The following is a 50,648-nucleotide window of genomic DNA, read 5'->3' as shown; positions in this document are numbered from 1 at the left end:
GGATAGCATTCCATCTGTCCCATACTGAATTATACTGTCTTAAGCATAATAATGCTGTCGGCTTCAACCCCGGGGTCAAGCCCCGGGGCAGTCGCCTCGGCCGCCTGTACAAAAGTAGTTTGTACCCCCCGAGCGGGGTGGAGGGTATGATTGAGAGATTCCCTCCGGTGAATAAATGTCAGACAGCAATACAGCGACGGTCGACAGCGCTTCACAAACTGAATGTACAGCTCCACAAAGTACTGCGACTCCAACACAGCCAATGACGTCGTCAACTCGGTGTGAACAAGTTCTCGAGTTTACTGACCACGCAGGAACCCGCCATCGAGTGCGGTTCATTCCACAGTCGAATGACCACTGGCAGCGTGTCGAAGAGACCTGGAATGGCCAGACGTGGGTCCATGTGAGTCAAGAAACCGTCAGCGACCTCAACCAGTGGATGCGACCCGTTCAAACGCCGAGGTAGTTCGGGCGTTGTAAGCCTTCTACAACAGTATCTGCGCTCTGTAATTAATCAACGCTCGCGTTGAAGTGATGGTGTGAACCTGTGCTGAGAACCGGCCCCAACGGGGCTCACTCAATCTGAAAGCCGCCTTCCTCCTCAGCGGCGCGCACGAGGTCGCCGATACTATCGCTCGCCGTGAGCCCCTGGTTTGCGGCGAACCGCTTGATCACCACCGGCGGCAGGTTGACTGTCGTCTCGGAGGCCGCGAGCAGCAACCCGATCGCCTCCGGGGTCGGCGAGTTCGGCCCCGCATTGGAGGCGAACCACGAGATCAACGTGTCGAACGTCGCCGTCACGTCGTTCGACACGGTCCGCTGGCGGGTGGTGTCGCCGTTTGCGTGCAGCGTCGCGTCGATACCGTAGTCGAAGCCGTCGTCGTCGAAGGAGGTCGCCAGCCACCGGCTCACCGCCTGCCGGTCGACCGCGTCCGCGCCGGACGGTGCCTGCTGCTCGCCCGGACTTGACCCGGCACGTTCCCGCCTGCCGGGCCGCCCCCGTTTGCTGGCACGGTCCTGTCCGCTCGCCTGTCGCTGGCCGCGGTCCTCGGCGCCGCGACCGGCGGCGCTCGCCCGCGGGTCGTCGCCGGCGGGGCGGCGGTCATCCGGACTCGCGGGCTCCGCGGCCGTGAACTCGCCCGAGTCGGCAGGAGGAGCCGCGTCGTCCGGCGGCGGCCGGCGGTCGTCCTGCGAGCGCCCGACGTTGGGGCGGCCGTTCGTCCCGACGACGTACCGGCCCTCCTCGATTTCAACGACGTTCTCGTCATCGGTGAAGTCGAGTTCCTCGGGGTCGGCGGGCGGCGCGTCCGGGTCGGCCGCGGGCGCGTCGTGGTCACTCATGAGTTGTGGTAGCGCGCGCCGTAAAATAGGTGTTGCGGGCGGATCGGTTCCGCCAAAGCGGTTAGCAGGTGATTCGAGAGTCGTTAGAGCCGGACAGCTTCACCGTTCTTGTTGAAGAGGTCAGGTGCACGGAGTTCAACGCTCGTCGTCGCGCCGGAGGGCGAGACGATATCGAGCGTGGCGGAGTCGCTCTCACCGAACGCCTCGTTATTGTCCGTGTCTTCTAATGCACCAGCGTCGGGGTTGATGAGGATGGTGAAATCTCTTTCTTCGTTGAGCACCGCCGAAGTTCGGAAGTTACCGTCCGAACCGATGGCGAACTCGTTCGGACCGAGAGTACCGACTCTGTCGGTGAAGATTTTTGTCGCCTCAGCCGCACTATTTTGGATGATTTGTGCGGGGTTAGTGTCATCAACCGTCTCCGTAGTACTACCAACGGTGTCACCGTTGCTGTCAGTCAGAGTGACTGTGAGTGTGTCGTCCGCAGAGAAGCTGCCGGGAGTGGAAGCGTCTTGGGTATCAATGCTAGTATTACCACTAGCATCACCACCACTGCTAGCATCAACAGCATTGATGTCCACCGAACCACCGCTGAAGTCGGCTTCCGTTACCGTTGTCGTTGAGTCAACACCATCACCATTGTCGTCTGCATCGTATTCAATCAGCAGCTCTTGGCTAGAATCCGAATCAGTCATCGATTCGATATTTGTGTAGGTGAGACTCACAGTGGCGGTAGAACCGGGCGAAACATCGCCTACCTCAAGCTGAACCGGATCAACCGTTTGAGTAGCCTTTTCGTTGAGAACGCTGCTGCCACCGTTAGTGTCTTTAAGATCGACAGAAACAGTGTCACCTTGGCTGAGTGACGCAGAGAGTTCATTATCGACACTGCTATCGCCGTTGAAGATAATCGTTTGTCCGTCAAAGTTCGAGCCTGTTATTTCCGTCGTTTCACCACCACCATACTCGACGACTAGTTTCTGGCCGGAGTCATCCGCGTCGAATGCGTCGATGTTATCGTAGTTCACCGTCACGTCGACACTACTTTGTCCGGCATCAAGCTGCGGCACAGAGACCTGGGTCAACGGACCGGACGCAGAGCTCGTGAACACGAGGTTCGATTGTCCACCAGGGCCGACCGCTTGGATGGTTGTTTCTGTCAGGTCAATTTGATCAGCGCCGGGAGCGCCCGAAACGCCCAGCCGGACTTCGCTCAACTCACCAGGGCTCGGGGAACCAACGACCCCGACCTCGCTTGTCACGTCGATCCGTTCGGAGACGAGGTCAGTACTCTCTTGGCCCGTTGCTTCTGCCTGCGTCTGGAGGAACCCGGCCGTGTTGATCAGGACGCCGGCGGCGATCGCCGCCACCAGCACCATCGCGATGAACACGATGAGGGTCCCGATCCCCACCTGACCGCGCTCCTCGGGGTTGGTAATGAATTCGAACATTGTTATAGCCTCACTGAATCGCTAACGACGGTGCTGGGCACGCGGATTTCACTTGTCGTCGTCGCACCCGACGGCGTAGTGAACGTTACTGTTAATGAGTCGCCCTCTTCGAGAACGTAAGGACTGTCACCGGCATTGTTACTAACGAGACCACTACCCGCGTCAAGCCCAATTGTCACTTGGGCGCGGTCACTGCTATCAGTGAAGACGACACTATTTTCTCCTTTAAATATATCAATGTCGGTCCCGTCGGAACCAGCCTTACTCAGTGTGAATGTCTCCTGCCCACTCTCTCCAATAAGTTCGACTGAGGTCTCACTCAGGTCGACATTGGACGCGCCTGGCGACTGAGCGAGCACGAAGTCCAGTTCGACGATCTGTCCGTCTCCTTGATTATCGTCGAACGTTCCGGACTGACTCACGACTTGGAGCCGGTCACTCACCTGCTGTGTACTCTCTTCGCCCGTTGCTTCTGCCTGCGTCTGGAGGAACCCGGCCGTGTTGATCAGGACGCCGGCGGCGATCGCCGCCACCAGCACCATCGCGATGAACACGATGAGGGTCCCGATCCCCACTTGCCCGCGCTCTTCCTCGTCCAGTATGGTTTCGAACATTGGTTGTGTTGCGTCGGCCCCCGGCCTGCCCGGCGGGCGTTATCGATAGCGAAGTGGATTTCCTACTTAAGATCACGTTCCCGGTTATCCGAGTTGATAAACACGTCAAGTCGTGCGATTTTCGGGTTATTTTGAGTAGTTTAGTTACAGAATATATCAACGACTTCGGCGAGAGAGTATCAGATCTAGATCTGCGGCGCAGCGGCGGTACCGACCGGTCTCCATCACGAATCCGATGTGCGAACGAGCGGCGACCGCGTCGGGCGAGACGTGACAAGCGAGAAGGAGAGAATACCGAGTGTCAACGACGCCGTTCGAAAGAGCGATCCCCCCGAGGCCGTTTCAGCGCTCGTGCTCGGGGGCAGTCGTCTTGAGCGACTCGCGTCGAGACGCCGAGTCGGTTCGGTCGCGGTCGGCGGAGACCAGTCGGTCGAGGCGGCGCTCAAACTCCGCGTCGGAGATATCGCCCTCGACGTAGCGGTGTTTGAGGCGCTCGATCGGCGTCGCGGGCGCCTCGCGGTCGGCGTCCGCCGGCGAGGTATCGCGCTCGGCGGCGATCCGGTCCGCCAGGTAGCCGCCGAGCGCGCCGCTGCCGACGACGTACGCCGCGCCGAACAGCGTGAGCGCGAGCACGCCGACGGTCGCCGCGGGCGACACCGCGGCGGCGACCCACACCGCAAAGAACGTCAGCGGCAGCGACAGCAGCGCGACCAGCGCGCCCGTGGCGGCCCCGATCTTCGGGCCGCGGGGGCGCTCCGCGTCGTCGGTCCAACTCGCCACGCCGGCGCCGACCGCTGGCGCGACCAGCCCGACGACGGGCAGGACGCTCACGAGCACCGTGACCCCGGCGCCGACGCCGGCGCGCGCGGCGAGATCCGAGAGGCGCGCGACCGGCGAGCGACCCCCGCGGGCGTCGGCAGCCGTCATCGTCGACGCCCCGAGCCTCGGGGCGATTCACCGGGTCGGCGCCGCCGCGGAACCGGTCGCGGGCTCGCGGTCGCGCCGCCGTTTCGACAGCGATCTGTCATCGAGATCGTTACGGACCGAGAACGCAAAAGGGCGTCGGGGAGCGGGGTACGCTTCCAGTTTCGCGGCGTTCGCTTAGGATCGATTCGGCGGCGACGCGGGGGGTTAGGGCTCGGACCCGACTGTCACCGATCGCGCAGACGCGACAGCTCCGACTCGGGGATCACGAACTCGCGCGTCCCCGGCTCGTACACCGCGAGGCTCCCGGCGACGAGCGCCATCGACGCCGCCAGCAGCCCGGTGTTGACGAGGAGGAGGGCCTCGGGGTCGGCGAACTCGGTCCGGAAGGCGGCCGCGGGCGTCCCGACTGCCGCGACGACGACGAGTCCGAAGCCGACAGCCAGGTACGCCATCGCCGTGCGACCGGACGACCGGTACGCTGCGACGGCGAACGCAACCAGCGTCGCGCTCGCGCCGGCCAGCACGGTGGTCGTCATCAAGTACAACCCCTCGATAAGCTCCATACCCACTCTGCTCGAACACTGGTCATAAACCCACGGGAGCGGGTATCAGCGGCGATAACACGGGTCAGCAGTCCGGACCGCTAAAGCGGTCGCGGTCCCCGTCCCGGCCGCCGGATCGAGCCATTCGGCGATCGAGACAATCACCGGTACCGTTATAAGACACAAAATCAATCTCGATAACGTGAATGGTGGGGGACAATCTGATTACCGTACTCGGTAACAAATACAACACGGACATCCTGACGGCGACGGGCGACGCGAAGTCGGCGCAGGACCTCAGCGACCAGTTGGACGTCCCGATCGCGACGTGTTACCGACGGATCAACGAGTTGGAGGAGGCCGATCTACTGGAGTTACACGACCGCCCGCTCTCGGACGAACACCGGCGCGTGAAGGTGTACCGTCGGAAGGTCGATGGGGTCGAGGTCGACTTCCGCGACGGACTCACCGTCGAGGTGGAGGAGCGGTCGGCGGTGAAGAACCGCCTCGACGACGTCTGGCGCGACCTCTCATCGCGAAAGTGATCAGCGTTGGGCGGCGGCGGCGATCGGAAGACCGTCGATCGTGCCGCGATCGAAAGAGCGTCACCGGGTCGCGATCGACGCAGCCGCGCTGCGAGGGTTAGAACGAGGGCTGGTCGTCGGAGCCGCCCATCATCGAGAACCCGCCAGCGCGCTCATGGACCGTGATCCCACCCTGCCCAATCTCCATCGGGAAGATGTCGGTGTCAATGTCCTGTTTCCGCATCTTCGCCACCCAGACGTAGCGGTTGACCCCGGAGTCGGTCGGCGTCTGGATAAAGTAGATGTTCCCGTCCGTGAGGAAGTTCTCCAAGCTGACCTCCGTGTCGGGGAAGACGGCGCCCTGCTCGTTGATGAGCAGGGATGTGAGCCCGTTCGCCTTGAGGATGTCCGAGAACTTCAGCAGGTAGGTGCGCTTCTCCTGTTCGGCGTCGAAGAACAACTGGAACATCGACAGCGAGTCGAGAACGAGCCGGTCGAAATCGCCGTCCTCGACCGTGTCGAGCAGACGGTCGACCGCGGTCGAGAAGTCGGTCTCGCGTAACATCTCCCGCTTGTCGAGGATGACGATGTCGCCGTCGTCGACCATCGCGTCGAACCCCTCGAAGCCGACGGACGCGGCCGCGCCGCGGATGTCGGCCTCGTCCTCCTCGAAGGAGACGTAGACGCCGCGCTCGCCGTGTTCGGAGACGCCGTGATGGAGGTACTGGATGCCGAAGATGCTCTTGCCGGTGCCCGGGTTGCCGGAGACGAGGACCGTCGACCGCTCGGTGATGCCGCCGGTGAGAATGGAGTCGAGCCCCTCGACCCCGGTGGAGACGAGTTCTGACATTCGTCTCCCCTTTGGCAGCCAGGGTACATAAAAGACGGTTGAGCACATCGGGCGAACGGACGGCGACAGTTTTATCTCTCGACACGCCGCCCATTCGTGTATGCCCGGTGAAGCGTGTCCGGTCGCCCTCGGCGGTGATCGGCGGTGAGCGATCCGTCGGTGCTCGTCGTGGAGGACGAGCCAGACATCGCGGCGCTGTACGCCGGCTTCTTAGAGGAGCGGTACGCCGTCGACGTGGCGGAGACTGCCGCCGAGGCGATCGATCGCGTCGACGGCGGCGTCGACGTGGTGCTCCTCGACCGCCGCCTCCCCGACGGGAGCGGCGACGACGTCTTGGAACACATCCGCGAGGAGGGGTACGACTGTCGCGTGGCGATGGTCACTGCGGTCGAACCCGACTTCGACATCATCGACATGGGGTTCGACCTCTACCTCACCAAGCCGGTGAGCCGCTCGAAGCTGCTCGCGGCCATCGACACACTCCTGACGCGCAGCGAGTACGACGACCTCGTCCAGGAGGCCGCCGCGCTCGCCAGCAAACGCGCGGTTCTCAGCCTACAGAAACCGGCCGCACAGCGCGAGGAGAACGAGGCCTACGCCGACCTGGTCGACCGGTTGGAGGACTTAGACGCCGACATCGACGACCTCGGCGAGTCGCTGTCGACCGACGACTACCGCGCGATGTTCCGCGACCTCGGCGAGGCCTAACGCGACGCCGCCCCCTCCCTGCGATCGCTCGCAGCGCTCGTTCCGATCGCTTTTCTCGCCGTCACGGCTGTGCGTACTCCGGCGACGCCGACGGTACTGTAGCGGTTTCGGCCGAGGCCGCAGTTCAAGTTACTGCGGCCCTAACCCTGACCGTGATCAACGTTACCGAGCGACGGGAACCGCTTCTCGCCGCGGCGGCCGGCGCGGCCGCGATTGCCGGCTCGTACCTCGTCGCGGGGTGGACGCCGTCGTTCGTCGTCAGGCCGATCGACCAAACCGTCGTCAACCTGACTCCTGGACCGATCGTGACGGCGACGATCGAAACGCTCGGCGAGGCGGGCCACCTGATCCACATCGCGCTGGCGCTCGCGATCGCCGTCGGACTGTTCGGGACGGTCGCGTTCGCGGGCCTTCGGCTCGCCGTGCGCACCGATCGGCGAGCAGTCGGCGCCGCGATCGCGGGTGGGGGATCCTGGCTGCTTGCCGCCGGCTTGACCGGCGTCTCGACGGGTGCGCTGGGCGCGGCGCTCCCCGCGGCGGTCGTCGTCGGGATCGGGTGGTTGCCGTCGTCCGCGACCCCGTCCGGAGGTGACACCGGCACAGTGAGGGGCTCGCCGGCGGTCGTCGACGCGGTGCGCCGCCAGACGCTCGGGGTCGTCGCCGGCGCGCTCGGGTTCGTCGCCGCGACCGTCGTCGGCCGGCGGGCGCTCGCGTCGGCCGACGATCCCCTCCCCAACGCCCCGCGGTCGGAGGGCGCAGCCGCGCGGCTCCGAGAACTCGACTCGGCGTCGCTGACGGTCGAAAGCGACGGGCTCCAGGAGATGGTGACGCCGATCGGCGAGTTCTACAACGTCGACATCGCGGAGTTCGACCCGGAGGTCACCGCCGAGGAGTGGTCGCTGACGTTCACCGGCGAGACCGGCTCCGAGCGGACGGTCGACTTCGACGAGCTGATCGAGCGCCCCGCCGAGAACCGCGCGGTGACGCTGCGGTGCGTCGGGGAGGACCTGAACGGGCGCCGAATCGGCACCGCCGTCTGGACGGGGACGCCGATCCGGCCGCTGCTCGAATCTGTGGACCCGCAGGGCGACTGCGACTGCGCGATGCTGCGCGGCGAGGACGGGTACTACGTTCAGTTCCCAGTGGACATACTCGCCGAGGGGTTCCTCGCGTGGGGGATGAACGGCAAGGAGCTCCCGACGAGCCACGGCCACCCGGTCCGGGTGCTGATCCCGGGCCACTGGGGCGAGACAAACGTGAAGTGGCTCTCGGAAATCGAACTGCTGAACGTCGAGGACGACGGCTACTGGGAAGAGCGCGGCTGGGAGGGGACCGGCGAGGTGACCACCGTGGCCAAGCTCTGGGACGAGGGGATCACGGAACTCGGCGACGGCCGGATCGAACTGGCCGGCCACGCCTACGCCGGGACGCCCGGCGTCGAGCGCGTCGAGGTGTCGACCGACGGTGGCGACTCGTGGGCCGACGCCGAGCTCTCCGACGCGCTGCCCGACGCGGACGTCTGGCGGCAGTGGCGCCACGCCTTCGAGCCCGCCGGGGAACACGAGGTCGTCGTCCGCGCGGTCGACGGCGAGGGGACCCGCCAGACCAGCGAGGCGTCCGGCCCGGTCCCGAGCGGCGCGTCGGGCTGGGTTCGCCGGACGGTCGGGGAGTGAACGGGCGGCGAGTGAACAGTCGGGGAGCCGACGGCGTTCAAGAGAGCTGCTCGCCGACGATCCGGTCGGCCGCGGCGAGGAACGCGTCGCGCTCGTCGATAGGAATGGTCGCGCCCGCGGCCACGTCGTGCCCGCCGCCGTCGCCGCCGACCGATCGGCTCGCCTCGCGCATCACCGCGGAGAGGTCGAGCCCCTTGCGGACGAGCGCATGCGAGCCGCGCGAGGACACCTTCAGCTCTTCGGCGCTCTCCTCGGCGAAGGCGATCACCGGCTTCGATCGGTCGACCGCGGGGGAGCCGACCGCCATCCCTGCGACGATGCCGACGATGGTCTCGCGGATGCGCGACCCCGCGTCGAACCACTGGAGGTGCTCCTCGTGGGTGACGCCCTCGTTTTTGACCCACTGGAGGCCCTCGGAGAGGTTCCGCCGGTGCGTGCGCAGCAGCCGGCGGGCCTCCGCGAGCGCGTCGCCGCGGTCGCCGAGACACACCGCGAGGCCGACGTCGCCGCGCTCGTAGCGGGCGGTCGCGTTGAGCAGCGTCGAGAACTCGCTGACGTCACGAAGCTCGGTGCCTGGCTCCTCGTCGACCAGCGTGTAGGAGGTCCCGACGAGCGCCTCGATCCGCTCGGACGGGACGCCCGAGGCGACCGCGCGGCGCATCAGCGCCGACGCGAGGGCCTGTCGCTCCCCGCCGTCGAGGTCGACCCAGCGCCGCCACTCCCCGTCGCGTTTCACGTCGAGGTCGAGGTCGGTGAGGAAGGAGATGGCCCCCGCCTCGTCGTTCGAGATCCCCGGGATGTCCACGTCGGAGGCGTACTCCAGCAGCTTCGGGAGCGGGCGGGTCTGTCTGCCGTACAGGTCGAGGTCGGTCTGCGCGTCGAGGACGCCGGCGTCGACACCGTCAGCGACGATCGACTCGTTGGCGCCGACGAGCCCGTCCGCCGAGTCTTGCATGTCGCCGACCGCGCCGACGACGGCGAGCGCGGCGAGGTCGCGGTTGTCGCCGTCGGGGCCCTCCAGCGCGCGGGCGAGGATGTAGCTCGCGCCGGCACCCGACAGCTCGCTCGCGCCGTCGATCCCCTCCAAGAGGGGGTTGAGGTGGTACCGCGTGTCGCGGTCGGCGGGCTGGTGGTGGTCAGCGATGACGGGGACGAAGTCGCCGCGGTCCTCGTGGTCGGCGATGGCGTCGAGCTGGCCGGAGCCGAAGTCGGTGAACAGCACCACGTCGAAGTCGCGGGCGGCGATTCCGGCGATCGAGTCGGCGTCGAGCTGCTTCTCGAAGACGACCTCGTGGTCGATCCCCGCCCGGGCGAGCCCGGTGGACGCGACCGCGGCGCTCGTGATCCCGTCGGCGTCGATGTGGGACGCGAGCAGCACCCGGTCAGCCTCGCGCAGCCGGTCGGCGCAGTCGGTCGCGCGGTCAGCGAGGTCGGAGACTGGGGCGGCGACTGCCATTACCTCTTGTTGGCTCGCGACCGTGGATAAACTCACGCTTCGTCGCGGCGGTCGACGACGCGCTCAACCCGCGCGTCCCGGCTCGAACGGCCGATCTCGACGGCGTATTCGCCGGGGTCGACCCGCCACCCCGACTCCCCGTACCGCGCGAACGCGCGCTCGTCGAGCGCGATTTCGACGGTACGTACCTCACCCGCCGGGACAGCGACGCTCGCGAACCCCGCGAGCTCCCGGACCGGGCGGTCGACCCCGTCCACGGCCGGCGGGCGAACGTACGCCTGGACGACCTCGCGGCCGTCGCGGTCGGAGACGTTCGCGACGGTGACGGTCGCCCGACGCTCGGCGTCGGCCGCCGGCGCCGCCTCGACGCTCGCGTCGCGGTACTCGAAGGTCGCGTACGAGTGGCCGTGGCCGAACGGGTAGGTCGGTTCGGCGTCGCCCGCGCCCGCGGCGCGGTCGTCGTCCGCGTCGAACCAGCGGTAGCCGACGAACACCCCCTCGTCATGGCTCACTTCGCCATCGACGCCGGGGAAGCGGCGCTCGTCGACCGCGGTCGGGTATGCCCCCTCAGGGGCGAACGTCACCGGTAACCGTCCGCCGGGGTCGGCGTCGCCGTAGCAGACGCTCGCGACGGCGTCGCCGTGCGCCTGTCCCGGGTACCAGTTCACCAGGACCGCGTCGACGGCGTCGCGCCAGGGCAGCTCGACCGGACCGCTGGCGTTGACGACGACGACGGTCCGGGTCGCGGCGGCCGCGGTCCGCTCGACGAGTTCGTCCTGTCGACCGGGGAGCCGGAGCGATTCGCGGTCCATCGCCTCGGTGGCGGCGTCGCGCACGAAGACCACCGCGGCGTCGGCGTCGCCCGCGGCGTCGACCGCGCCGTCGACGTCGGGATCGCGCGCGTCCCCGTCGGTCCCGTCGTCGCCCGCGAGGAGGTCGAACATCGAGACGCCCTCGACTCGCGGGAGCCCGTAGCGAACGGTCACGTCGCCCGCGGCGCGGGACTCGAACCCCTCGACCGGCGTCGCGGAGACGACCGGCGTCGTCTCCGAGGAGCCCCCGCCGCCGAGGACCGCCTCGTCGACGTTCGGGCCGATCACGGCGACATCGTCGCCGTCGTCGAGCGGGAGCGCCTCACCGTCGTTCTTCAGCAGGACGGTCCCTCGCGCGGCGACCTCGCGGGCGTGCTCGCGGTGGGCCGGCGTGTCGACGGCGCCGTCGGCGCGCTCGTCTGCGTCACGTAAGAGCCCGACGCCGTCCATTGCGCGGAGGACCCGGACGACCATGTCGTTGAGGCGTGACTCGGGGACGTCGCCGTCTCGCACCGCGTTGGCGAGCGTCTCGGCGAACCCCTCGCAGGTCCGCGGATCGGGCATGCCGCGAGCGATCGATTCGGGGAGGTCGTCGAAGCCGCCGCCGTCGGACTCGTCGCCCTCATCTTCCGTCCCGTCGTGGAGCGCCTCGGGCGAGGTGCCCGGCATCTCCACGTCGAGGCCCGCGTTGGCCGCGGCCGCCGCGCCCTCCGTTCCGTACCAATCGGAGACAATGAACCCGTCGAACCCCCACTTGCCTTTCAGCACCCCGGTTACGAGCTCGCGGTGGTCACTCATCCGGACGCCGTCGACGCCGTTGTAGGCGGTCATCACCGATCCCGCGCCCGCCTCGACGGCGTCGCGGAACGAGGGGAGATAACACTCCCGGAGCGCGCGCTCGCCGATCTCGGCACTGACCGACGCGCGATGCGTCTCCTGACTGTTCGCGACGTAGTGTTTGGGGGTGGCAATGACGTCCGCCGACTGGATCCCCGCGACCACCCGCGCGCCCATCGTCGCGGAGAGGACCGGGTCCTCGGAGAGGTACTCGAAGTTCCGGCCGTTGTGCGGGACGCGGATCAGGTTGACGCCGGGCGCGAGCAGGGCGTCCTGTCCCGCGCCGCGCGTCTCCCGGCCGAGCGCCGCGCCGTGCTCGCGCGCGAGAGCCGAGTCAAAGGTCGCGGCGAGCGCCACCGGCGCGGGGAACGCGGTCGCCGACTCGCCGGGGACCCGGACACCGAGCGGCCCGTCGACCAGCCGGAGCGGGGGGATGTTGAGGCGCTCGACGCCCGGGACGTAGCCCGTCGCCCGACCCTCAGGGTCGACGGCCCCGTGGACGAGTCGGACCTTCTCCGTCAGCGTGAGGTCGGCGACGAGGTCGGCAGGTGTGGGTGTTTCAGTCATACCCGAATCCTCGTGAGACTGCCGGAAACCGTTTCGGGGGGCGTTCTCCAAGCGGCGTCGCAGTAGCGACGGGTTCGGTCTCGAGCCGCGGCGCGCCGTTCGGTGTCCGCCGCGGGACAGGCCGAGGCATCACTTGCCGTAACTGACGGTTATAGCAGTGTCCAGAGATATACACTACGTACATGACACGTGGGTTTTCCACCCGGAGTCTCCACGCCGGCGCCGAGCCCGACGCGGCGACCGGCGCCCGCGCCACGCCGATCCACCAGACGACCTCGTACGTTTTCGACGACGCGGACACGGCGGCGGAGCTGTACGCGCTCCGGGCGGAGGGCCACGTCTACTCCCGGCTCTCAAACCCGACGGTGAACGTCTTAGAAGAGCGGCTCGCCGACCTCGCCGGCGGGTCGGACGCGGTCGCGACGGGCTCGGGGATGGCCGCGTTCGACGCGATAACCACCGTCCTCGCGAGCGCGGGCGACAACGTCGTCGCCAGCTCCGAGATGTACGGCGGGACGGCCGCGTACCTCACCAGCGTCGCGGACCGCCGCGGGATCGAGACGCGGCTCGTGGAGACCCTCGACTACGACGCGTACGCCGACGCAATCGACGACGACACCGCGTTCGTCCACGTCGAGACGCTCGCGAACCCCTCGCTCGTCACGCCCGACTTCGAGCGGCTCGCCGAGATCGCCCACGAGAACGCGGTGCCGCTCGTCGTCGACAACACGTTCGCGACGCCGTACTGCTGTCGGCCGTTCGAGCACGGCGCCGACATCGTCTGGGAGTCGACGACGAAGTGGATCACGGGCAACGGCACCACCGTCGGCGGCGTCGTGATCGACGGCGGGCAGTTCCCGTGGGACCACCCCGACGCCGACTACGCCGAGCTCGACGGCGAATCGCCCGTGTACCCGATCGACTTCGTCGAGCAGTTCGGCGACGCCGCGTTCGCGAACGTCGCCCGCCAGCGCGGCGTGCGGCCGACCGGCGGCCAGCAGTCGCCCTTCGACGCGTGGCAGACGATCCAGGGGCTGAACACGCTCCCCTTGCGAATGGATCGCCACTGCGAGAACGCGCGGCGGGTGGCCGAGTTCCTCCGCGGCGACGACCGCGTCGACTGGGTGACGTACCCCGGCTTCGAGGACCACGAGAGCCACGGCAACGCCGCGGAGTACCTCGACGGCTTCGGTGGGATGGTCACCTTCGGCGTCGACGGCGGATACGAGGCCGCAAAGACCTTCTGCGAGTCGGTCGACCTGACGAGTTTCCTCGCGAACATCGGCGACGCGAAGACGCTCGTCATCCACCCCGCCTCGACCACCCACGCGCAGATGGACGAGGACGAGCAGCGGCTCGCGGGCGTCTACCCCGAGATGCTCCGGCTCTCGGTGGGGATCGAGGACCCCGACGACGTGATCGCCGACCTCGACGCGGGACTGGCCGCGGGCGAGCACGTCGCGGCGGGCCGGACCGAGGAGGAGCGGGCCGCGGACGAGGGGGCGGACCGATGAGCGCCGTCCCGACCGACCACGGCGTCGCCTCGCTCGGCGAGTTCACCTTCGAGTGCGGGCAGTCGGTCCCCGACTTCGAGGTCGCCTACGAGACGCACGGCGAGTTCGACGGCGACAACGTCGTGCTCGTCTGCCACGCGCTCACCGGGAGCCAGAACGTCGCGCGCTCCCCCGAGCCGGAGCGGGACGCGGAGACCACCGGGGCCGGGCAGGCCGGGCAGGCCCGTGCGTGGTGGGACGACGTCGTCGGCCCGGGAAAGGCGATCGACACGACCGAGTACTACGTCGTCTGCGCGAACGTCCCGGGCTCCTGTTACGGGACGACCGGTCCCGCCAGCGAGCGACCCGCAGACCTCGACCTCCGCGAGGAGCCCGACCACGACCGGTGGGGGACCACGTTCCCGCCGGTCCAAGTTGAGGACTGGGCGCGCGCGCAGCGCCGGCTGCTCGACCACCTCGGCGTGGGGCGGCTCCGGGCGGTCGTCGGCGGCAGCGTCGGCGGGATGAACGCCTTGGAGTGGGCGAAGCGGTACCCGGACGACATCGACCGCGTGGTCGCGATCGCGACGGCCGGACGCCTCGACGCGCAGTGTCTCGCTCTCGACGCGGTGGCGCGCCGGGCGATCCGCGCGGACGCGGACTGGAACGGGGGCGACTACTACGGCGACGACCGGCCGGACCCGACCGAGGGGCTCGCGATCGCCCGCCAGATCGGCCACATCATGTACCTCTCGAAGGCGTCGATGGAGCGGAAGTTTGGGCGCCGGTCGGCCGGCCGCGACTCCCTGACGCGCGAGGACGGGGACCTCGGGCTGCCGCCGGAGCCGACGGCCGGGTTCTTCCCGTACCGCGAGGTCGAGTCGTACCTCGACTACCAGGCGGAGGGGTTCGGCAACCGCTTCGACGCGAACAGCTACCTCTATCTGACGCGCGCGATGGACGAGTACGACCTCGCCGCCGGCCACGGGACCGACGCCGACGCCCTCGCCGCGTTCGAGGGCGAGACGCTGCTGATGAGCTTCACCGCCGACTGGCACTTCACCGTCGAGCAGTCGGCGTCGTTGGGCGACGCGTTCCGGGAGGCTGGGGTGCCGGTCGCCCACCACGTGGTCGACTCCGACCACGGCCACGACGCGTTCCTCGTTGAGCCGGAACACGTCGGCCCGCCGGTCCGAGACTTCCTCGCCGACGGCGTCGACGGCCGCGCCGTCTCCGACGAGGACGGCGACGACGGCGACGACTCGCGGCCAGACTCTAACCACGCGCCGGTCCACGCGAGCCTGTTTCGGGGGTGAAAAGCCACGATCAATCATGATAACGTTCATAGTTCCAGACCGCGTGAGGTGAGAGGTATGCCAGGCGGACACGCGCAGACCCTGCGACCGTTCATGTGGCGCGCCGAGCGACTGTACCCCGACACCGAGATCGTCTCGCGGACGCACGAGGGGCGGACGCGGCACACGTATGCCGAGTACGCCGACCGGACGGCCCAGCTCGCGAACGCCTTAGACGACCACGGGATCGAGCGCGGCGACCGCGTCGCGACGTTCTGTTGGAACCACACGCGGCACTTCGAGACGTACTTCGGCGTCCCGAACACGGGCGCGCAGCTCCACACGATCAACCCGCTGCTGCCCGACGAGCACATCCGGTACATCGTCGACGACGCCCAAGACGAGATCATCTTCGTCGACCCGTCGCTCGCCGAGAAGATCGCGGGCGCCGCGGAGGGGGCGGAAGAGTTCGACGGCGTCGACTTCGTCGCGATGGGCTCGGAGGGCATCGACGCGCTCGACGCGCCCGCCTACGAGGAGTTCATCGCGGACCACTCGACCGAGTACGACTGGCCGGACCTCGACGGCGACCAGCCCGCCGGCCTCTGTTACACCTCCGGCACGACGGGGAAGCCGAAGGGCGTCGAGTACACCCACTCGATGCTATGGAGCCACACGATGGCCTCCCAGACCCCGCAGGGGATCCCGATGGAGGACTCTGACGTGGTGATGCCCGTCGTTCCCATGTTCCACGTCAACGCGTGGGGGATGCCGTTCACCGCCGCCGCCGCGGGCGCGAAGCACGTCTACCCCGGTCCATCGCCGGACCCCGCGGACCTCGCGGCGCTGATCGAAGAGGAGGGCGTGACCATCTCCGCGGGCGTGCCGACGGTGTGGCTCGGCCTCCGCGAGTACATCGAGGGGGGTAACGAGGTAGACCTCTCGACGCTCGACACCGTGATCATCGGCGGCGCGGCCGCGCCGAAGGCACTGGTCGAGTGGTACGACGAGCGCGACGTGGAGGTGCTCCACGCGTGGGGGATGACGGAGCTGTCGCCGATCGGCACCGTCTCGCATCTCAAAGATGACCTTCGCGACGCCGAGTACGAGACGCAGGTGAACAAGCGCTCGAAGCAGGGGCTCGTCGCTCCCGGCCTGGAGTTCGAGGTCATCGACGAGGACGGCGAGGAGATCCCGTGGGACGGCGAGGCGTTCGGTGAGCTCCGGATCCGCGGCCCGTGGGTCACGAAGGAGTACTTCAAGCGCCCCGAGGCGAACGAGGAGGAGTTCGTCGACGGCTGGCTGAAGACCGGCGACGTGGTCACCGTCGACGAGGACGGCTACATGCAGCTCGTCGACCGGACGAAGGACGTGATCAAGTCCGGCGGCGAGTGGATCTCCAGCGTCGAGCTGGAGAACGCGATCATGGCCTACGACGGCGTCAGCGAGGCGGCCGTCGTCGGCGTGCCCCACGAGCGCTGGCAGGAGCGCCCCGTGGCGTTCATCGTCGTGGCCGAGGGCGTCGACCGCGACGAGCTCGTCGAGCGGATCGAGACCGGGCTCCGCGAGGAGTACCCCAAGTGGTGGGTCCCGGACGCGGTGGAGTTCATCGACGAGGTTCCCAAGACCGCTACCGGGAAGTTCTCGAAGAAGGACCTCCGGGAGCAGTACGGCGACCAGTCGCTCGTCGAGGGGGCCGTCCCGGAAGACGACGCGCCCGAGCAGGAGTAGTCGAGCCAAGCGGGTAGCCGGTCGCTCGGCGGGCTTTCAGTCGTCGCGGTCGCCGACGACCCACTTGTGCGAGTAGCTCTCGCCGCAGGTACAGTGAGCGTACGCGTGGACCACGTCGCCCTCGGCGTAGAGGCCGCCGACCTCCTCGTTTTGCGCCTCGGCGAACGCGAAGATGAACTGGATGTCGTGGTCGGCTTCGGGATCCTCGCTCGCGTCGTCCGCGTCCGGGCCGTCCGCGAACGGACACGCGCCGTCGTCGAGCGAGCGCGCGATCTCGCCCTCCGCGGCCATCGCCGTCTTCGCGAACTCCATCGCGCCCATGCCCGTGCCGGCCTGGAACGCCGACCGCCCGGTCTCGCCGTCGAGGATCAGCCGCACGCCGCCGGCGGTCTCGGTGCCGACCTCGCGCAGCCGGGAGTCGTCGTCGAGGTACGCGTCGCTCAGGTAGAAGACCACGTCGTCGAGCCGCTCGCCCGCGAGGAACTCGTCGAGGTTGCTCATGCCGCCCGGAGGCGCGTGAGCGGTAAAAGGTGTGCGTGTCGCCTCGAGCGGAACCGGCTCCGGTCGCGGGCGATCGCGGAGCGGCGATCCGCCGAGCATATAATAGATCGTGTGGAATCGGGGTAACTGTTAATACGCACCACGGAGATCCGTCGCGTAATGAGCACGCAGAACAGATCCGACGACCGGCTCGCGGAGTGGGCGCAGCTGGTCGACGAGGACGTTCCGGAGGAGCTCCGAGAGGAGCGTTCCGTCGACGGATAACTTTCACCCCGCTTCGCGAAGGCTTTAGGCCGACGGCGGCGAAGCACCGCCGATGGCGACCGAGGCCGCCGGGATCGACAGACCCCTGCTCGTCGACGACTTCCTCCAGCGGCGCCGCTACCAGCTCCAGTTGGCGGACGCCGCCGCCGACAAACACACGCTGGTCTGTCTCCCGACCGGCCTCGGCAAGACGACGGTCAGCCTGCTCGTCACCGTCGAGCGCCTCCACGAGGCGGGCGGGAAGGCGCTCTTCTTGGCCCCCACGAAGCCCCTCGTCCAGCAGCACGCGGACTTCTACCGCGAGGCGCTTGAGATTCCGGACGACGAGATCGTCGTGTTCACCGGCGACGTGAAGCCCGACGACCGCGCCGCGCTCTGGGACGACGCGCGCATCGCGATCGCGACGCCGCAGGTCGTCGAGAACGACCTCGTCGGTAACCGGATCTCGCTGCGCGACGTGACCCACCTCACCTTCGACGAGTGCCACCGCGCGACCGGCGACTACGCGTACGTCTACATCGCGGAGCGGTACCACGCCGACGCAGCCGACCCCCTCGTCACCGGGATGTCGGCCTCGCCGGGCGGCGACACCGAGGAGATCGAGACGGTCTGCGAGAACCTCGGGCTCGTCAACGTCGAGGTGATGACCGAGGAGGACGCCGACGTCGACGAGTACACTCACGACACCGATGTCGGGTGGGAGCAAGTCACCTTGCCGGACGAGGTGCTCGCGATCCGGGACGCGCTCAACGAGGTGATCACGGACCGGCTGGAGAAGCTGAAACAGCTCGGCGTGACGAACACGACGAACCCCGACCTCTCGCAGAAGGACCTCAACAAGATGCGGGGGCAGCTGAAACAGATGATGGACAACGACCAGTCGGAGGGGTACAAGGGGATGTCCACCCACGCCGAGGTGATGAAGCTCCGGCGCGCGACCGAGCTTGTCGAGACGCAGTCCGTCGAGTCCGTGCGTCGCTACTTCGAGCGCCAGCGCGAGGCCGCCCGGTCGTCGGGCGCGTCGAAGGCCAGCCAGCGCATGGTCGCGGACCCCAAAGTGAGAGAAGCGATGCGGAAGGCGGAGTCGTTCGACGGGCTCCACCCGAAGTTCTCGAAGGCCCGCATCCTGCTGGCGGAGACGCTCGGGATCAACGAGGGCGAGCGCGCCATCCTGTTCACCGAGTCCCGCGACACCGCCGAGGCGCTCGTGGAGTTCCTCTCCGCCAGCTTCGACGTGCGCAAGTTCGTCGGACAGGGCGACAAGGACGGCTCCGACGGGATGAGCCAGAAACAGCAACAAGAGACGCTCGACGAATTCAAGACGGGCAAGTTCGAGGTGCTCGTCTCCACCTCGGTCGCGGAGGAGGGCCTCGACGTGCCCGAGGTCGACCTCGTCTGCTTCTACGAGCCCGTCCCCACTGCGATCCGCTCGATCCAGCGCAAGGGGCGGACGGGCCGGCAGGCCGAGGGAAAGGTCGTCGTCCTGATGGCCGAGGACACCCGCGACGAGGCGTTCTTCTGGATCTCACGGCGCCGAGAAAAGAAGATGGCCAGCCAGCTCGCCGAGCTGAAGGAGGCCACCGACGACATCGAGGAGTCAGTCGGCGACGAGGGACAGGCCGGCCTCGACGCGTTCGCCGGCGGGTCCGCGAGCGAGGGCGACTCTGGCGAAGGCGGCTCGGGCGATGACCAGGGTGAGGCTGAGGGCGAAGTCGATGGTGACGATGAAGGCGAGATCGGCGGTGACGACGAGGGCGACGCCGGTCTCACCGACTTCGCTGCGGAAGCGCGGGAGGGAGAAGACGACGTGGACGACGTGGAGGCCGAGGCTGGCGGAGAGACGGAGGTCGAGGGAGAGACGGACGCAGGCGACGACGGCGTCGTCGCCACCGCCGGCGTCGACGAGGGCGTCGAGGTTGTCGTCGACCAGCGCGAGCTCGACTCCTCGATCGCGAAGGACCTCTCGACGCGCGACGGCCTCGTCACCCGGCTGGAGACGCTCGCGGTCGGCGACTACGTCCTCTCGGACCGCGTCGCGGTCGAGCGCAAGTCGGCGGCCGACTTCGTCGACTCGATGCTCGATTCCGACCGGTCGATGTTCGAGCAGGTGGGCGAGCTCTCGCGGGCGTACGCGCGTCCCGTGATGGTCGTCGAGGGGACGAACCTCTACGGCCAGCGCGACATCGACCCGAACGCGATCCGCGGCGCGCTCGCGTCGCTCGCGGTCGACTTCGACGTGAGCGTCCTCCGCACCGAAGACGAGGAAGACACCACCGAGCTGCTCGCGACCATCGCCAAACGGGAGCAGGAGACCCGCGACCGCGAGGTGAGCGTCCACGGCGAGAAGACGACGAAGACCCGCGCGGAACAGCAGGAGTACGTCGTCTCCTCCATCGCCGACATCGGCCCGGTGACGGCGCGCACCCTGCTGGAGCACTTCGGCACCGTCGAGGCCGTGATGACCGCGCCCGAGGACGACTTGCTGGAGGTCGACGGCGTCGGCCCGGTGACCGCGGAGCGCATCCGCGAGGTCGTCGGGAGCGAGTACGAATAGCCGGGCACCCCGCGGTCGTGAACGCGACTGCCGGTCAGTCGAACCCGCTCACCAGCGTGACGATCCACTGCCCGAAGTCGTACTCCGACCGGACCTCCACGCGCGTCACCCACTTCACCCACTGGAACCCGCGCCGGTCGGGCGCAACCAGCCGGGCGGGCGCGCCGTGCCCGTGCGAGAGGCGCTCGCCGCCGACGTGCGTCGCGAGCAGCGCGTCCTCGGCCTCCTCGATCGGGAGGCTCCATCGGTATCCCGTGACGGAGGTGAACCGGACGTAGGCCGCGTCGTCGTCGATATCTCCGACCGCGCCCAGCAGGTCGTCGACGCGGATCCCGGCCCACTCCTGGACCGAGTACAGGCGGTCGAGGTGACTGACCCGGGGCTTGACCCCGGGGTTGAAGCCGACAGCATTATTCTGCTTGAGTCTGTGTAGTTCAGTATGGGACAAATGGAATGTTACCCGAAACTGCGACAACGGGGTGTTGTCACGATCCCAGAAGAAGTCCGAGACGGTCTTGATCTGGAAGAAGGCGACCAACTGAAACTCATCGTCGAAAAACTCGACTAACCAACCGTGAAACACACGCTTCGTTTTCGCGCGTACCTGCCTGACGACGTGGAGAGCGAAGCGTGGCACCAGATCGACATCCTCCGACAGATTCGCAACCACGCCGTCCGAGACTACTACAATTCGGACTACAACGACCGGCCGTCTGACTACGACCAGCACGGCAAACTCACCGAATGGGCAGACCAATGGCCGACCTTTGCGGAACCCTCCCGTCACGCCGCACAACAGGCCATCAACCAGATACACAGCGATCTGGAAACACTGAAAGAACGCCGAAATAAAGGCTACAACGTCGGGCGGTTGAACTGGCAAGGCGCGGGTGAATTTCGGTCGGTGTCGTACAATCAATCCCGTCGCTACAACGTGGATCACAACACGGGCGACGACCGATTCGTGCGACTCCGCCTCGAAAAGATCGGCTGGTTCAAAATCCGCGCAGACCGCACAGTCCCAGCAGCACAGGACATTGATGAGGTTATCCTGAAAAAAGAGACAACGGGTGAATGGTACGTCTCACTGGTGACCTCTGTGGAAGACACACCCGTGAAACCGTCACTGGGCGAGATTGACCCCGAAGACTGTGTCGGTGTTGACCTCGGCATCACCAGCTACATCCACACCTCGGAAAACCTATCCGTGGATACGCTTGACCTGACGGATGAGTACGACCGGTACGCACGCGAACAGCGAAAACTCGCCCGAAAAGAACACGGCTCAAACAATTGGGAGAAACAACGACAACAAGTGGCCCGAGCCAAGCGCGCGATCAAGCGAAAGGTGCGAGACTACCAGCACAAACTCACGACGTGGCTCGTCCAAGAGTACGATGTCGTGGCTGTCGAAGACTTGGACGTGAAGCCGATGCTGGAAACCAGCCAGAACGCGAAAAACAAGCAAGACGCCGCATGGTCGCGATTCATCGAGTTGTTGGAGTACAAGGGTGAATTACACGGCACGCACGTTGAGACGGTCGAACCTCACGGGACGACAAAAGAGTGCGCGTCCTGTGGCGTCGAGACGGATAAGCCAATCTGGGTGCGCGAGCATTCGTGTCCGGCGTGTGGCCATACTGAAGACCGCGACCTCAACGCGGCGAAGAACATTCTCACTCGCGGTTTGAAGCAGTTAGGGGCGGGACGCTCCGAATCAACGCCTGTACAGACTGCGCTCCCTACGTTCACACCTCAGCGAGAGCGTGTGGATGCAAAGCGCGTCGTTGAAGCAGGAAGCCCCGGGGCTTGACTCCGGGGTGAGTTCACCAGCCGCTCGTGCAGTCGAGCAGCGCCTCCGTCTCGTGGCCCGCGGCGAGGTCCGCAGCAGTCAGTTCGACGGCGTCGCTCACGAGGCCGTCGACCGCCAGCCGGTACGCGTCGCGGTCGATCGGGTCGGGGTCGTCGGCGACCCACGAGGTGATCGGGAAGGCGCCGTTTCCGTCGCCCTCGCGGGGCTGCGAGCCGGTGAACCGCCGGTCTGCCCCGGCCGTGTCGAGCGCGTCGTTGATCCCCTGCTGGAGGCGGTAGGTCGTGCCGCCGGCCGCGAGCAGCGCGAAGTAGCGGACCGCGGTCCGCCGCCGCTCGAAGTCGACGCGCCGAGGCGGGCGGAACCGGGTGGCGGCGTGCGCGGCCACGAGCGGGACGAGCGCGAGCCCGAACCCGACGTGAACGGACAGCAGGGTCCAGTAGGAGAGCCGCACGTCGAGGCCGAACACCCACGCGACGCCGGTCGCGAGCGCGCCGACCGCGGCGACGAGCGTCAGGACGGAGAGCGCGGTCGACCGCCGCCACAGGGTCGGGTCGGTGAGCCGACGCCGGACGCGGGCGAGCTTCCACCCGAGCAGCGCGACGATGCCGACGCCGAGCGCGCGGTGGAGCCAGAACAGCGGCCACCCTTCCGGGACGCCGACGGTGAAGGAGACCAGCCCGGTGGCCGCCTCGGCGACGACGAACGCGAACAGCGACCAGTCGACCGCGCGCGGCGGCGGCTCCAAGCGGTCGAGCGCGGTTCGGAGTCGGTCCGTCGCGGCCATCTACGCGTGCTACGTGCTAGCGAGACAAAAGGATACAGCCCGCGGAGAATCGCCGTGCTCGCTACAGCTCGTACACCTCGCCGTCGACCGCGAGCGGCTCCTCGAACGCCTCGTCGGCGGGGTAGTAGTGGGCGAGGTGGACGAGCCGCGTCCGGTCGGCGTCGAGCTCGTCCGCGAGCGCGAGCGCCCCCTCCCGGGTCATGTGCTTCGTGCCGAACGTGCGGGCGACGCCGTCCGGCCCCTCGTGTCGGCCGCCGATCGGGTGGTGTTCACAGAGCGAGGCGGGAACGATGGCGTCGGCGAGGAGGAGGTCCGCGCCGGCGAGCGCCTCGCGGGAGCGTTCGGGAACGTCGTAGCTGGTGTCGCCCGTGAGCGAGAGTTTCGCGCCGGTCACCGGATCTCGGACGACGACCCCGTAACAGACGAGCGGCGGGTGGTCGACCGGGACGAACCGCACCTCGAAGCCGCAGGTCTCGAAGGGCTCGAAGGGGTCGCGGGCGTGGACGCCGATCCGGTCTTCGAGGTAGTCGTACTTGTCTCGGATCGTCTCCGCGACGCTCTCGTCGGTCGCTGGGTCGGTCTCCGCTGGCGCGTGGACCGGCAGCCCGTCGACGAGCCGGTAGACGTTCCCCAGCCCGTCGAGGTGGTCGAAGTGGATGTGCGTCACGAGGCCGGCGTCCGGCAGCGGGACGTCGGCCGCGAGGAACTGCTGTCTGAAGTCGGGGCTGAAGTCGACGAGCAGCGACTCGCCGGTCCGCTCGTTGGCGACGTGGACGGAGAAGCGCGACCGCGACACCCCGCGCTCGCGAGCCGTCTCGCAGGTGTCGCAGTCGCAGCCGACCGTCGGCGTCCCCGTCGTGTCGCCCGTCCCGAGCAGGGTGACGCGCATGGAACGTGGTGTGCGGGCCATGGCCTTAGCGTCCGCGGTCGGACGGGGGTCCGTAGGAGTCAGAGTCACACCCGGACGTATAACTCCGAGCCGGCCCGAGCCGCTCGCATGCACACAAGTCGCAGCCTCACCCTCGCGCGGCTCCCGTCGGGCGTGCCGATCCGGACGACCGTCCACGCCTACGGCGAGGGGGAAATCGTCCACGGAGACGGCGGGCCAGAGCTCGACGCGCCCGGAGACGCGCCCGTGGTGTACGCGCAGGCGGCTCAGCACGGTCGGGAGGTGAACGGGACCGCGGTGCTCCGGCGGCTCCACGACCGGCTCGTCGGCGACGGCGCCGAGGGCGCGTCCGGAGCCGAAACCGGAGCCGAGGGCGGGCCGTCGGCCGCCGACCTCGACGGCACGCTGGTGACGGTGCCGGTCGCCGACCCGCTCACCTTCGACCGGGTCTCGTACACGACGCCGGAGTCGCTCGACTCGCGCCAGCCGAACATGAACCGATGCTGGCCCGGCGACCCGGAGGGGTCGCTCCACGAGCGGATGGCCGCCCGGCTCTGGGCGTTCGCGGGCGAGGCGGACGCGATCGTCGACCTCCACACCGGGTCGCCGTCGATGGCGACCCACGCGGTGTACATGCGCGGCGACGACGCCTGCCGCGGGCTCGCGGAGGCGTTCGGCACCGACCTGCTGCTCGCGGAGGCGGCCGGAGACGACGCGGACACGGAGTGGGACGAGCGCGGGTTCGCCGGGAAGCTCCGGGTCGCGGCCACCCGCGAGGGGATCCCGACGATCACGCCCGAGCTCGCCCACAGCCGGGAGGTCGTCCCGGCGGCGGTCGAGACCGGCGTGGCCGGGATGATCGGCGCGCTGCGACACGAGGGGCTGCTCGACGGCGAGCCCGAGCCGTGGGACGGCGTCGTCGCGCGCAACCACCTCGGGCGGGTGACCGCCGGCGACTCCGGGCTGTTCGTCCCCGAGCCAGACCTCGCCGTCGGGGACCGGGTGACCGAGGGCGACCGCGTCGGCGAGGTGTTCGACCCGACGACGTTCGAGACGCATCAGGTCGCGCGCGCCGACCGCAGCGGGATCGCGTACTCGGTCGCCCGCGAGGCAACGGTTACCGCGGGCGCGACGCTCGTCGGCGTCGCGGAGCGGATCGACGTGGAGTGAGAGAGCGGAAACCGACTGCGGCGCGAGGCTACGGCCGCCGGACGCGGATCTGCCCGTCGGCGGCGACCGTGACGAACAGCCGGTTGCGGACCTCGCGGCCGTGGACCGCGTCGCCCGCGCGGTCGCCGATCGCCTTCATCAGCTCCGGGGCGGTCTGGTTCACCTTGACGCCCGCCTCGTCGCAGGCGTCGTACACCCGCTTCGGCGCGTCGTAGAGGTCGGTTCCCGCCTCGATCTCGACGCGGACCGGCGAGGACAGCGCCTCCGCGAACGCGACCGTCTCGCGGGCGCGCTCGACGTTGTCGCGGGCGCTCGCCTCGACGCTGGAGACGTTCGCGCGCGAGGTGCCGAGTCGGTCGGCGATGTCCGACTGTCGGAGCCCGCGCTCGCGGAGCGCTAACACCTCCGCCTGCCGGCGCGTGAGCACGCTCTCGTCGGCGTCGAACCCGGCCCCCTCCAGGATCGAGTCGGCGTCGACGTCGGCCGGCTCCGGCTGCTCGTCGTCTGCCACCATGTGGTCATCGACGGGCCGGTCGCTCAAAAAACGGCGGTTTCAGGCGACGGGCGTCGCGGGAGTCGGGCGGCGGAGAATCGCGCGACGGATCGACGGCGTCTGGACTGTCCGTGGGGCGGGGCTCCCCCGAGACGCCGTCACTTGCCCCAGAAGTTCTCGCGGCTGCCGAGCCGTTCGCGGTCCGGGCGGTCGCGGCGACTGCGACCCTCGTCGTCCTCGCTCTCCTCTTCGTCGTTCCCCTCGGTGTCCGCGTCGTCGTCGGACTCCTCGGCGTCCGGGTCGTCGGGGAGGCGCTCGACGACTTCCTGCGCCGTCGCGTGGCTGGACTTCACGCGGTGGATCTTGACCTCGGCGCGCGCCGGGGGGAGGAGCCCGTCGACGAGGACGATGAACCCGTCGTCGGTGCGGCCGACGCCAGCACCGCTCTCGTGGATGTCGTCGACCTCGACGACGACCGCCTCGCCGGGCTGGACCGGCTGCTGTTTCAGCTCGTAGATCGGCATGTCGTAGTGGTTACACCACTCCGCGCCGCCTTTGTTGCCGTAGTGTTGACACCCCATCCCCTGGATCCGTTCGTCGAAGCTGGGGCAGTCGTCGGCGAGTGGACAGTCCGCCATACCGTAGGGGAGACCGGCCGCTGTTGTAAACGTTTTCGACTCTCAGACCGAAGTTCGCGAAAAACGTCGCCTCACGCGGGCGAGCGGCGGCTGTTTCGGTGGGGTCCGACGGCGCGGAGCGGCGGCAGAGAAGCTTCGACGCTCGGCGGCGCGGGCGGCGGCCTCAGAGGAACTCCCGGACCTCGGAGTACCACATGTCGTGGTGGTCGACGGCGTCGAGCCCGTCCGCGACGTCGACCGCGATGGCGTGCCAGCAGCGCTCGTCGGGGTCGTCGGCGTCGAGGTTGTACGTCGCGTCCGCGCAGGTACACTCCCCGTCCTCGACCACGTACTCGTCTTCGTGGCCCACGACGACGGTGAAGTCGCGGTAGCGCTTCACGCGCCCCTCGCCGACGGCCTCGATGGCGCGCTGGCCGCGGTCGCCGTGGGCCTCGACGAGGGCCGCGGCGATCGGGCCGGTCAGCTCGCCGGCCTCGGCGATCGCCGACCGCCAGTCGTCGACCGGTTCCATACCCCCTCGTTCTCGGGCGTTCGGTTAAACAGCGTCGGTCAGATCGGCCCGACCGGCGTCGCGGTCCCCCGCTCCGACTCGGGTGCGGCCCTACGCGGCCGCGTCGAACTCGAACCGCGCGCCGCCGTCGCTCCCCTCCGTCACGGCGACCGTCCAGCCGTGCGCCCTCGCGATGTCGGCCACGATCGAGAGCCCGAAGCCGGTCCCTCCGTCGCTGGACGTGACGCCGTGACGGAGCACCTCGTCGCGTCGATCCGGCGGGATCCCGCTCCCGTCGTCCTCCACGTAGAAGCCCCCGTCACCGTCAAGCCGCCCGACGGTCACCGAGACGGTCGACCCGCCGTGTTCGACCGCGTTCCGGAAGAGGTTCTCGAAGAGCTGCGTCAGGCGCCCCGGATCGCCGGTGACCGTCGGGACGGCGTCCGCGACCGCGAGCGCCGCCTCGTCCGTGTCGACGTACCCCCACGCCTCCGTCGTCACGGTCCCGAGGTCCACGGTCTCGGCGTCCTCGACCGCGGTCTCGCCGCGAGCCAGCGCGAGTAGGTCGTCAATGAGCCGCTCGGTCCGGTCGTGCGCCGACTGTACCCGGTCGAAGTGGTCCGGGTCGCCCGTCTCCGCCGCGAGTTCGAGGAACCCCTGCGCGACGGTGATCGGGTTCCTGAGGTCGTGGGCGACGACGCTCGCGAACTCGTCGAGCCGCTCGTTCTGTCGCTGGAGCTCCGCCTCACGGCTCGCCCGCGCGAAGGCCGCCTCGACGGTCGCACCGAGGATCCGGAACAGGTCGACGTCGGTCTCGGAGAACTCACGGGGCGACGTCGACCCGGTGATCATGACGCCGTACTCGCCCAGCGGGACGATGACCACGCTCTGGATCGGCGTGTCGGGGTCGTATCGGCGGTCCGCGTCGCCGAGGTCGTCGTACACCCGCGTCTCCCCCGACTCGAACGCGTCCCACGCGAGCCCCTCGCCGCGGTCTAACCGAGGCGCCGCTCCGAACAGGTCCGTCGTCGCCGGCGTTTCACTGATCGGGACGAGCGCGTCCGCCCGCTCGTCGTACTCCCACGCCGCGGTGACGTCGAGGCCGAGCACGTCGGCCGCGGCGTCGACGGCGACGGAGCCGATCGCCCCGGCGGACTCGGCGCTGCTGAGCCGCTGAGCGGTCTCCTGGAGCGCCCGGAGCCGGCCCTCCAGCTGCTTCTGGTCGGAGATGTCCTCGACGACGGCGAGCGTGCCCGTGACCTCGGCGTCGGGATCCGTTATCGGGGCGATAGACAGGAGGAGATCCAGCTCCGCCCCGGCCCTCGTCTCCAGCCGTACCTCCTCGGCGCGGACCCGCTCGCCACGGAGCGCCCGCCGCCGGTGCGCGGCGAACTCGTCCCACCGCTCCGCCGAGACGAGCGGGTTCTCCTCGCCGCGCACCTCCTCGTGGGACCAGCCGAACATGGTCTCGGCCTCCTCGTTCCAGCGAACGACGCTCCCGTCGGCGTCGACTTCCATGACGGTGAGCGGGGTTGCCTCGATGAGCGACTCCAGTCGCTGGTTCGTCGCCTCGAGCTCCCGCTCCCGTTCGACCCGCTCGGTCACGTTCCGGGCGATACCCACGAGCCGGACTGTCTCGCCGTCGACGATCACCGGTGCGAGGCTGGTCTCCCAGAAGCGGCCGTCGGCGACGGTCTCGAGCTCCTCGCTGTACGATATCGGCTCGCCCTCCGCGACGCAGCGGGCGTAGTTGGCCGCGAGTTCGGCCCCCTGCTCCTCCCCGAACACCGCCCGCGGCGTCTCACCCTGGACATCCGCGGTCGTGAGCCCGGTCTGCGACTCGTAGCCGGGGCTGAGTCGGGCGAACTCGAACGACGGCTCGTCGCCGGCGGCGTCGACGTCAAGCAGGAATATCGCGTCGCCGGACGTCTCCAGCAGCGCCGCGTACTCCTCCGCGAGTGCCTGGTGTTCGCGCCGCTTCGCCTCCCGCTCCGTCACGTCTTGGAACACGCCGCGAAGCGCCGCGTCGCCCCGCCGCGCGTCCTCGACGTACTCTCCCCACGCCCGGACGTCGCGCACCTCGCCGTCCGCCCGCTCGATCCGGAGGTCGAGGTCGTACCGCTCCCCGTCCTCGACCGCGGCCTCGACCGCGTCGGTGATCGTCGCGCGGTCGTCCGGGTGGTAGAACTCGACCGCGTTGTCGATCGACGGCTCGTACCCCGCGTCGACGCCGTGGATCCGGCGCGTCCCGTCCGACCACGTGAGCTCCTCTCGCGACGGGAAGTACTCCCAGACGCCGATGTCCGCGATGTCCTGGACGCGGTCGAAGAGGAACTCCTGTCGCTCCAGTTCGGCTCGGTCTCGGGCCCGGGAGAGCTCGGCGCTCACGAGCTCGGCCAACAGCTCGACGAACGTCCGTTCGAGCGCTCCGAACGGGGCAACCCGGGTCGTCGGGCTCGAGAAGTTGACCGTCCCGTAGCGGGCGTCGTCGACGACGAGCGGCACGCCGATGTACGACTCGAGCTCGAGGTCGCGGTACGCGGGATGCGTCTCCTTCCCGTCGCTGACCGCGTCGGCGAACGAGCAGACGGAGTCGGTCTCGACCACTTCCGCGCAGTACGTCGTTTCGAGGTCGAACCGATCGCCGGCCTCGAGGTCGGCGTCCGGCGCGTGAACCGCTTCGACCGTGTAGTCGTCGTCGCGGATCCGCGAGACGATGCCGATCTCGAGCCCGAGCGTCCGGCAGCCGACACGGAGGAGGTCCCGGAGGCGAGCCGTGGCTGAGATGTCGGTTTTCCCCATGACGGTCTGGAGCTCTCGGAGCGCGTCTCGCTCCCGTTCCAGCTGGCGTTTCGCCCCGCTCTGTTCGGTCACGTCGCGGGCGACGACGAGCACCTGGTTGGTCGATCGGCGCTGGAACGGCGTCAGTCGAATGTCGAACGTCCGCTGGCCGCCTCCGACGGCGACGTCCATCTGGAGGTCTGCGTCGTAGAACCCGGAGGTCCCGCCGTCGCTCTCTATCTCGTCGAGCGTCAGGTCGACGGTCTCGGAGAACGCGCGAGCGTCCGATTCGCCGACGCGGTCGCCGACGAGGTCGGAGAGCCGCTCCCCCGTGAGGTCCGCCGACCGATCGTCCGACAGCAGTCGGCCCGCGGCCGCGTTCGCGAAGACGACGGACCGGTCCTCGTCGACGACCGTCACCGCGTCGTGGACGTTCTCCAGTACCGCTTCGCTGCGCTCCAGCTCCAGTTCGCGTTCCCGGTCGTCAGTGATCTCCCGCGAGAAGACGGTGAGCCCGTCCTCGTCCGGGAACGCCCGCACCTCGACCCAGTAGTCGAACGGCTCGCCGAGCCGCTGCTCGAACGACGCCGGTTCCCCGGTGGCCATCGCCGTGCGATACCGCTCTTCGAGCTCCGTTCCCACTATCGACGGGAACGCCTCCCAGATCGTGTTCCCGACGATGCGCTCCGGGTCGCGGTCGACCCGCTCGGCCATCGTGTCGTTCATGTACTCCACCCGCCAGTCGTCGTCGACCGCGTAGATCGCGTCGGTGGCGCGTTCGAGCGTCCGCTGGAAGCGGTCCGACAACCGCTCGGCGGCCGCCTGCTTGCGCGCCGCGTCGACGAGCGTCCGGATCCGCCCGGCGAGCAGTTCGAAGCTGTCCTGGGTCCCGTGGATCGGGATGTAGTCCGACACGCCGGCCTGGGTCGCCTCGCTGGCGATCCGTTCGCTGCCCCTCCCGGTGAAGAGGACCGTCGGCAGGTCGGGGCGCTCGGTCTCGACTCGCGAGACGAGGTCGATCCCGGTCCCCTCCGGCAGCGAGTACGAGGTGACGAGGCAGTCGGCGGAGCCCTCGATCGCCCGATCGAGGGCGCCCCGCGCGTCGCCGACGGTCGTCACCGTGACTCGCGGGGCGATCCGTTCGAGTTTCGCCCGGGCGAGTTCGGCGAAGTCGGCGTCGCCGTTCACGTACAGCACGTGAATCCGCTCCGGGTGTTCGTCGCTCGGGTGTTCCATTACGGACTCTCGGCGACGCGGTCGTATCAATCATTCCCGCCGATTATTTCCAGTGATAGAGCCACCGAGAGTGCCGTGAGAGACGGGTTCGTCACCGAGGAAACGCGCGAAGCGACTCGCGGGGACGGGAGTCCGACTACTCCAACACGATCAGCACGTCGCCCATGTCGACGCTGTCGCCCTCCGCGACGTGGACCCCCGCGACGGTGCCGCCGCGCTCGGCGACCACGTCGTTCTCCATCTTCATCGCCTCGAGGACGCAGACCACGTCGCCGGCGGCGACCTCGTCGCCCTCCGCGACGTCGACCGAGAGGATCGTTCCCTGCATCTCCGCGTCGATCGCCTCGCCGCCCTCCGCGACGTCGACGTCGCCCTCGTCGCCGCCGTCGTCGGATTTCGCTTGCGGCGGGCGTTGCTGGCCGCTCCCACCGCTCCCGCCGCCCTCCGGGACCGGGATCGCGGGCGCGCCGCGCTCCTCTAACTCGACGTCGAAGCGCTTGCCGTTCACCTCGACGGTGAACTCGCGTTCGGTCACCTCCTCGTCGTCGTCCGCGGCGCCGACCGTCTCGGAGCCCCAGCGCTCCTGCGCCTCGGCGACGAGTTCCCGGTCGAGCTCCTCGTCGAGGTACTTCGTCGTGTGCGTCCCGTCGACGAAGCGCTCGTCGTCGAGCATGAGCCGGTGGAACGGGACGATGGTGACGACGCCGTCGATGTCGTACTCCGCGAGCGCGCGCTTCGAGCGGGCGAGACAGGTCTCGCGGTCGCCGGCCCGTACGATCAGCTTCGCGATCATCGAGTCGTAGTCCGTGACGAGCTCGTCGCCCTGCCGGAGCGCGTCGTCGACGCGGACGCCGATCCCGCCCGGCGGGTCGTACGTGTCCAGCGACCCCTCGTTGGCGGGCTGGAAGTCGTCCGCGGCGTTCTCGGCGTTGATCCGGAACTCGATCGCGTGGCCCTCCAGCTCGACGTCGTCCTGCGAGACGGAGAGCCCCTCGCCGCTGGCGACCCGGAGCTGCTCTTTGACGATGTCGATCCCGGTCAGCTCCTCGGTGACGGTGTGTTCGACCTGAATCCGAGTGTTGACCTCGAGGAAGTAGAATGGGGTGTCGGGCCCGAGCGGCTCCGACGGGTCGCGGTCGGGGTCCTCCTCGACGAGGAACTCGACGGTGCCGGCGTTGGTGTAGTCGGCGGCGGCGACGCCCCGGCGGGCGGCCTCGCCGATCTTCTCGCGTAGTTCGTCGGAGAGCGCGGGGGAGGGCCCCTCCTCGATCACCTTCTGGTGGCGACGCTGGAGCGAGCAGTCGCGCTCGCCGAGGTGGACCACGTCGGACGTGTCGGCGGGGCCCTCGCCGTTGTCGCCCTCGTCGGCGACGATCTGGACCTCGACGTGGCGGGGGGTCTGGAGGTAGCGTTCGAGGTACACCGAGTCGTTCGAGAAGTACGCCTCGCCCTCGCGTTTGGCGGATTCGAGCGCCTCCTCGGCCTCGTCGGCGCTCTCGACGACCTTCATCCCGCGGCCGCCGCCGCCGCCCTCCGCTTTGATCGCGACGGGGTAGCCGTACTCGTCGCCGAACGCCGTGACGGCCTCCACGTCGGTGACTGGCTCCGTCGTCCCGGGGACGATCGGCACGTCCGCGTCGTCCATCACGCGGCGCGCGTGCGTCTTCTCGCCGAGCCGCTCCATCGCGTCGCTCGCGGGACCGATCCACGTGATCCCGTCGGCGGCCTCGACGCGGGCGGCGAACTCGGCGTTCTCAGCGAGGAAGCCGTATCCGGGGTGGATCGCGTCGGCGCTGGCGGACCGCGCCGCGTCGACGACCGCCTCGCCGTCGAGGTACGAGTCGGCCGCGCGGGCGGGCCCGACGTTGTACGCCTCGTCCGCGTACCGGACGTGGCCGCCGTGCTTGTCGGCGTCGCTGTAGACGGCGACGGTGTCGACGCCGAGCTCTTCACAGGCGCGCATCACGCGGACCGCGATCTCGCCGCGGTTCGCCACGAGAACCTTATCGAACATTCCTGTCGGTTCTTCCACGAACTGCTACCAAACTCTGTCGGTCCGTGCCGAGGCGGTTAAGGGGGCGGCGGGCGCCACGGTGAGGTATGCTTGACGCCGGGAACCCATACATGCTGCCGTCGGTCCTCGTCGGCGCCGCCGTCTACCTCGGACTCACGGTAGCGACCGACGCGTCGCTGTTGGTCCGAGTCGGCGCGCTCCTCGCCTTCGTGGTCGTCGTTCCGATGGTCCTCAACCGGCTGTTCGGAGACCGGGGTGGGGCGCCGACCTCCGGCGGCGACGAGCTCGGAGAGGAGTGACCGACCGCGAGAGAGACTACCACAGGTATATATGTCAGTGGACCGATCTACGAACGCGCCCTGAGTCAGGGCCGGGTCGACGGCGCGACGGGTCGACGGCGCGCCGTCGGGGGAATGTACGCGGCCGGACGCCACCGCGTCCGGCGACGCTATTCGACGTGTCGAGTGTCCGACCAGCGACGGCGCGAGCGACCGTCTGAACTCGACCGTCACAGAGCGAAGGGAAGTGGGTCTGGCGAGAAGTCGGGATCGGTCGCCTCCGCCGAGAGGATCAGAACCGGTCGCTCCGACCGGCCGCGGTCCACGGGTCGGTCGGCGCGTCGACGGGGACGCGCACCCGGCGGCGGTGGAGCCGGTCGATCCGGGCGGCGAAGCCCCAGCGGTCCTCGTCGCGGTCGTCGTCCGCGTCGCTCGCGGCGGCCGCCGCGGCGAGTTCGCCGTCCCGGAGGTGCGCGGCGACCGCGGCGGCGATCGCGGCCGCCTCGTCGTCGCGAGCGTCGTCGGGGATCGAGAGGCCGGCGAGCGCGGGCGCCGGATCTGTCGTCGGAGCCTCGTCGGTCGCACCCTCGCCCGCCGACCCCTCGCGGCCCGGTTCGTGGTCGGTCGCCATCAGATCGGGATGTTGCCGTGCTTCTTTGCGGGCTGGTCCGAGCGCTTCCCCTTCAGCATCTTCAGGTCCTCAATCAGGCGGGCGCGCGTCTCGGTCGGTTCGATCACGTCGTCGACGAAGCCGCGGTCGGCGGCGGTGTAGGGGTTCGCGAACTCCTCGCGGTACTCGTCGATGAGCTCCTGTCTGCGCGCGTCGGGGTCGTCGGCCTCGGCCAGCTCCTCGCGGTAGAGGACGTTGACCGCGCCCTTCGGCCCCATCACCGCGATCTCGGCGGTGGGCCACGCGTAGTTGACGTCGCCGCCGATGTGCTTCGACGACATCACGCAGTAGGCCCCGCCGTACGCCTTCCGGGTGATGACGGTGAGCAGCGGGACGGTCGCCTCGGAGAAGGCGTACAGCAGCTTCGCGCCGTGGCGGATGATCCCGTTGTGTTCCTGATCCGTGCCGGGCATGAACCCGGGCACGTCCTCGAAGGTGACGATGGGGATATTGAACGCGTCGCAGAAGCGGACGAACCGCGCGCCCTTCTGGCTCGACTCGATGTCGAGGGTGCCGGCGTTCACGCGGGGGTTGTTCGCGACGACGCCGACGGAGTGACCGTCGAGCCGGGCGAAGCCGACGACGACGTTCTTCGCGAAGTTCTCGTGGACCTCGAAGAAGGAGCCCTCGTCGGTGACGCTCTCGATCACGTCTTTCATGTCGTACGGCTTCCGGGGGGCGTCGGGGACGATCTCGGCGAGCGCGTCGTCCGCGCGCTCCGGGTCGTCCCACGGCTCGACGCGCGGCGGGTCCTCCACGTTGTTCGCCGGGAGGTACGACAGCAGCCGCGCGATGTTGTCCAGCGCCTCCTCTTCGCTCTCCTCGGCGAAGTGCGCCACGCCGGATGTCGACGAGTGGGTCACTGCGCCGCCCAGCTCCTCGAAGCTCACCTCCTCGCCGGTGACCGTCTCGATGACGTCCGGCCCGGTGATGAACATGTGCGACGTGTCTTTCACCATGAAGGTGAAGTCTGTGATCGCCGGAGAGTACACCGCACCGCCGGCGCACGGCCCCATGATCGCCGAGATCTGAGGGATCACGCCCGAGGCCTCCGTGTTGCGCCGGAAGATCTCGGCGAAGCCGCCGAGCGAGGCGACCCCCTCCTGAATGCGGGCGCCCGCGGAGTCGTTGAGGCCGACGACCGGCGCGCCCACGTCCATCGCCTTGTCCATCACCTTACACACCTTCTCGGCGAACACCTCGCCGAGGGACCCGCCGAAGACGGTGAAGTCGTGCGCGAAGACGAACGTCTTCCGGCCGTTCACCTCGCCGTAGCCGGTCACCACGCCGTCGCCCGGGATCTGCTTCTCCTCCATCCCGAAGGTGTGGTTGCGGTGGGTGCGGAACCGGTCGAACTCGTGGAACGTGCCGTCATCGAGGAAGTAGTCGATCCGCTCGCGAGCGGTCATCTTCCCCTTGTCGTGTTGCGACTGGATCCGGTCTTCGCCGCCGCCCTTGGCCGCCCGCTCGCGGCGCTTCCGGAGGTCGTCGATGCGGTCGTCCATCGTCACGGCGGACCACCCTGCGTCATTACTTCATGGGTCGAAGAGCGCCGTCAAAAGGGTTCCCCTATCCGACGTTTTGGCGTTCGACGCCCGTCGAATCCGAGTCCTGCGGCCCGGCGAAGCGGGCGCGACCGCGTGACCGCCAGCGAGCGGCCCTGCCTCCGGTTCACACGGCGACCGGCGGTTCGACGCTTTTAAACCTCCGATGAACCACTCTCCGATGAGACAGGCTTCGCCTGTTTCACTGACCCGTAGGAGCGACCTGCGTACTACGGAGGTGAAAATGGCAGACACAATACAAGAGGCCGTAACCCTCGCACTCGACGATGCGCCCGAGCGGAACTTCCGCGAGACCGTGGACATCGCGATCAACCTGCGAGACCTCGACCTCAACGATCCGTCGAACCGTATCGACGAGTCCGTCGTGCTGCCGGCTGGAACGGGGCAGGAGACACAGATCGTCGTCTTCGCGGAGGGCGAAACCGCCGTCCGCGCAGAGGAGGTCGCTGACGAAGTGCTGGACAGCGACGACCTCGAAGACTTAGGAGACGACGACGACCGCGCAAAGGACCTCGCCGGCGAGACCGACTTCTTCGTCGCGGAGGCCAACCTGATGCAGGACATCGGTCGGTACCTCGGTACCGTCCTCGGTCCGCGCGGGAAGATGCCTACCCCACTGCAGCCGGACGACGACGTCGTCGACACAGTCAACCGGATGAAGAACACGGTACAGCTCCGGTCGCGCGACCGGCGCACGTTCCACACCCGCGTGGGCGCCGAAGACATGGGCGCCGACGCGATCTCGGACAACATCGACGTCATCATCCGGCGACTCGAAGCAGACCTCGAGAAGGGCCCGCTCAACATCGACGGGATCTACGTGAAGACCACGATGGGTCCCGCGAAGGAGGTGCCCGTATGAGCTCGGTCCGCAAGACCGAGACGATCCCCGAGTGGAAACGGGAGGAAGTCGACGAGCTCGTCGAGTTCATCGACTCCTACCAGTCCGTCGGGATCGTCGGCGTGGCCGGCATCCCGAGCCGGCAGCTCCAGGCCATGCGCCGGGAGCTCCACGGCTCGGCCGCCGTCCGCATGAGCCGCAACACGCTCACGACCCGAGCGCTCGAGGAGGTCGGCGACAGCGTCGAGGCGCTGACGGAGTACGTCAGCGGCCAGGTGGCGCTCATCGGCACCAACGACAACCCGTTCGGCCTCTTCAAGCAGCTCGAAGCCTCGAAGACCCCCGCCCCGATCAACGCGGGCGAGGTGGCCCCCAACGACATCGTGATCCCCGAGGGCGACACCGGCGTCGACCCGGGACCGTTCGTCGGCGAGCTCCAGACGGTCGGCGCGTCCGCCCGCATCATGGACGGCTCGATCAAGGTGACCGAGGACTCGACCGTGCTGGAGGAGGGCGAGGTCGTCGACGACGACCTCGCGAACGTCCTCGTCGAGCTCGGCATCGAGCCCAAGGAGGTCGGTCTCGACCTGCGCGCCGTCTACTCCGAGGGCGTCCTGTTCGAGCCAGAAGAACTCGAACTCGACGTCGACGAGTACGAGGCGGACATCCGGTCCGCCGCGGCCGCCGCGCGAAACCTCTCGGTCAACGCCGCATACCCGACGGCCGCCACCGCCGGCACCCTTCTCGCGAAGGCGTCCGGCGAGGCGAAGTCCGTCGGGCTGTTCGCGGAGATCGAGAGCCCGGACGTCGTGCCCGACCTGATCGGGAAGGCCGACGCCCAGCTGCGCGCGCTTGCGGCGCAGATCGACGACGCCGAGGCGCTCCCCGAGGAGCTCCAGGGCGTCGAGGCCGCGCCGGCGGCGGAGCCGGCGACGGACGACGCCGACGACGAGGAGGAACAGGCGGACGACAACACGGAAGACGCCGAGGAGGCCGACGCCGACGACGCCGACGAGGACGACGGCGACGACGGCGGCGACGGTCTCGGCGCGATGTTCGGATAACACGAGGTACACACCAATGGAATACGTTTACGCTGCGCTCATCCTGAACGAGACTGGCGAAGAGATCAACGAAGACAACGTCACCGGCGTGCTGGAAGCCGCCGGCGTCGACGTCGAGGAGTCCCGCGTCAAGGCGCTCGTCGCCGCGCTGGAGGACGTCGACATCGAGGAGGCCATCGAGACGGCCGCCGCGGCCCCGGCCGCCGGCGCGTCCGCCGGTGGCGCCGCCGACGCCGACGCCGCCGACGAGGCGGATGACGACGAGGAGGAAGAGGCCGACGAGGCCGAGGAGGCCGACGAGGCCGACGACGACGAAGAGGACGGCGACGGCGGCGAGGGCCTCGGCGAGCTCTTCGGCTAACGCCGGAGCCCACCGACCCCCGACCGCATCGACCGACGCTCGAACGCGATTTTTCCGACCGCCGATATCCGGAGTGATAACGCCGGCCGCGATTTTATGTACGGATCCCGGGTACCGAGAGGCGATGAAGATCGTCGACGGCGACAAGGCGGAGTGCGACCGGTGCGAGTCGGTGTTCCCGCTCGAAGACGTCTCTCTGTTGGAGAAGGACACGAACCGCGACTACGAGCGGGTGCTGTGCGCCGACTGCCTGGAGGTCGTCGGTGTGCCGCGGGGGTACAGCCTGCGGCGGGACATCACCCATCTCGCGCGGTGAGTCGCTAGGCGGGACGCCCATCGAAGTCCTTTTTTAGTGGCGACGGGAAGCCGCAGCCATGGAAATCGACGCGGAACTCCGTCGGCAGATCACCGTCTCGCTGGCGGCGGCCGCGGTGTTCACCGTCGGGTTAGTCGGGATCGGGGTCACCTTCGGCGGGTCGACGGTCCTCCCCGAGGCAGGGGCGATCGCGCTCATCGGGCTGCTGGCCGGATTCGTCCTGCTGATGGCCGGCATCGGGACGTACCTGATGCGCGCGAAAGACGAGCCGTAGCCGGTCCGACCTCGCCGACTCTTTCTCCGCGTCCGGGGCGTCGCGTTCACGCCCCGGTCGTCTCGTCCGGTCGTCGCTCGGCCCGCCAGTCCGTCACCTCGTCGGCGGCCGCCACGCGTTTCTCGTAGTACGAGAGCGGGCCGATCGCGACCTGCATGTGGTCGTCCTCGTTGTGGCAGATCCCGTAGTTCGCGAGCGTCTCGCAGGTCGGCGGAGGGTACTGGGTGCCCCGGTCGTCGGTCAGGAACTTGGTCTGGTAGCGGATCCCCTCGGCGTCGAGGCTCGTGTCGGCACAGAAGGCGACGACCTCGTCGGGCGTCATCCCGATGCCGACGAGGAACGCCATCAGCGCGAACGACTCGGCCGACGAGAGCTTAGTGTCGTCCGCGGCCTTCTCGATCAGGTTGGTCATACACGGCGGGAACAGTTCGCGGTCGACGACATCCGGCGGTTCGGCGTACGTCCGCTCGGAGAGCAGGCCCCGGAGGTCGGCCACACGGGACTCCAGCGCCTCGGCGAGCGATTCCCCGAGGTCCTCGAACGGAAGTCCCTCGGCGACGCGCTCCTCGACGGCGGCCTCCAGCGCCGCCAGTAGCTCGTCGCGCGTGACGCGCACCGCGCCGTCGGCGAGCGCGCGGTTGACGAGCCGCCACGAGTCCCCCCACTCGGGCGAGGTGAGCCGGAGGTAGGATCCGACGTCGATCCGGTAGTGGTCGGGGTCGCGGCCCGCGGCCTTCCCGGTCGGTCCCCCGGCCGCGCCGCCCCTCGAACCGCCGCTGACGCCGGCGGGGGCGCTACGGCCGGGGCGCACCGCGTCCGCGAGGTCGAACTCGGCGAGCAGGTCGTCGAGCGCAACCGTCGCGGTCGACACCGACCGCAACTCGTCGTCGGTCTCGAGGTCGCGACGAACCCGGTCCATAGCAGTCGCCGCCTCAGCGGCAGCGTACTTCTCGATGGCGGGGTCGGAGTCGAGCAGCGACACGAGGATCCGGGCGATGGGGTACGAGAGGAGTTCGGCCTGTACGTCGTACGCCGACTCGCCGGGGAACGCGCCGCTCTCCGAGGCGACCGTTCCTTCGAGGAGCGCGCGCTCGACGCGCTCGCGGGCGCGCTCGACGGCCGGGGCGTCGGCCGCGACGAGGTCGGGCAGCGACACCCCGGCGGACGCGACCGCCTCGCGGGCGCTCGCGAAGAACGGGTACTTGGCGTCGAGCGCGTCCATGTCGGCCCGAGGTAGTGAGGGCCGGCGAATAAGCGGTGCGGTCCGCGGTCGGTCGAGCGGGATCGGACCGGGCGGGTCGAAGCCCCAGACGGGGCGGGCGGTGCTACTCCTCGGATCCCTCGGCGTCTCCGGGCTCCTCGACGGCCGCGCCCGGCGCGTTCGACTTGACGCTGCGCAGCCCCTGTTTCGCCTTCTGTTTGGAGGCGTACCCCTGTCCCCCGTCGGCGATGACATTGCCGTTGCCGTGCCGGAGCCGCCAGCGGTACTTGTCCGCCTTGTCGCGGAACAGCTCGAAGACGGCGTCGCTGCCCCCCTCGTCTGGCGCCTCCTCGTCGCGCGAGACGTCGACGACGTGCGCACCCGGGGCGTTCCGCTGGACGCTCTCGATCCCCGAGCGGGCGTCGCGCTTGTCGGCGTACCCCTCGCCGCCGTCGGCGATGATGTTCCCGTTGTCGTGTCGGAGCCGCCAGCGGTACTGGTCGGCGCTGTCGGCGTACAGCTCGAACGTGGCCTTGCTCGCGGCCGCGTCGGAGTCGACCGCGGCCTCCTCATCGGGCCACTCCATCTCGACCTCGAGGTGGACCGTCTCGTCGTCGCGTTCGAGTTCGACCTCGACGTCGCCGGTGGCGGCCGCGTCGACGGTCACCGTGCCGGCCTCGTCGACCGGCACCGGCTCGCCGCGTCCCAGCGCCCGAGCGATCCGGCGGAGGTACGTGGCCAGCCCCTGTCGGGTCCGCGACCGCTTCGACTCGTGGATGGTATCATCTGGCATACGCGATAACGGTCACTGCCGCGAAACAAAAGCGTATGCCCGAACTCGGATGTCGGTCGTGCGGTCCGAGGCGACGCCCGATTCGACGCCGTGCGCAACAGCGCCGCGCGAGAGGTCCGGAACCGTTCGACCGCGTCGCGCGAGGGATCTAAGGATCGTCCGGCCGCTCCGCGATGATCGTCTCGCCCGCGCGCACGCCGTCGCCCTCCCTGACGAGGAGGTCGTCGCGCGTCACGTCCGCGGGCAACACGACGTCCGCGCGCGAGCCGAACGAAACGTGTCCGACGCGGTCGCCGCGCTCGACCCGGTCGCCCGCCTCGACCGAGGGGTGGATCCGGCGGGCGAACCAGCCGGCGATGACGAGCAGTTCGTAGTCGCCGAAGTCGATCGCGACCTGCTCATTGCGGTCCGACTCCTTGTCGAACGCGGGGCGGTTCGCGCCGGGGCGGTGGCGGACCTCCGTTACCTCGCCCGCGATCGGCGCGCGGTTGACGTGGACGTCGGTGACGTTCATGAACACGCCGACGCGGAGCCGCGAACCCTCCTCGCGCACGACGGAGACCGTGCCGTCGGCGGGGGAGACGACCGCTTCCTCCGGGTCGGGCGGATCGCGTTCCGGGTCGCGGTGGAACCAGAGGATCCCGACCGCGAGCGCGACGAGCGCGACGCCGACCGGCGAGAGGACAGGCAGCGCGACGGCGCCCGCGAGCGCCGGGACGAGCGCCAAGTCCCACGCGGCGTCGACCACCGGGAACGGGAGGAGCCGCGAGAGCGGCGGCGCGCGGCTCACGGGGGCACCTCCGCGTCCCGCAGTTCGGGCGAGAGCTCGGTCCGCCCCGCGGCCCACGCCGCGAGCAGGTGGACGAGGTGCGTCGTGTCGTCGAGCCCGTCTGTCATGTCGAGGTCGACCTCGCCGGCGAGCGCGTGGAGCCGCGCGAGGTCGTCGCCGCCGAACTCGGAACCGGCGCGGGCGACACGGAGCGTCTCGCGGAGCAGCTCCTGCCCGCTGTACCCCTCGTCGAGGAGGTCGTCGAGCGTCGAGCGCGCGCCCTTCAGGTCGCCGTCGCGGGCGGCGGCGAGCGCCTCGCGGAGCGCGTCGTCGTCGCCGACCTCGCCGAGCGTCTCGTAGGCGGTCGACATGGTGAGCTCGTCGCCCTCCACGGCGGTCGCCTGCGCCGAGAGGATCGCCTCTCGGAGGTCGCCGCCGGCCGCGCTGGCGACGAACTCCAGCCCGTCACCGTCGTAGTCGACGCCCTCGCAGTCGCAGATCGTCTCGAGGACGTCGATCGTCTCGTCGGTCGTCGGGGAGCGCACGCGGACCGGGAAGCAGCGCGACCGGATCGGGGCGATAAGCTTCGAGGGCTGGCGGGTCGCGATCACGAACTGCGTGGTCCGATGGTGCTTCTCCATCACGCGGCGCAGCGCCTGCTGGAAGTCCTCGCGGATCGCCTCCGCGTTGTCCAACAGGACCGTCTTGTACTCGCCGGACATCGGCGCGTACGACGCGGACTCCTTCAGCACGCGGTTTATCATGTCGCGTTTCGCCATGCTGCTCCGCCCCGCGAGGAAACCCTCGAACCGCGGGTCGGTGCGGATCTCTTTTTTCGTCCGGCCGAAGAAGTCGGCGACGTTGATCTCGATCAGGTCGGCGTCCGGGTCGGCGTGCGACGCGTCGGCGAGCGCGCGCGCGGCCGCCGTCTTCCCGACCCCCGGCGGCCCCTGAACGACGAGGTTCATCGGCTCGTCGACGGCCCGGCGCAGGCGGTCGCGGGCCTCGTTTTGCCGGATCTCGTCGAGATCTGGCGCGTGCGTGTCTATCCACAGCGGTCCCTGCATTACCGTCACCTCCGGGCCGCCCGGTCAAGAATCGGTCGGTCGCGGCGCCCCCAGCGGCGTGCGTTCGGCGGCCGACAGCGCGGCCTACCGTCGCCTCGCGCGCTCGACGGCGCGACCCAGGAGGTACGCGGCCACGAGGAGGCCGTACGCGAGGACGAGGGTCCCGGCGAGGGGGCCGAGACGCGACAGGGTGAACAGCGCGCCGCCGACTCCAACGGTGACCACGAGCGCGGTGAAGCCGAGCGTCCAGCCGAAGAAATACGCCGCGTGTCCGGCGACCGGGCGGACGGCGTCCGGGGAGAACGCTCCGCGGAGCGACCCCTCGCGCCCGTACACGGTCAACGCGATCGGCGCGAGATACGTGCCGAGGATGCCGAGGAAGAGGACGGCCGTCGAGCCGGCGAGGATCCGACCGACAGGCGCGTTCGCGCCGGGTTCCAGCGAGACGACCCCGTAGAGCGTCACGAGGAGGGCAGCGAGCGGAACGCCGAGGTACGCCAAACAGACGACCGCTCCCCCGATCGACCGACGAACGAGCGTCCGCGGCTCGGAGAGGAACGGCGGGATCGACTCGCCGCGCTCGCTGGCGGCCAACACGCGGACGAGGTAGCCGACGACCGGCACCGCCGGGAGCACGGGGACGACGACCGACAGCGCGAACAGCAGCCAGACAGCAAGCAGCGGTCGCTCGGCGGCGTCGCCGGCGATCGGGTACGTGACGGCGGCGATCGAGGGGCGCATGAGTACGCTCATCGCCCGAACCGTGGTATGCCCGTCGGTCCCGGGTCGCTCGGGACTGAAACCGTCCGTAAAGAAATCCGTCAAAAATAGTTCTAAAAAAATGAGTAAGTATATATGCCAAAGATCCATTGTACATAGTGAAGTACCATGACAAATCAAGACAAGCGGTTGTCGCGGCGACACTTCGTCGGAGCGACGGGGGCAGCGACGCTCGCAGGCCTCGCTGGCTGTTCCGGCGGCAACGGCGGCGACGGTAGCGACGGCGGCGACGGTAGCGACGGCGGCGACGGTAGCGACGGCGGCGACGGTAGCGACGGCGGCAGCGATAACACGCTCGAAGTGCTCCACGCGTGGACCGGCGGCGACGGCGCCCGCGCGGCCGAAGCACTCGTCGCGGCCTTCGAGGAGGAGTATCCGGACGTCGACCACGAGTTCAACCCGATCGGCGGCGGCGGGAATCAGAACCTCGACGCGGTCGTCGCGAACCGGCTCCAGAACGGCGACCCGCCGAGTTCCTTCGCCAACTGGCCCGGCCCGAACCTCCAGCGGTACGAGGGCGTGCTGGGCGAGGTCGGCGGCGTCTGGGAGTCCGAAGGCTTCGAGGACGTGATGGTCGACGAGGCGGTCGACCTCCACCAGTACAACGGCGCGTACCGGGCCGTTCCGCTCGGTTCGCACCGGCTGAACTGCCTGTTCTACAACACGTCGGTCGTCGAGGAAGCGGGCGTCGACCCCGACTCGCTGACGAGCGTCTCGGCGCTGATCGACGCGCTGGAGACGGTCCAGAGCGAGACTGACGCGATTCCGATGACCCACGGCGCGAGCGGCACCTGGACCACGACCCAGCTGTTCGCCTCGACGATGCTCGGACAGGAGGGGTACGACGCGTACATGAGCTTCCTTGACGGGAGCCCGGACGAGGCCGCTGTCCGCGCGACCTTCGAGTCGCTCGCGGAGATCCTCGGGAACTACATCAACGAGGACGCCTCCTCGATCGGGCTCACCGAGTCCAACCAGAACATCATCGAGGGGAACGCGGCGTTCATCCACCAGGGGAACTGGGCGGCCGGCGCCTACCGGAACGCCGAGGACTTCAATTACGACGAGGACTGGGGCTTCAAGACGTACCCCGGCTCGGAGGGCATGTACATGCTCCACTTCGACTCGTTCCTCTACCCCTCGGACAACCCGAGTCCGGAGGCCACGGAGCAGTTCATGGCCTTCGCCGGCAGCGAGGCGGCACAGGTCGCGTTCAACCAGTATAAGGGCTCGATCCCCACGCGCACCGACGTGGACATGAGCCAGTTCGGCCCGTACCTCCAGGAGACGCAGGAGGACTTCGCCAGCGCGGACCAGCGACCGCCGAACCTCCAGCACGGTCTCGGCGTCCCCTCGGAGACCATGACGTCGCTGAACGACGTGATCTCCAGCGAATTCTCCGGACCGTACGACGTCGACGCCGCCACGCAAGGATTCGTCGACGCGGTCTCTAACTGACTCCGGTCCACGATGCGACCGGATTTCGGCGGTTTCGGCGCACGAAGAACAATATGACACGAAATACTGACACCGGCGACGACAGTGGCGACGCGGTCACGGACGGCGGCGTCGCCGAGGACGGGCAGCGCTCCGGGTTCAGTCCGGTCGCCGCGCTGAACGAGCGCTTCGGCAGCGACTTCGTGGAGTCGTCGCAGTTCTGGCTCCCGCCGTTCCTGTTGGTGGGACTGTTCGTCTACGGAGCGATCATCTGGAACCTCCTGATATCGCTGACGGACTTCACCGGATTCGGGACCCCGGACTACAGCGACCTCGACCTCCAGATGTACAGCCGCGCGTTGGCGGACAGCGGGTTCGTCGACGCCGCGATCAACACCTTCATCCTGCTCGTCGGGTTCACCCTCGTGACGCTTGCGCTCGGGCTCGGGTTGGCGATCCTCATCGACCGGAACATCCGGTTCGAGAACACCTTCCGGACGATCTACCTGCTGCCGATGAGCCTCTCGTTCGTCGTCACCGCCCAGTTCTGGGCGTGGATGTTCAACTTCAACAACGGGGTGATCAACATCGTGATCACGTCGCTCGGACTCGGCCGAGTCGACTGGATCGGGAACCCGGACATCGTCCTCTGGGCAGTCATGTTCGCGCTGATGTGGCAGTTCGCTGGGTACGCGATGGTCGTGTTCCTCGCGGGCCTGCGGGCGATTCCGAACGAACACTACGAGGCGGCGAAGGTCGACGGGGCCTCCACGGTCAGGATGTACTGGCGCGTGATCATCCCCCAGCTGAAGGGGTCGACGATCAGCGCCTCGGTCGTCCTGATGGTGTTCGCGCTGAAGGCGTTCGACTTCCTCTACTCGCTCGTCGGCGGGTACCGACCACCGAACGGGGCCGACATCCTCGCGACAAAGATGGTTCGCGAGGCGTACGCGAACCTGAACTGGGCGTACGCGTCCGCGGTCGCCATCACCCTGTTCGTGATGACGCTCGGCATCGTCGGTCCGTACCTCTACTACCAGTACAACCGAGGGAACCTATGAGCAACGACGCACGAACCGACGGTGGTACGGTAACGGAAGCGGACCCCGGAGCGTCCGCTGGACTACTCTCGGGCCTCGACGCGTACCGGGTCCTCCTGTACCTCGGGCTGCTCGGGATGTTGAGCTTCTTCCTGATCCCGATCGAGTCGGGGCTCGTCACCTCGTTCAAGACGGCCAGCGGCGTGAGCGGGTCCCTTCCCTTCGCGCCGCCCACGGGCGGTACGTTCACTTTCGAGAAGTGGCGGGCGGCGTTCGACGCGCTCGGCCGGGGACTCATCAACAGCGCGCTGTACGCGATCCCGGCGACCGTCATCTCGGCACTCCTCGGGAGTTTCACCGCCTACGGGCTCACCCAGTCGAATTGGAAGCAGAAGTACAAGGCGCCGGTCCTCGCGCTGCTGGTCGCCGGGGTATTCATTCCCTATCAGGCCGTTCTCGTGCCGCTCTCGCAGTTCTGGTCGATGATCCCGCTCCAGGAGTGGTTAGGGTTCCTGTGGGCGCTCGGGATCAACAACGACTACGCCAGCGTCATCGAACTGATCATCACGCACGTGGCGTACGGCCTGCCGATCTGTACTGTTCTGTTCAGGTCGTACTACAAGAACATGAGCGACGAGATGATCGAGGCGGCGCGGCTGGACGGCGCGTCGATTCGCCGGATCTACCGCCGCATCGTGCTCCCGCTCTCGGGACCGATGTTCGCGGTGGTCCTGATCTATCAGTTCACACAGATCTGGAACGACCTCCTGTTCACCCTCGTGTTGGTCCAAACGGAGTCCAGCGCGGCCGCGCCGATCGTGTTGATCCTCGCGGGACTGGGAACGTCGCTCGAAGGCCAAGACTTCGCGCTCCGCATGGCGGGCGCGTTCATCGCCGCCCTCCCGACGCTCGCGGTGTACATCGCGTTCGGCGAGGAGTTCGCCGAGGGGGTGGCGACGTGACCGCCATCGCTCGCCAGCAGCAATCTATGACTCGACAGCACTCACGCAGCCGACCGGAGGAATCGCTCTCAAACCGCCGCGCCGACTCGCGGGGGCGATAGGATGGGAACGCTCGAACTCGACGGCGTGACGAAGGTGTTCCCCGACGGCGACGGCGAGATTGTCGCCGTCGACGACGTCGACATCGAGATGCGCGACGGCGAGTTCCTCGTCGTCGTCGGTCCCTCGGGCTGTGGCAAGTCGACGACGCTCCGGATGGTCGCTGGCCTTGAAACGATCTCCAGCGGGGAGATCCGCCTCGCGGGCCAGCGGGTCAACGACGTGAAACCGCAGCACCGGGACATCGCGATGGTGTTCCAGTCGTACGCCCTGTACCCCCACATGACCGTGGAGGAGAACATGGCGTTCGGGTTAGAGGAGTCGACGGATCTCTCCGACGGGGAGATCGAGACGCGCGTCGCCGACGCCGCGGAGACGATGGGCATCGCCGAGCTGCTGGACCGGAAGCCAGCCGACCTCTCCGGCGGCCAGCGGCAGCGGGTGGCGCTCGGGCGGGCGATCGTCCGCGACCCGGAGGTGTTTCTCATGGACGAGCCGCTCAGCAACCTCGACGCCAAGCTCCGGTCGGAGATGCGGACGGAGCTTCAGCGCCTCCAAGACGAGCTCGACGTGACGACGATGTACGTCACGCACGACCAGACCGAGGCGATGACGATGGGCGACCGGATCGCGATCCTCAACGCCGGCGAGCTCCAGCAGGTCGCGACGCCGCTGGAGTGTTACCACGAGCCGGCGAACCGGTTCGTCGCCGGGTTCATCGGCGACCCGTCGATGAACTTCTTCCCCGTCGAGCGGGACGGCGAGACCCTCGTCGGCGACATGTTCGACTACCCGCTCTCGGGGTCGACGCTCGACGACGTGGGCGACGTGACCGACCTCACCCTCGGGGTCCGTCCGGAGGACATCTCGCTGGCCGGCGACTCGGCCGGCGACCACACCTTCTCGACGGTCGTCGAGGTCGTCGAGCCGATGGGCGACGAGAACACCGTGTACCTCCGGTTCGCGGACGCCCCGGAGGGCGAGACGTTCATCGCCACCGTCGGCGGCCTCCAGCAGGTCTCGGCCGGCGACAAGATCACCGTCGAGATCCCCGAAGAGACGATCCACCTCTTCGACGGGACCTCCGGCGAAGCGGTCCACAACCGCGAGATCGACGAGTAACGCGCCGGAATCGCTTTCGGGGGGTGGCCTCGTTTTCACTCCCGCAGCCGCTCTACCTCGCGCCGGACGCCCTCGCGGACCCTGTTCGCGACGTCCTCGCCGGGGGCGTCGACCGTCTCGGCGTCCTCGGTTTCGAGGAGGCGGTCCAGCTTGCGTTCGAACTCGCGTTCGTCGATGTCGCCGTTCGCGTAGCGCTCGCGGAGGGCGTCGAGCGCGGGGTCGCCGGTCGCGTGCGCGTCCTCGTCGGAGCCGTCGTCCGGGACCGGCTTCACCAGCGTGTGGAGGATCGGGAGCGCGATGAAGAGGCCGAAGAACCACACGAGCGGGAGCCACCACCAGACGCCGGTGAGGAGGGGCGCGGCGACGCCGGCGCCGACAACGCAGAGCGCGAACATCCGCCGCCAGCGGTGGCGGAGGTTCCACGCGATCCGGGCGGGGAGTCCGGTCATGGTCGTGGCGACGCCGGCGAGGCTGAAAGCGGTTTCGTCGCCGGGCGCGACCGCGGCGCCGCGGCGTCACTCGCGGTCGCTCACCAGTCGGTCGCCGGGGTCGACGCCGTGGCGCTCGCTCCACCCGCGGGGGACTTCGAGGACGTACTTCCCGGTGCCCTCGTAGCGCGTGAGCGAGCCTGACTCCGGCGCGGCCTCGTGGATCGTCGTGACGGTCCCGTCGGTATCGACGAAGACGATATCGATTGGGAACGCCATGTCGCGCATCACGTAGGCGCGCTCGGCGGCGTCGCCGTGAACGAACAGCATCCCCTCGCCCGCGTCGAGGTCGTCGGTCGCGGAGAGTCCGACGTACTGCTTCAGGAAGCCGTCGGCGACGCGGGCCTCGACCGTCGCGAGCGACTCCCCGGTGTCGCCGTCGACGGCCTCGACCGTGGTCGTGTCGTAGCCGGTGATCAGGAACGCGGGATTGGTCGCGGCGACGGCGGCGACGGCGAGGAGGACGAGCGCGAGCGCGGCCGCGACCCCGGCGAGACGGCGGTTCACGGTCGATCGTCGCGCCGGAGAAAGAAACCGTTTTCCGCTCCCGGTGGGTTCAGACGGGTGAGGGCTCGTGGTCTAGCTGGTTATGACGCGGCCTTTACAAGGCTGAGATCGGCGGTTCGAACCCGCCCGAGCCCATTTCTGGGACGAACGAAGTGAGTCACAGGAATGTCTGCGAGGGCTGTCGAACCCTATCGGTCGCGCGCAGCGAGCGGAGCGAGCGAGCACGTCCGATTTCGGTTCGAACCCGCCCGAGCCCACTGTCGCTGTCGCGAACACACCGTGAGCGACAGCGACGTGCGTGTCTGAGGGCGCGGTTCGAATCCCCCCGATCCAACTTCCTGCGGCGAGCGACTCCGCGAGCCGCAGGCGCGGCTCCCGCTTACAGGTCGTCGGTGTCGAACTTCAGCAGGCCGGCGAGCGGCGGCGCGAGTGTCCAGAAGACTAACATCGCGGCCGCGGAGAGCTGCTGGTTCGCCGTCTCGCCGCTGAACAGCTGTTCGCCGAGGAACGCGTTCGACAGCGCCTCCACCGCGGTCGTGGGGTTCGAGACGCGGAGGAACACCCGGAGCTGCGTCGCCGACACCGGGAGCGCGTCGACGAGGGGGCCGGCCGCCCCGACGAGCCGCCCGGTGACTGCGCCCCAGAGCAGGACGAAGAGGACGTAGATCGCGACGCCGCCGATGAGCGCCCGGCGCTGGGTCGACGACGCGGCGGAGAAGCCCACCGCGATCGAGACGAACACGACGCCGAGCGCGGCCGCGAACACCGTGTACCCGAGGAACGCGCCGCCGTTGAACACGACGGGCGCGGCGATCAACACGAGCGCGGGGAGCAGGAAGCCGGCGAACACCGCGAGCGCGAGCGCCGCGCCGCGGCCGACGACCTTGCCGAAGACCACGTCCGCCCGCGAGTGCGGCAGCGACAGGAGCAGTTTCAGCGAACCGGACTCGCGCTCGCCGCTCACCGCGTTGTAGCCGACGACGACGCCGACGAGCGGGACGAGCGTCGTGACGAGGAACGGACCAATGAAGACGCTCAACAGCACCTCCGTGGCGAACTGCTCGCTCTCGGCTGTGGGGCGCACGGCGAACGCGAACGCCGCGACGAGCAGCGAGAACAGCACCACCAAAGCGATCATGCCCCGTGACCGGACCGTCTCTTGGAAGTCCTTCCGGGCGATGGCGATGAGGCTCATCGGTCCACCTCCTCGGGCGCCGAATCGTCGTCCGTCGCGTCGTCGGTCGGTTCGCCCTCGGTCGGCGCGGAGGGGGCGGCGCCGGCGTCGCGCGTCGCCGCGTCACCCTCCGTGTATGCGAGGAAGAGGTCCTCTAGCGACGCCTCGCGGGTGTGGAAGTCGGCGACCGCGACGCCGGCGTCCTCCAAGGCGGCGATGACCTCGGTCTTCGTGTCGCTGTCGCAGTTCACCACCAGTTCGTCGCCGTCGCGGGTGACGCCCGAGACGCCGTCGAGCGCGCGGACCGCCGCCACCGCCTCGTCGTCGGCGCCGGCGGCCGCCACGTCAAGCGTCTCCTCACCGCCGACGGCCTCGCGGAGCCCCTCGACGGAGTCTTCGGCCACCAGTTCGCCGTCGCGGAGGATGCCCACGCGGTCGCAGACGGCGTCGACCTGTTCGAGGATGTGCGAGGAGAAGAAGACGGTCGCACCGCGCTCGGCCTCCGCGCGGACGATCTCGCGCATCTCCTTCGCGCCGGCCGGGTCGAGGCCGGAGGAGGGCTCGTCGAGGACCAGCAGGTCGGGGTCGTCGACGAGCGCCATCGCGAGGGCGAGCCGCTGGCGCATCCCCTTCGAGTACTCCCCGGCGGCCCGGTCGGCGGCGTCGGCGAGCCCGACGCGCGCCAACAGCGCGTCTGGGTCGTCCGCGGCCTCTTTCGACTCCACGGCGAACTCGACGTGTTTCCGCCCGGAGAGGCGGTCGTACACAGAGAATCCGTCGGGGAGCACGCCGGTCCGACGCCGGACATCGACCCCGTCGGTCGCCACGTCGGCACCGAGGACGCGGACCGTCCCCGCCGTCGGGCGGACGAGGTCCAAGAGCATGTCGATCGTCGTCGACTTGCCCGCGCCGTTCGGACCGAGGAACCCGTACACCTCGCCGTCTTCGACGGTGAGATCGAGGTCGCGGACGGCCGTGACGTCGCCGAACTCCTTGGTCACGCCCCGCAGTTCAATCGCGGTCATATCATTCGGTTCCGTCGTAAGTTGATAAATGGTTGCGGGTCGCCGCGGAGCGCGGCCGACGGTGCCCCCGTTCCCGTCGCCTCAGTCGTCGGTCGGCGGCCAGTCGACGCCGCGGTCCGCGAGCAGGTCGCCGAACCCGTCCTCGTCGACGACCGGCACGTCCTCGGCGGCCGCGTCGTCGCGCTTCGACCGGCCCGGGTTCTCGCCGGCGACGAGGTAATCCGTGTTCCCGGAGACGCTCGACGTCGCCGACGCGCCGTGCGCCTCGACGTGCGCCTGGGCCTCGCTCCGCGGGACGGAGAGCGACCCGGTGAACACGAAGGTGAGGCCGTCGAGCGCGTCGGCCGGACCGTCGCCCGCGTCGCTC

At 68.7% G+C, this 50,648-nt stretch carries 47 protein-coding genes, 1 tRNA gene and 2 pseudogenes (1 of these 50 only partly in view); 21 read left to right on the top strand and 29 right to left on the bottom strand.

The window, feature by feature from the left end:
- Positions 1–573: 573 nt before the first annotated feature.
- From Z052_RS03345 to Z052_RS03325, 5 genes are all read right to left on the bottom strand, one after another.
- Positions 574–1,341 (bottom strand): hypothetical protein, encoded by a 768-nt coding sequence (locus Z052_RS03345; protein WP_099288817.1) that lies wholly within the window; start codon positions 1,339–1,341, stop codon positions 574–576.
- 83 nt (positions 1,342–1,424) lie between these two features.
- Positions 1,425–2,792 (bottom strand): archaellin/type IV pilin N-terminal domain-containing protein, encoded by a 1,368-nt coding sequence (locus tag Z052_RS20850; RefSeq protein WP_241897881.1) that lies wholly within the window; start codon positions 2,790–2,792, stop codon positions 1,425–1,427.
- Positions 2,793–2,794: 2 nt separating this feature from the next.
- Positions 2,795–3,406: an archaellin/type IV pilin N-terminal domain-containing protein gene (locus Z052_RS03335; RefSeq protein ID WP_099288816.1), complete on the bottom strand. Its 612-nt coding sequence runs from the start codon at positions 3,404–3,406 to the stop codon at positions 2,795–2,797.
- A gap of 342 nt (positions 3,407–3,748) precedes the next feature.
- Complete coding sequence (locus Z052_RS03330) at positions 3,749–4,333, bottom strand: SHOCT domain-containing protein (RefSeq protein WP_099288815.1); 585 nt, start codon at positions 4,331–4,333, stop codon at positions 3,749–3,751.
- Between the two features lie 224 nt (positions 4,334–4,557).
- Complete coding sequence (locus Z052_RS03325) at positions 4,558–4,896, bottom strand: hypothetical protein (RefSeq protein WP_099288814.1); 339 nt, start codon at positions 4,894–4,896, stop codon at positions 4,558–4,560.
- A 185-nt stretch (positions 4,897–5,081) separates the two neighbouring features.
- On the opposite strand from Z052_RS03325, the gene Z052_RS03320 reads away from it, so the two are divergent.
- Complete coding sequence (locus Z052_RS03320; protein WP_094520321.1) at positions 5,082–5,420, top strand: helix-turn-helix domain-containing protein; 339 nt, start codon at positions 5,082–5,084, stop codon at positions 5,418–5,420.
- Positions 5,421–5,517: 97 nt separating this feature from the next.
- Here the strand turns inward: Z052_RS03320 and Z052_RS03315 are convergent, their stop codons facing one another.
- Complete coding sequence (locus tag Z052_RS03315) at positions 5,518–6,249, bottom strand: ATPase domain-containing protein (protein WP_099288813.1); 732 nt, start codon at positions 6,247–6,249, stop codon at positions 5,518–5,520.
- A 144-nt stretch (positions 6,250–6,393) separates the two neighbouring features.
- On the opposite strand from Z052_RS03315, the gene Z052_RS03310 reads away from it, so the two are divergent.
- Both Z052_RS03310 and Z052_RS03305 read left to right on the top strand, forming a co-directional pair.
- On the top strand, positions 6,394–6,957 hold the full coding sequence (locus Z052_RS03310; protein WP_094579683.1) for a HalX domain-containing protein: 564 nt from the start codon (positions 6,394–6,396) through the stop codon (positions 6,955–6,957).
- Positions 6,958–7,109: 152 nt separating this feature from the next.
- Positions 7,110–8,630 carry a molybdopterin-dependent oxidoreductase gene (locus Z052_RS03305; protein WP_094579682.1) on the top strand — a complete coding sequence of 507 codons (1,521 nt, stop codon included), beginning with the start codon at positions 7,110–7,112 and terminating at the stop codon, positions 8,628–8,630.
- A gap of 37 nt (positions 8,631–8,667) precedes the next feature.
- Here the strand turns inward: Z052_RS03305 and Z052_RS03300 are convergent, their stop codons facing one another.
- Together Z052_RS03300 and Z052_RS03295 are read right to left on the bottom strand one after the other, a co-directional pair.
- Positions 8,668–10,086 (bottom strand): DHH family phosphoesterase, encoded by a 1,419-nt coding sequence (locus tag Z052_RS03300; protein ID WP_094579681.1) that lies wholly within the window; start codon positions 10,084–10,086, stop codon positions 8,668–8,670.
- Between the two features lie 32 nt (positions 10,087–10,118).
- Positions 10,119–12,302 carry a glycoside hydrolase family 3 C-terminal domain-containing protein gene (locus tag Z052_RS03295; protein ID WP_094579680.1) on the bottom strand — a complete coding sequence of 728 codons (2,184 nt, stop codon included), beginning with the start codon at positions 12,300–12,302 and terminating at the stop codon, positions 10,119–10,121.
- A 182-nt stretch (positions 12,303–12,484) separates the two neighbouring features.
- On the opposite strand from Z052_RS03295, the gene Z052_RS03290 reads away from it, so the two are divergent.
- Genes Z052_RS03290 through Z052_RS03280 form a run of 3 tightly spaced genes read left to right on the top strand, consistent with a single transcriptional unit; the run spans position 12,485 to position 16,821 of the window.
- Positions 12,485–13,816, top strand: a complete 1,332-nt coding sequence (locus tag Z052_RS03290; protein WP_094579679.1) for an O-acetylhomoserine aminocarboxypropyltransferase/cysteine synthase family protein — start codon at positions 12,485–12,487, stop codon at positions 13,814–13,816.
- Positions 13,813–15,111, top strand: coding sequence for a homoserine O-acetyltransferase (gene metX, locus Z052_RS03285; protein WP_094579678.1), 1,299 nt, complete (start codon positions 13,813–13,815; stop codon positions 15,109–15,111). Before Z052_RS03290 ends, metX begins: the two co-directional genes overlap by 4 nt.
- Positions 15,112–15,168: 57 nt before the next feature.
- The gene (locus Z052_RS03280; protein WP_094579677.1) at positions 15,169–16,821 is read left to right on the top strand and encodes a long-chain fatty acid--CoA ligase; all 1,653 of its coding nucleotides are present in this window, start codon (positions 15,169–15,171) and stop codon (positions 16,819–16,821) included.
- Between the two features lie 36 nt (positions 16,822–16,857).
- Here Z052_RS03280 and Z052_RS03275 read toward each other — a convergent pair whose 3' ends face one another.
- Positions 16,858–17,322 (bottom strand): DUF5807 family protein, encoded by a 465-nt coding sequence (locus Z052_RS03275; protein WP_049932670.1) that lies wholly within the window; start codon positions 17,320–17,322, stop codon positions 16,858–16,860.
- Positions 17,323–17,638: 316 nt separating this feature from the next.
- Here Z052_RS03275 and Z052_RS03270 point away from each other — a divergent pair, with 316 nt between their 5' ends.
- Complete coding sequence (locus tag Z052_RS03270) at positions 17,639–20,140, top strand: DEAD/DEAH box helicase (protein ID WP_094579676.1); 2,502 nt, start codon at positions 17,639–17,641, stop codon at positions 20,138–20,140.
- A 34-nt stretch (positions 20,141–20,174) separates the two neighbouring features.
- On the opposite strand, the pseudogene Z052_RS03265 reads toward Z052_RS03270, so the two are convergent.
- Positions 20,175–20,495 (bottom strand): annotated as a pseudogene (locus Z052_RS03265) (molybdopterin-dependent oxidoreductase); the annotation flags it as partial.
- 84 nt (positions 20,496–20,579) lie between these two features.
- Between Z052_RS03265 and Z052_RS21350 the strand changes: the two are divergent.
- Together Z052_RS21350 and Z052_RS03255 are read left to right on the top strand one after the other, a co-directional pair.
- Positions 20,580–20,708 (top strand): AbrB/MazE/SpoVT family DNA-binding domain-containing protein, encoded by a 129-nt coding sequence (locus Z052_RS21350; protein WP_080508704.1) that lies wholly within the window; start codon positions 20,580–20,582, stop codon positions 20,706–20,708.
- Positions 20,709–20,714: 6 nt separating this feature from the next.
- A complete protein-coding gene (locus Z052_RS03255) occupies positions 20,715–21,953 on the top strand; it encodes an RNA-guided endonuclease TnpB family protein (RefSeq protein ID WP_099288812.1) in 1,239 nt (412 codons plus the stop codon).
- Between the two features lie 16 nt (positions 21,954–21,969).
- On the opposite strand, the pseudogene Z052_RS03250 reads toward Z052_RS03255, so the two are convergent.
- A pseudogene (locus tag Z052_RS03250) lies at positions 21,970–22,737 on the bottom strand (sulfite oxidase); the annotation flags it as partial.
- A 61-nt stretch (positions 22,738–22,798) separates the two neighbouring features.
- Positions 22,799–23,626, bottom strand: coding sequence for an MBL fold metallo-hydrolase (locus tag Z052_RS03245; protein WP_094579674.1), 828 nt, complete (start codon positions 23,624–23,626; stop codon positions 22,799–22,801).
- Between the two features lie 108 nt (positions 23,627–23,734).
- On the opposite strand from Z052_RS03245, the gene Z052_RS03240 reads away from it, so the two are divergent.
- Positions 23,735–24,796: a succinylglutamate desuccinylase/aspartoacylase family protein gene (locus Z052_RS03240; RefSeq protein ID WP_094579673.1), complete on the top strand. Its 1,062-nt coding sequence runs from the start codon at positions 23,735–23,737 to the stop codon at positions 24,794–24,796.
- Positions 24,797–24,824: 28 nt separating this feature from the next.
- Here the strand turns inward: Z052_RS03240 and Z052_RS03235 are convergent, their stop codons facing one another.
- From Z052_RS03235 to Z052_RS03215, 5 genes are all read right to left on the bottom strand, one after another.
- Positions 24,825–25,310, bottom strand: coding sequence for a Tfx family DNA-binding protein (locus Z052_RS03235; RefSeq protein ID WP_089308436.1), 486 nt, complete (start codon positions 25,308–25,310; stop codon positions 24,825–24,827).
- Between the two features lie 137 nt (positions 25,311–25,447).
- Entirely contained in the window at positions 25,448–25,927 is a 480-nt protein-coding gene (locus tag Z052_RS03230; protein ID WP_094579672.1) for a TRAM domain-containing protein, read from the bottom strand.
- Between the two features lie 163 nt (positions 25,928–26,090).
- Complete coding sequence (locus tag Z052_RS03225) at positions 26,091–26,438, bottom strand: hypothetical protein (protein ID WP_094579671.1); 348 nt, start codon at positions 26,436–26,438, stop codon at positions 26,091–26,093.
- Positions 26,439–26,528: 90 nt separating this feature from the next.
- Complete coding sequence (locus tag Z052_RS03220) at positions 26,529–30,434, bottom strand: PAS domain-containing protein (protein WP_094579670.1); 3,906 nt, start codon at positions 30,432–30,434, stop codon at positions 26,529–26,531.
- 136 nt (positions 30,435–30,570) lie between these two features.
- Positions 30,571–32,448 (bottom strand): biotin carboxylase N-terminal domain-containing protein, encoded by a 1,878-nt coding sequence (locus Z052_RS03215; RefSeq protein ID WP_094579669.1) that lies wholly within the window; start codon positions 32,446–32,448, stop codon positions 30,571–30,573.
- 86 nt (positions 32,449–32,534) lie between these two features.
- Between Z052_RS03215 and Z052_RS03210 the strand changes: the two genes are divergently transcribed.
- Entirely contained in the window at positions 32,535–32,747 is a 213-nt protein-coding gene (locus Z052_RS03210; RefSeq protein WP_086215253.1) for a hypothetical protein, read from the top strand.
- A gap of 271 nt (positions 32,748–33,018) precedes the next feature.
- Here Z052_RS03210 and Z052_RS03205 read toward each other — a convergent pair whose 3' ends face one another.
- Both Z052_RS03205 and Z052_RS03200 read right to left on the bottom strand, forming a co-directional pair.
- A complete protein-coding gene (locus Z052_RS03205; protein ID WP_086215252.1) occupies positions 33,019–33,357 on the bottom strand; it encodes a hypothetical protein in 339 nt (112 codons plus the stop codon).
- On the bottom strand, positions 33,357–34,901 hold the full coding sequence (locus Z052_RS03200) for an acyl-CoA carboxylase subunit beta (RefSeq protein WP_089308441.1): 1,545 nt from the start codon (positions 34,899–34,901) through the stop codon (positions 33,357–33,359). The genes Z052_RS03205 and Z052_RS03200 overlap by 1 nt, the downstream gene beginning before the upstream one ends.
- A 283-nt stretch (positions 34,902–35,184) precedes the next feature.
- On the opposite strand from Z052_RS03200, the gene Z052_RS03195 reads away from it, so the two are divergent.
- The 5 genes from Z052_RS03195 (at position 35,185) to Z052_RS03175 (ending at position 37,817) form a co-directional block, all read left to right on the top strand.
- Complete coding sequence (locus tag Z052_RS03195; protein ID WP_049932691.1) at positions 35,185–35,823, top strand: 50S ribosomal protein L1; 639 nt, start codon at positions 35,185–35,187, stop codon at positions 35,821–35,823.
- Positions 35,820–36,866, top strand: a complete 1,047-nt coding sequence (locus Z052_RS03190) for a 50S ribosomal protein L10 (RefSeq protein ID WP_099288811.1) — start codon at positions 35,820–35,822, stop codon at positions 36,864–36,866. The genes Z052_RS03195 and Z052_RS03190 overlap by 4 nt, the downstream gene beginning before the upstream one ends.
- A gap of 16 nt (positions 36,867–36,882) precedes the next feature.
- A complete protein-coding gene (gene rpl12p, locus Z052_RS03185; protein ID WP_049932695.1) occupies positions 36,883–37,227 on the top strand; it encodes a 50S ribosomal protein P1 in 345 nt (114 codons plus the stop codon).
- Between the two features lie 124 nt (positions 37,228–37,351).
- Positions 37,352–37,543, top strand: coding sequence for a hypothetical protein (locus tag Z052_RS03180; protein WP_049932696.1), 192 nt, complete (start codon positions 37,352–37,354; stop codon positions 37,541–37,543).
- Positions 37,544–37,601: 58 nt separating this feature from the next.
- Positions 37,602–37,817: a hypothetical protein gene (locus Z052_RS03175; protein WP_049932697.1), complete on the top strand. Its 216-nt coding sequence runs from the start codon at positions 37,602–37,604 to the stop codon at positions 37,815–37,817.
- Positions 37,818–37,863: 46 nt separating this feature from the next.
- On the opposite strand, the gene Z052_RS03170 is transcribed toward Z052_RS03175, so the two are convergent.
- The 5 genes from Z052_RS03170 to Z052_RS03150 form a co-directional block, all read right to left on the bottom strand.
- Positions 37,864–39,039, bottom strand: a complete 1,176-nt coding sequence (locus tag Z052_RS03170) for a DNA primase (protein WP_094579668.1) — start codon at positions 39,037–39,039, stop codon at positions 37,864–37,866.
- Positions 39,040–39,142: 103 nt separating this feature from the next.
- Positions 39,143–39,811, bottom strand: a complete 669-nt coding sequence (locus Z052_RS03165; protein ID WP_089308443.1) for an HVO_2922 family protein — start codon at positions 39,809–39,811, stop codon at positions 39,143–39,145.
- A 148-nt stretch (positions 39,812–39,959) separates the two neighbouring features.
- Positions 39,960–40,601, bottom strand: a complete 642-nt coding sequence (locus tag Z052_RS03160; protein WP_049932700.1) for a protein sorting system archaetidylserine decarboxylase — start codon at positions 40,599–40,601, stop codon at positions 39,960–39,962.
- Complete coding sequence (locus tag Z052_RS03155; RefSeq protein ID WP_049932701.1) at positions 40,598–41,647, bottom strand: AAA family ATPase; 1,050 nt, start codon at positions 41,645–41,647, stop codon at positions 40,598–40,600. The genes Z052_RS03160 and Z052_RS03155 overlap by 4 nt, the downstream gene beginning before the upstream one ends.
- 84 nt (positions 41,648–41,731) lie before the next feature.
- On the bottom strand, positions 41,732–42,388 hold the full coding sequence (locus Z052_RS03150; RefSeq protein WP_049932702.1) for a DUF4013 domain-containing protein: 657 nt from the start codon (positions 42,386–42,388) through the stop codon (positions 41,732–41,734).
- A gap of 147 nt (positions 42,389–42,535) precedes the next feature.
- Between Z052_RS03150 and Z052_RS03145 the strand changes: the two genes are divergently transcribed.
- From Z052_RS03145 to Z052_RS03130, 4 genes are all read left to right on the top strand, one after another.
- On the top strand, positions 42,536–43,885 hold the full coding sequence (locus tag Z052_RS03145) for an ABC transporter substrate-binding protein (protein ID WP_089308444.1): 1,350 nt from the start codon (positions 42,536–42,538) through the stop codon (positions 43,883–43,885).
- 53 nt (positions 43,886–43,938) lie between these two features.
- Positions 43,939–44,925 carry a carbohydrate ABC transporter permease gene (locus tag Z052_RS03140; RefSeq protein WP_049932706.1) on the top strand — a complete coding sequence of 329 codons (987 nt, stop codon included), beginning with the start codon at positions 43,939–43,941 and terminating at the stop codon, positions 44,923–44,925.
- Positions 44,922–45,866, top strand: coding sequence for a carbohydrate ABC transporter permease (locus Z052_RS03135; RefSeq protein WP_086215243.1), 945 nt, complete (start codon positions 44,922–44,924; stop codon positions 45,864–45,866). Before Z052_RS03140 ends, Z052_RS03135 begins: the two co-directional genes overlap by 4 nt.
- Positions 45,867–45,968: 102 nt before the next feature.
- Entirely contained in the window at positions 45,969–47,087 is a 1,119-nt protein-coding gene (locus Z052_RS03130; protein ID WP_094579667.1) for an ABC transporter ATP-binding protein, read from the top strand.
- A 35-nt stretch (positions 47,088–47,122) separates the two neighbouring features.
- Here Z052_RS03130 and Z052_RS03125 read toward each other — a convergent pair whose 3' ends face one another.
- A complete protein-coding gene (locus tag Z052_RS03125) occupies positions 47,123–47,536 on the bottom strand; it encodes an SHOCT domain-containing protein (RefSeq protein WP_089308446.1) in 414 nt (137 codons plus the stop codon).
- Between the two features lie 66 nt (positions 47,537–47,602).
- The gene (locus Z052_RS03120; RefSeq protein ID WP_094579666.1) at positions 47,603–48,082 is read right to left on the bottom strand and encodes a DUF192 domain-containing protein; all 480 of its coding nucleotides are present in this window, start codon (positions 48,080–48,082) and stop codon (positions 47,603–47,605) included.
- Positions 48,083–48,143: 61 nt separating this feature from the next.
- Here Z052_RS03120 and Z052_RS03115 point away from each other — a divergent pair.
- A tRNA-Val gene (locus Z052_RS03115) sits at positions 48,144–48,217 on the top strand.
- A gap of 244 nt (positions 48,218–48,461) precedes the next feature.
- Here the strand turns inward: Z052_RS03115 and Z052_RS03110 are convergent.
- From Z052_RS03110 to ligA, 3 genes are all read right to left on the bottom strand, one after another.
- Positions 48,462–49,277, bottom strand: coding sequence for an ABC transporter permease subunit (locus Z052_RS03110; protein ID WP_086215239.1), 816 nt, complete (start codon positions 49,275–49,277; stop codon positions 48,462–48,464).
- Positions 49,274–50,281: an ABC transporter ATP-binding protein gene (locus Z052_RS03105; RefSeq protein WP_086215238.1), complete on the bottom strand. Its 1,008-nt coding sequence runs from the start codon at positions 50,279–50,281 to the stop codon at positions 49,274–49,276. Before Z052_RS03105 ends, Z052_RS03110 begins: the two co-directional genes overlap by 4 nt.
- Positions 50,282–50,362: 81 nt before the next feature.
- Positions 50,363–50,648, bottom strand: partial view of an NAD-dependent DNA ligase LigA gene (gene ligA / locus Z052_RS03100; RefSeq protein WP_094520345.1) — the 3' end only. The gene runs 1,880 nt beyond the window's last position; 286 of the gene's 2,166 nt are visible here — the last part of the coding sequence; its start codon lies beyond the right edge, outside the window — the gene reads right to left on this strand; its stop codon occupies positions 50,363–50,365.

Origin of the sequence: Halorubrum sp. C191, from assembly GCF_002727095.1 — an archaeon.
GTDB classification, from domain to species: Archaea; Halobacteriota; Halobacteria; order Halobacteriales; family Haloferacaceae; genus Halorubrum; species Halorubrum ezzemoulense.
This window is presented reverse-complemented; position numbering and strand designations above follow the sequence as displayed.

Bases quoted from the DNA above. Each gene is read 5' to 3' on its own strand.
- Z052_RS03145 (WP_089308444.1), top strand. From the start codon at position 42,536: ATGACAAATCAAGACAAGCGGTTGTCGCGGCGACACTTCGTCGGAGCG.
- rpl12p (WP_049932695.1), top strand. From the start codon at position 36,883: ATGGAATACGTTTACGCTGCGCTCATCCTGAACGAGACTGGCGAAGAG.
- metX (WP_094579678.1), top strand. From the start codon at position 13,813: ATGAGCGCCGTCCCGACCGACCACGGCGTCGCCTCGCTCGGCGAGTTC.
- Z052_RS03155 (WP_049932701.1), bottom strand. From the start codon at position 41,647: ATGCAGGGACCGCTGTGGATAGACACGCACGCGCCAGATCTCGACGAG.
- Z052_RS03190 (WP_099288811.1), top strand. From the start codon at position 35,820: ATGAGCTCGGTCCGCAAGACCGAGACGATCCCCGAGTGGAAACGGGAG.
- Z052_RS03290 (WP_094579679.1), top strand. From the start codon at position 12,485: ATGACACGTGGGTTTTCCACCCGGAGTCTCCACGCCGGCGCCGAGCCC.
- Z052_RS03125 (WP_089308446.1), bottom strand. From the start codon at position 47,536: ATGACCGGACTCCCCGCCCGGATCGCGTGGAACCTCCGCCACCGCTGG.
- Z052_RS20850 (WP_241897881.1), bottom strand. From the start codon at position 2,792: ATGTTCGAATTCATTACCAACCCCGAGGAGCGCGGTCAGGTGGGGATC.
- Z052_RS03235 (WP_089308436.1), bottom strand. From the start codon at position 25,310: ATGGTGGCAGACGACGAGCAGCCGGAGCCGGCCGACGTCGACGCCGAC.
- Z052_RS03215 (WP_094579669.1), bottom strand. From the start codon at position 32,448: ATGTTCGATAAGGTTCTCGTGGCGAACCGCGGCGAGATCGCGGTCCGC.
- Z052_RS03275 (WP_049932670.1), bottom strand. From the start codon at position 17,322: ATGAGCAACCTCGACGAGTTCCTCGCGGGCGAGCGGCTCGACGACGTG.
- Z052_RS03300 (WP_094579681.1), bottom strand. From the start codon at position 10,086: ATGGCAGTCGCCGCCCCAGTCTCCGACCTCGCTGACCGCGCGACCGAC.
- Z052_RS03315 (WP_099288813.1), bottom strand. From the start codon at position 6,249: ATGTCAGAACTCGTCTCCACCGGGGTCGAGGGGCTCGACTCCATTCTC.
- Z052_RS03320 (WP_094520321.1), top strand. From the start codon at position 5,082: ATGGTGGGGGACAATCTGATTACCGTACTCGGTAACAAATACAACACG.
- Z052_RS03225 (WP_094579671.1), bottom strand. From the start codon at position 26,438: ATGGAACCGGTCGACGACTGGCGGTCGGCGATCGCCGAGGCCGGCGAG.
- Z052_RS03295 (WP_094579680.1), bottom strand. From the start codon at position 12,302: ATGACTGAAACACCCACACCTGCCGACCTCGTCGCCGACCTCACGCTG.
- Z052_RS03165 (WP_089308443.1), bottom strand. From the start codon at position 39,811: ATGCCAGATGATACCATCCACGAGTCGAAGCGGTCGCGGACCCGACAG.
- Z052_RS03205 (WP_086215252.1), bottom strand. From the start codon at position 33,357: ATGGCGACCGACCACGAACCGGGCCGCGAGGGGTCGGCGGGCGAGGGT.
- Z052_RS03240 (WP_094579673.1), top strand. From the start codon at position 23,735: ATGCACACAAGTCGCAGCCTCACCCTCGCGCGGCTCCCGTCGGGCGTG.
- Z052_RS03175 (WP_049932697.1), top strand. From the start codon at position 37,602: ATGGAAATCGACGCGGAACTCCGTCGGCAGATCACCGTCTCGCTGGCG.
- Z052_RS03335 (WP_099288816.1), bottom strand. From the start codon at position 3,406: ATGTTCGAAACCATACTGGACGAGGAAGAGCGCGGGCAAGTGGGGATC.
- Z052_RS03195 (WP_049932691.1), top strand. From the start codon at position 35,185: ATGGCAGACACAATACAAGAGGCCGTAACCCTCGCACTCGACGATGCG.
- Z052_RS03345 (WP_099288817.1), bottom strand. From the start codon at position 1,341: ATGAGTGACCACGACGCGCCCGCGGCCGACCCGGACGCGCCGCCCGCC.
- Z052_RS03270 (WP_094579676.1), top strand. From the start codon at position 17,639: ATGGCGACCGAGGCCGCCGGGATCGACAGACCCCTGCTCGTCGACGAC.
- Z052_RS21350 (WP_080508704.1), top strand. From the start codon at position 20,580: ATGGGACAAATGGAATGTTACCCGAAACTGCGACAACGGGGTGTTGTC.
- Z052_RS03130 (WP_094579667.1), top strand. From the start codon at position 45,969: ATGGGAACGCTCGAACTCGACGGCGTGACGAAGGTGTTCCCCGACGGC.
- Z052_RS03140 (WP_049932706.1), top strand. From the start codon at position 43,939: ATGACACGAAATACTGACACCGGCGACGACAGTGGCGACGCGGTCACG.
- Z052_RS03135 (WP_086215243.1), top strand. From the start codon at position 44,922: ATGAGCAACGACGCACGAACCGACGGTGGTACGGTAACGGAAGCGGAC.
- Z052_RS03280 (WP_094579677.1), top strand. From the start codon at position 15,169: ATGCCAGGCGGACACGCGCAGACCCTGCGACCGTTCATGTGGCGCGCC.
- Z052_RS03200 (WP_089308441.1), bottom strand. From the start codon at position 34,901: ATGGACGACCGCATCGACGACCTCCGGAAGCGCCGCGAGCGGGCGGCC.
- Z052_RS03180 (WP_049932696.1), top strand. From the start codon at position 37,352: ATGAAGATCGTCGACGGCGACAAGGCGGAGTGCGACCGGTGCGAGTCG.
- Z052_RS03330 (WP_099288815.1), bottom strand. From the start codon at position 4,333: ATGACGGCTGCCGACGCCCGCGGGGGTCGCTCGCCGGTCGCGCGCCTC.
- Z052_RS03245 (WP_094579674.1), bottom strand. From the start codon at position 23,626: ATGCGCGTCACCCTGCTCGGGACGGGCGACACGACGGGGACGCCGACG.
- Z052_RS03220 (WP_094579670.1), bottom strand. From the start codon at position 30,434: ATGGAACACCCGAGCGACGAACACCCGGAGCGGATTCACGTGCTGTAC.
- Z052_RS03150 (WP_049932702.1), bottom strand. From the start codon at position 42,388: ATGCGCCCCTCGATCGCCGCCGTCACGTACCCGATCGCCGGCGACGCC.
- Z052_RS03170 (WP_094579668.1), bottom strand. From the start codon at position 39,039: ATGGACGCGCTCGACGCCAAGTACCCGTTCTTCGCGAGCGCCCGCGAG.
- Z052_RS03110 (WP_086215239.1), bottom strand. From the start codon at position 49,277: ATGAGCCTCATCGCCATCGCCCGGAAGGACTTCCAAGAGACGGTCCGG.
- Z052_RS03105 (WP_086215238.1), bottom strand. From the start codon at position 50,281: ATGACCGCGATTGAACTGCGGGGCGTGACCAAGGAGTTCGGCGACGTC.
- Z052_RS03325 (WP_099288814.1), bottom strand. From the start codon at position 4,896: ATGGAGCTTATCGAGGGGTTGTACTTGATGACGACCACCGTGCTGGCC.
- Z052_RS03230 (WP_094579672.1), bottom strand. From the start codon at position 25,927: ATGGCGGACTGTCCACTCGCCGACGACTGCCCCAGCTTCGACGAACGG.
- Z052_RS03210 (WP_086215253.1), top strand. From the start codon at position 32,535: ATGCTTGACGCCGGGAACCCATACATGCTGCCGTCGGTCCTCGTCGGC.